The organism is Odoribacter lunatus, assembly GCF_943193135.1.
GTDB classification, from domain to species: Bacteria; Bacteroidota; Bacteroidia; order Bacteroidales; family Marinifilaceae; genus Culturomica; species Culturomica lunata.
The window spans coordinates 1-48,962 of the sequence record NZ_CALPCZ010000018.1 but is presented as its reverse complement, the minus strand read 5'-3'; the positions used below and the strand labels follow the sequence as shown (position 1 = coordinate 48,962).

At 44.0% G+C, this 48,962-nt stretch carries 47 protein-coding genes; 25 read left to right on the top strand and 22 right to left on the bottom strand.

Features of this window, described 5'->3' with window-relative positions:
- Positions 1 to 517 precede the first annotated feature (517 nt).
- The 3 genes from NFR61_RS07975 to NFR61_RS07965 are packed head-to-tail and all read left to right on the top strand — an operon-like array spanning position 518 to position 2,302.
- Positions 518 to 1,237, top strand: coding sequence for a type IV toxin-antitoxin system AbiEi family antitoxin domain-containing protein (locus NFR61_RS07975; protein WP_251622709.1), 720 nt, complete (start codon positions 518 to 520; stop codon positions 1,235 to 1,237).
- The gene (locus NFR61_RS07970) at positions 1,237 to 1,749 is read left to right on the top strand and encodes a nucleotidyl transferase AbiEii/AbiGii toxin family protein (RefSeq protein ID WP_251622708.1); all 513 of its coding nucleotides are present in this window, start codon (positions 1,237 to 1,239) and stop codon (positions 1,747 to 1,749) included. The genes NFR61_RS07975 and NFR61_RS07970 overlap by 1 nt, the downstream gene beginning before the upstream one ends.
- Positions 1,733 to 2,302 carry a hypothetical protein gene (locus NFR61_RS07965; protein ID WP_251622706.1) on the top strand — a complete coding sequence of 190 codons (570 nt, stop codon included), beginning with the start codon at positions 1,733 to 1,735 and terminating at the stop codon, positions 2,300 to 2,302. Before NFR61_RS07970 ends, NFR61_RS07965 begins: the two co-directional genes overlap by 17 nt.
- A gap of 61 nt (positions 2,303 to 2,363) precedes the next feature.
- Here NFR61_RS07965 and NFR61_RS07960 read toward each other — a convergent pair whose 3' ends face one another.
- Positions 2,364 to 2,807 carry a hypothetical protein gene (locus NFR61_RS07960; protein WP_251622704.1) on the bottom strand — a complete coding sequence of 148 codons (444 nt, stop codon included), beginning with the start codon at positions 2,805 to 2,807 and terminating at the stop codon, positions 2,364 to 2,366.
- A gap of 132 nt (positions 2,808 to 2,939) precedes the next feature.
- Here NFR61_RS07960 and glyA point away from each other — a divergent pair, with 132 nt between their 5' ends.
- Positions 2,940 to 4,220 (top strand): serine hydroxymethyltransferase, encoded by a 1,281-nt coding sequence (gene glyA, locus NFR61_RS07955; RefSeq protein WP_251622702.1) that lies wholly within the window; start codon positions 2,940 to 2,942, stop codon positions 4,218 to 4,220.
- Between the two features lie 55 nt (positions 4,221 to 4,275).
- On the opposite strand, the gene NFR61_RS07950 is transcribed toward glyA, so the two are convergent.
- Both NFR61_RS07950 and coaD read right to left on the bottom strand, forming a co-directional pair.
- Complete coding sequence (locus tag NFR61_RS07950; protein WP_251622701.1) at positions 4,276 to 5,433, bottom strand: serine hydrolase domain-containing protein; 1,158 nt, start codon at positions 5,431 to 5,433, stop codon at positions 4,276 to 4,278.
- An 8-nt stretch (positions 5,434 to 5,441) separates the two neighbouring features.
- Entirely contained in the window at positions 5,442 to 5,936 is a 495-nt protein-coding gene (gene coaD / locus NFR61_RS07945) for a pantetheine-phosphate adenylyltransferase (RefSeq protein WP_251622698.1), read from the bottom strand.
- Between the two features lie 185 nt (positions 5,937 to 6,121).
- Between coaD and NFR61_RS07940 the strand changes: the two genes are divergently transcribed.
- The gene (locus tag NFR61_RS07940) at positions 6,122 to 7,969 is read left to right on the top strand and encodes a biotin/lipoyl-containing protein (RefSeq protein ID WP_251622688.1); all 1,848 of its coding nucleotides are present in this window, start codon (positions 6,122 to 6,124) and stop codon (positions 7,967 to 7,969) included.
- A 75-nt stretch (positions 7,970 to 8,044) separates the two neighbouring features.
- Here the strand turns inward: NFR61_RS07940 and NFR61_RS07935 are convergent, their stop codons facing one another.
- Genes NFR61_RS07935 through NFR61_RS07920 form a run of 4 tightly spaced genes read right to left on the bottom strand, consistent with a single transcriptional unit; the run spans position 8,045 to position 11,914 of the window.
- Positions 8,045 to 8,449, bottom strand: coding sequence for a hypothetical protein (locus tag NFR61_RS07935; protein ID WP_251622686.1), 405 nt, complete (start codon positions 8,447 to 8,449; stop codon positions 8,045 to 8,047).
- A 10-nt stretch (positions 8,450 to 8,459) separates the two neighbouring features.
- Positions 8,460 to 9,617 (bottom strand): MalY/PatB family protein, encoded by a 1,158-nt coding sequence (locus NFR61_RS07930; protein ID WP_251622684.1) that lies wholly within the window; start codon positions 9,615 to 9,617, stop codon positions 8,460 to 8,462.
- On the bottom strand, positions 9,607 to 11,055 hold the full coding sequence (locus NFR61_RS07925) for an MATE family efflux transporter (RefSeq protein ID WP_251622682.1): 1,449 nt from the start codon (positions 11,053 to 11,055) through the stop codon (positions 9,607 to 9,609). Before NFR61_RS07925 ends, NFR61_RS07930 begins: the two co-directional genes overlap by 11 nt.
- A gap of 13 nt (positions 11,056 to 11,068) precedes the next feature.
- Positions 11,069 to 11,914 (bottom strand): DUF3737 family protein, encoded by an 846-nt coding sequence (locus NFR61_RS07920; RefSeq protein WP_251622710.1) that lies wholly within the window; start codon positions 11,912 to 11,914, stop codon positions 11,069 to 11,071.
- A gap of 88 nt (positions 11,915 to 12,002) precedes the next feature.
- Here NFR61_RS07920 and NFR61_RS07915 point away from each other — a divergent pair, with 88 nt between their 5' ends.
- Positions 12,003 to 12,524 carry a C40 family peptidase gene (locus NFR61_RS07915; RefSeq protein ID WP_251622680.1) on the top strand — a complete coding sequence of 174 codons (522 nt, stop codon included), beginning with the start codon at positions 12,003 to 12,005 and terminating at the stop codon, positions 12,522 to 12,524.
- Positions 12,525 to 12,581: 57 nt separating this feature from the next.
- On the opposite strand, the gene lpxA is transcribed toward NFR61_RS07915, so the two are convergent.
- The 3 genes from lpxA to lpxD form a co-directional block, all read right to left on the bottom strand.
- Positions 12,582 to 13,361 (bottom strand): acyl-ACP--UDP-N-acetylglucosamine O-acyltransferase, encoded by a 780-nt coding sequence (gene lpxA / locus NFR61_RS07910; protein WP_251622678.1) that lies wholly within the window; start codon positions 13,359 to 13,361, stop codon positions 12,582 to 12,584.
- A gap of 65 nt (positions 13,362 to 13,426) precedes the next feature.
- Positions 13,427 to 14,827: a bifunctional UDP-3-O-[3-hydroxymyristoyl] N-acetylglucosamine deacetylase/3-hydroxyacyl-ACP dehydratase gene (locus NFR61_RS07905; protein ID WP_251622669.1), complete on the bottom strand. Its 1,401-nt coding sequence runs from the start codon at positions 14,825 to 14,827 to the stop codon at positions 13,427 to 13,429.
- Between the two features lie 17 nt (positions 14,828 to 14,844).
- Positions 14,845 to 15,861 (bottom strand): UDP-3-O-(3-hydroxymyristoyl)glucosamine N-acyltransferase, encoded by a 1,017-nt coding sequence (gene lpxD, locus NFR61_RS07900; RefSeq protein WP_251622667.1) that lies wholly within the window; start codon positions 15,859 to 15,861, stop codon positions 14,845 to 14,847.
- Positions 15,862 to 16,157: 296 nt separating this feature from the next.
- On the opposite strand from lpxD, the gene rimP reads away from it, so the two are divergent.
- From rimP to NFR61_RS07860, 8 genes are all read left to right on the top strand, one after another.
- Positions 16,158 to 16,583: a ribosome assembly cofactor RimP gene (gene rimP / locus NFR61_RS07895; protein WP_251622661.1), complete on the top strand. Its 426-nt coding sequence runs from the start codon at positions 16,158 to 16,160 to the stop codon at positions 16,581 to 16,583.
- Between the two features lie 41 nt (positions 16,584 to 16,624).
- Complete coding sequence (gene nusA / locus NFR61_RS07890; protein WP_251622659.1) at positions 16,625 to 17,866, top strand: transcription termination factor NusA; 1,242 nt, start codon at positions 16,625 to 16,627, stop codon at positions 17,864 to 17,866.
- Between the two features lie 42 nt (positions 17,867 to 17,908).
- A complete protein-coding gene (gene infB / locus NFR61_RS07885; protein ID WP_251622651.1) occupies positions 17,909 to 20,644 on the top strand; it encodes a translation initiation factor IF-2 in 2,736 nt (911 codons plus the stop codon).
- 103 nt (positions 20,645 to 20,747) lie between these two features.
- Positions 20,748 to 21,128: a methylglyoxal synthase gene (locus tag NFR61_RS07880; RefSeq protein WP_251622643.1), complete on the top strand. Its 381-nt coding sequence runs from the start codon at positions 20,748 to 20,750 to the stop codon at positions 21,126 to 21,128.
- A gap of 13 nt (positions 21,129 to 21,141) precedes the next feature.
- Positions 21,142 to 21,546: a DUF6769 family protein gene (locus NFR61_RS07875; protein ID WP_251622641.1), complete on the top strand. Its 405-nt coding sequence runs from the start codon at positions 21,142 to 21,144 to the stop codon at positions 21,544 to 21,546.
- An 85-nt stretch (positions 21,547 to 21,631) separates the two neighbouring features.
- On the top strand, positions 21,632 to 22,819 hold the full coding sequence (locus NFR61_RS07870) for an efflux RND transporter periplasmic adaptor subunit (RefSeq protein WP_251622639.1): 1,188 nt from the start codon (positions 21,632 to 21,634) through the stop codon (positions 22,817 to 22,819).
- Between the two features lie 12 nt (positions 22,820 to 22,831).
- Positions 22,832 to 25,918 (top strand): efflux RND transporter permease subunit, encoded by a 3,087-nt coding sequence (locus NFR61_RS07865; protein WP_251622630.1) that lies wholly within the window; start codon positions 22,832 to 22,834, stop codon positions 25,916 to 25,918.
- A gap of 23 nt (positions 25,919 to 25,941) precedes the next feature.
- Positions 25,942 to 27,123, top strand: a complete 1,182-nt coding sequence (locus NFR61_RS07860; RefSeq protein ID WP_251622619.1) for a TolC family protein — start codon at positions 25,942 to 25,944, stop codon at positions 27,121 to 27,123.
- A 50-nt stretch (positions 27,124 to 27,173) separates the two neighbouring features.
- Here NFR61_RS07860 and NFR61_RS07855 read toward each other — a convergent pair whose 3' ends face one another.
- Both NFR61_RS07855 and NFR61_RS07850 read right to left on the bottom strand, forming a co-directional pair.
- Positions 27,174 to 27,812, bottom strand: a complete 639-nt coding sequence (locus tag NFR61_RS07855) for a DUF6266 family protein (protein ID WP_251622614.1) — start codon at positions 27,810 to 27,812, stop codon at positions 27,174 to 27,176.
- A gap of 119 nt (positions 27,813 to 27,931) precedes the next feature.
- Complete coding sequence (locus NFR61_RS07850) at positions 27,932 to 28,573, bottom strand: hypothetical protein (protein WP_251622612.1); 642 nt, start codon at positions 28,571 to 28,573, stop codon at positions 27,932 to 27,934.
- Positions 28,574 to 29,368: 795 nt separating this feature from the next.
- Between NFR61_RS07850 and NFR61_RS07845 the strand changes: the two genes are divergently transcribed.
- The 4 genes from NFR61_RS07845 to NFR61_RS07830 are packed head-to-tail and all read left to right on the top strand — an operon-like array spanning position 29,369 to position 32,944.
- Positions 29,369 to 30,466, top strand: coding sequence for a leucine-rich repeat domain-containing protein (locus NFR61_RS07845; protein ID WP_251622610.1), 1,098 nt, complete (start codon positions 29,369 to 29,371; stop codon positions 30,464 to 30,466).
- Positions 30,467 to 30,482: 16 nt separating this feature from the next.
- On the top strand, positions 30,483 to 30,878 hold the full coding sequence (locus NFR61_RS07840) for a TerB family tellurite resistance protein (protein WP_251622603.1): 396 nt from the start codon (positions 30,483 to 30,485) through the stop codon (positions 30,876 to 30,878).
- 13 nt (positions 30,879 to 30,891) lie between these two features.
- Positions 30,892 to 32,127 (top strand): hypothetical protein, encoded by a 1,236-nt coding sequence (locus NFR61_RS07835; RefSeq protein ID WP_251622601.1) that lies wholly within the window; start codon positions 30,892 to 30,894, stop codon positions 32,125 to 32,127.
- A gap of 4 nt (positions 32,128 to 32,131) precedes the next feature.
- Positions 32,132 to 32,944: a hypothetical protein gene (locus NFR61_RS07830; RefSeq protein WP_251622599.1), complete on the top strand. Its 813-nt coding sequence runs from the start codon at positions 32,132 to 32,134 to the stop codon at positions 32,942 to 32,944.
- Between the two features lie 246 nt (positions 32,945 to 33,190).
- On the opposite strand, the gene NFR61_RS07825 is transcribed toward NFR61_RS07830, so the two are convergent.
- From NFR61_RS07825 to gcvT, 4 genes are read right to left on the bottom strand one after another with little or no spacing between them, the layout of a single operon-like run.
- On the bottom strand, positions 33,191 to 34,441 hold the full coding sequence (locus NFR61_RS07825; RefSeq protein WP_251622597.1) for a DUF1015 domain-containing protein: 1,251 nt from the start codon (positions 34,439 to 34,441) through the stop codon (positions 33,191 to 33,193).
- 8 nt (positions 34,442 to 34,449) lie between these two features.
- Positions 34,450 to 35,370, bottom strand: a complete 921-nt coding sequence (locus tag NFR61_RS07820; protein WP_251622595.1) for a 3-phosphoglycerate dehydrogenase — start codon at positions 35,368 to 35,370, stop codon at positions 34,450 to 34,452.
- Between the two features lie 21 nt (positions 35,371 to 35,391).
- Positions 35,392 to 36,465, bottom strand: coding sequence for a 3-phosphoserine/phosphohydroxythreonine transaminase (gene serC, locus NFR61_RS07815; protein ID WP_251622593.1), 1,074 nt, complete (start codon positions 36,463 to 36,465; stop codon positions 35,392 to 35,394).
- A gap of 39 nt (positions 36,466 to 36,504) precedes the next feature.
- On the bottom strand, positions 36,505 to 37,602 hold the full coding sequence (gene gcvT, locus NFR61_RS07810) for a glycine cleavage system aminomethyltransferase GcvT (RefSeq protein WP_251622585.1): 1,098 nt from the start codon (positions 37,600 to 37,602) through the stop codon (positions 36,505 to 36,507).
- A gap of 178 nt (positions 37,603 to 37,780) precedes the next feature.
- Between gcvT and NFR61_RS07805 the strand changes: the two genes are divergently transcribed.
- The gene (locus tag NFR61_RS07805) at positions 37,781 to 38,125 is read left to right on the top strand and encodes an STAS domain-containing protein (protein WP_251622577.1); all 345 of its coding nucleotides are present in this window, start codon (positions 37,781 to 37,783) and stop codon (positions 38,123 to 38,125) included.
- A 34-nt stretch (positions 38,126 to 38,159) separates the two neighbouring features.
- Here the strand turns inward: NFR61_RS07805 and NFR61_RS07800 are convergent, their stop codons facing one another.
- The gene (locus tag NFR61_RS07800; RefSeq protein ID WP_251622575.1) at positions 38,160 to 39,161 is read right to left on the bottom strand and encodes an ornithine carbamoyltransferase; all 1,002 of its coding nucleotides are present in this window, start codon (positions 39,159 to 39,161) and stop codon (positions 38,160 to 38,162) included.
- 79 nt (positions 39,162 to 39,240) lie between these two features.
- On the opposite strand from NFR61_RS07800, the gene NFR61_RS07795 reads away from it, so the two are divergent.
- The 6 genes from NFR61_RS07795 (at position 39,241) to NFR61_RS07770 (ending at position 45,418) form a co-directional block, all read left to right on the top strand.
- Positions 39,241 to 39,549: an FtsB family cell division protein gene (locus tag NFR61_RS07795; protein ID WP_251622572.1), complete on the top strand. Its 309-nt coding sequence runs from the start codon at positions 39,241 to 39,243 to the stop codon at positions 39,547 to 39,549.
- Between the two features lie 2 nt (positions 39,550 to 39,551).
- Positions 39,552 to 39,983 carry a Holliday junction resolvase RuvX gene (gene ruvX, locus NFR61_RS07790; RefSeq protein ID WP_251622570.1) on the top strand — a complete coding sequence of 144 codons (432 nt, stop codon included), beginning with the start codon at positions 39,552 to 39,554 and terminating at the stop codon, positions 39,981 to 39,983.
- Between the two features lie 9 nt (positions 39,984 to 39,992).
- Complete coding sequence (def, locus tag NFR61_RS07785; protein ID WP_251622563.1) at positions 39,993 to 40,547, top strand: peptide deformylase; 555 nt, start codon at positions 39,993 to 39,995, stop codon at positions 40,545 to 40,547.
- Between the two features lie 80 nt (positions 40,548 to 40,627).
- Positions 40,628 to 42,550 (top strand): ComEC/Rec2 family competence protein, encoded by a 1,923-nt coding sequence (locus NFR61_RS07780; protein ID WP_251622554.1) that lies wholly within the window; start codon positions 40,628 to 40,630, stop codon positions 42,548 to 42,550.
- Positions 42,551 to 42,616: 66 nt separating this feature from the next.
- On the top strand, positions 42,617 to 43,960 hold the full coding sequence (trkA, locus tag NFR61_RS07775; protein WP_251622552.1) for a Trk system potassium transporter TrkA: 1,344 nt from the start codon (positions 42,617 to 42,619) through the stop codon (positions 43,958 to 43,960).
- 9 nt (positions 43,961 to 43,969) lie between these two features.
- Positions 43,970 to 45,418, top strand: coding sequence for a TrkH family potassium uptake protein (locus NFR61_RS07770; protein WP_251622550.1), 1,449 nt, complete (start codon positions 43,970 to 43,972; stop codon positions 45,416 to 45,418).
- Here NFR61_RS07770 and NFR61_RS07765 read toward each other — a convergent pair whose 3' ends face one another.
- The 5 genes from NFR61_RS07765 to NFR61_RS07745 form a co-directional block, all read right to left on the bottom strand.
- Positions 45,419 to 46,030 carry an L-threonylcarbamoyladenylate synthase gene (locus NFR61_RS07765; RefSeq protein ID WP_251622548.1) on the bottom strand — a complete coding sequence of 204 codons (612 nt, stop codon included), beginning with the start codon at positions 46,028 to 46,030 and terminating at the stop codon, positions 45,419 to 45,421.
- A 5-nt stretch (positions 46,031 to 46,035) separates the two neighbouring features.
- Positions 46,036 to 46,692 carry a fructose-6-phosphate aldolase gene (gene fsa / locus NFR61_RS07760; protein ID WP_251622539.1) on the bottom strand — a complete coding sequence of 219 codons (657 nt, stop codon included), beginning with the start codon at positions 46,690 to 46,692 and terminating at the stop codon, positions 46,036 to 46,038.
- A 532-nt stretch (positions 46,693 to 47,224) separates the two neighbouring features.
- Positions 47,225 to 47,785 carry a hypothetical protein gene (locus NFR61_RS07755; RefSeq protein ID WP_251622537.1) on the bottom strand — a complete coding sequence of 187 codons (561 nt, stop codon included), beginning with the start codon at positions 47,783 to 47,785 and terminating at the stop codon, positions 47,225 to 47,227.
- Positions 47,786 to 47,871: 86 nt separating this feature from the next.
- Entirely contained in the window at positions 47,872 to 48,771 is a 900-nt protein-coding gene (locus NFR61_RS07750; RefSeq protein WP_251622535.1) for a leucine-rich repeat domain-containing protein, read from the bottom strand.
- A 9-nt stretch (positions 48,772 to 48,780) separates the two neighbouring features.
- Positions 48,781 to 48,962, bottom strand: a 182-nt coding sequence (locus NFR61_RS07745; RefSeq protein ID WP_251622527.1) for a hypothetical protein, incomplete at its 5' end; no start/stop codon positions are given.

Here is a 48,962-nt window from a genome sequence, read left to right as displayed (position 1 = left end):
CATACCAAGAAATTACTTAGCACCTTGAAAGTCCCCGGAAAGGTGGGTTTATAACAAAAAGAAAGCGTGGGAACTTTAGTTTATCTGGTGAAGAGGCTCTGGTAAACCTTGAATACAAATAAACAACATCCCACACTTAACCTATATACGAATTACATATACAGCAAGTATGAGCGCTTTATTGTTTATCCCTGTATTCAATGAAATTTACCAGATTTCTTCACCAAGGATAAGCTAAACGCTTCAAAATAATATTTCAATTACGGCAGGTCTCTCTGCCACAACAGGACAAATATAAGGAAAAAGTGGAAACTTTTCTCTGCTTAGCTAATCTTTCAAACCATACGGTGTTTTTATATGAAATAAAAAAGCCTGTCCGGCAAAACTTTTCAGGAAACAAATACAAAGACTATCTTGTAACTTCTGATTCAAAGATAAAAGTAAACAAATTTGGCAAAAAACACCATTATTTGCCAAATTTGTTATATATTTACATTCGCAATTCAAAAAGGATTTTATGACGATAGCAGACTATATCATACAATATGCCTTAACGCAAAACGAACCATTTCAGCTTGACGGATTAATGCGGTATTTGGATTCGCAGAATATTTCTCGAACTTCTGCCAAAGTCGTGTTATACCGTCTTGCTCACAGCGGTCAGTTGGAAAAAGTAGACCGTGGACTTTACCGTCTTCCGGCAAAACATAATATGGAATTTCAATATTCCCCATCAGATGATGAATTGAATCTCGCACAACAGGTACGTGATAAATTCCCTTTTGCCGATTTCTGCATTTGGAAGCCTGCTGTACTGATTCCGTATATGCAGCATATTCCCGCATTAAGTATGATATTCGTGGATGTTGAGAAAGTTGCCTCAGAGTCAGTTTTTTATTTCTTGCAAGGGCTTCAGGAACATAAAACCATCCTATTAAATCCGACGCGACAGGAGTGTGAACGATATATAACATCTGATGATATGATAATTATTCGCACCTTGATTAACGAGGCTCCTATCGTAACTATGAATAATTACTTTGTCCCGACTATAGAGAAAATTCTTGTTGATGCTGCCGGAGACAAGGAATTGTTGTTTGCGCAGGGCGTGGAGTTGTATACCATTTACGGAAATGCGTTCCAAGTACACAATGTAAATGTCAGTCGTTTGCTCAGATATGCGGCACGACGCAACAGAAAAGACAAGATAATAAAAATACTCAAAACTTTTGAATAATGATACACCCAGCCAGCCGAACTTATGAGTGGATAGACCAAGTTGCAACCGCCAATGGTATAAAAGATAAGTCGCTTGTGGAAAAGACTATTAGAGCATTCTCATTACTTGAAGCTTTGGTACGCTCCGGCTGCCCTCTGATATTCAAAGGAGGTACTTCGCTTATGCTTCACTTAAACAGCACCAAGCGACTTTCTATCGATATAGACATTATTTGTCCTCCCGGCACGCAGATAGAGAATTTCCTGCACACATATTCCGCTGAGTATGGATTTGGAGAGATTGAACTTGTTGAGCGAAATAGCCGCACGGATATTCCTAAACAACACGCAAAATACCATTATCAAGTAGCATATCCATCGGGACATAGTGAGGATAAAATATTGTTGGATGTATTATTCGAGGATAATCATTACTCAGACATAGTTACGTTGCCTATCCAAAGCCCATTTCTGAAAACCGAGGGTGCCTGTGTTGGTAAATGTTCCAAGCCATATGGATTTGCTCGGTGATAAACTGACAGCCTTTGCACCTCATACTACCGGTATTCCATTCTTTAAAGATGTCAAAGACTGTTCGATGGAGATTAATAAGCAATTGTTTGATATAGCATCTTTATTTGACCTTACGGCGGATTTGTCCATTTCAACGGAGACATTCAAAAAGTTTGCAGAGGTAGAATTGCAATACCGCAAGAAGAAAGGACTAACTATACAGGATGTGCTGCACGACATTTTCAATACGGCCTGTTGTATATCTCTTCGTGGCACAGTATCACCCGATGAATTCCAACTCCTTCAACAAGGTATAGCAAAAGTCCGCAGTTTTATTCATAGCGAAATCTATACGCTGGACAGTGCCATTATCAATGCTGCCAAAGCTGCATATTTAAGCAAACTGATTGAATTGGGCAAAACTGAGGTGCATCATTTTGATAAAGCTTATATGCCGGCACTATCCAACGCAGTTATTTATGACCCTCTGCCAACGAAATTCAACAAGTTCAAGAAAAGCAACGTCGAGGCATTCTTCTATTGGAACGAAGTACAGAAACTTTTTATATGAAACAAAAAAAGCCTGTCCGGCAAATATACCCGACAGGCTTCACTATATTTTTCGGATTAGCTTATTTCAAGCTCTTCCAATTTATGGCATACAGCACAATGAAGAGTATTGCCCAGAATGCAGGCCAAACGATAGCCCAGGAACCGCTGATACAAGCCGGCAGCAAAACAATCAATACCTGTGCCAATACATAAAGATAAAGACCTACCCGCTTTAACTGAAACATCATAATCGCTCCGACCAGGTTTATGATGTTAGCCAACATCTGCCACGGTGCCAATTTACCCGCCAGATAAAAGGAGTTCACCATCTCCTCCGCTTTCTCTTCTCCCAATAATTCCGCCCATTGTCCGGACAGACCATCCAAAGAATCCACAGGCATACACCATATTACCAAGTTAAAAATTATCGATAAACCGGCGGCAATAAAAGTCAATATACACAATACCGTCAAAAGAGCTGGACGTTTATTTTCCCGTACTTCATTTTCCATTGAATATTCCATGATTTGTATAAATTTAAAATTCGGTATAAAAGTAGATAAAAATGAAAAAAGGGGAAAGTAATTACCGGCAAAAGTTTGTTAACTTGGAATGAATGTGCTAAATTTGAGAAAAATTATATAAAACAATTCTATATGGAAAGAGATACTAAGATATTTGACTTAATAGCACAAGAAGCTCAACGTCAAAAAGAAGGCCTCGAACTAATCGCTTCGGAAAACTTTGTCAGTGAGGAAGTGATGCAAGCCATGGGCTCCTGCATGACAAACAAGTATGCAGAGGGATACCCCGGTGCCCGTTATTACGGCGGATGCCAGATTGTAGACCAATCCGAGCAGTTGGCAATCGATCGGGCATGCAAATTGTTCGGCGCAGAATATGCCAATGTTCAGCCACACTCCGGCGCCCAGGCCAATGCAGCGGTGTTTTTTGCCTGCATGAAACCCGGCGATACGTATCTGGGATTGGATTTGGCACACGGCGGCCACCTGTCCCACGGCTCCCCCGTAAATCTATCCGGTATCAATTACCATCCTGTTGCTTACCACGTGAAAGAGGATACGGGACTGGTGGACTACGACGAAATGGAAAAACTGGCGCTGGAACATCACCCCAAGATGATTGTTGCGGGTGCTTCAGCTTATTCCCGCGACTGGGATTACAAACGCATGCGCGAAATCGCCGACAAAGTAGGCGCCCTGCTGATGTATGACATGGCACATCCCGCCGGTTTGATTGCCAAAGGATTACTGAACAATCCCTTTGAATATTGCCATATTGTGACAACGACAACCCACAAGACATTGCGCGGTCCGCGCGGCGGTATGATTTTGCTTCCCAAAGATTTCCCGAATCCATGGGGGCAGACAACACCGAAGGGAGAAATCAAGATGATGTCGCAAGTTATCAACTTCGCCGTATTCCCCGGCCAGCAAGGCGGTCCGTTGGAACATGTCATTGCTGCCAAAGCCGTGGCATTCAATGAGGCACTTTCCGATTCTTATCTGGAGTATGCCAAGCAGGTACAAAAGAATGCCAAAGTCATGGCACAGGCTTTTATTGACAAAGGATATAAGGTGGTATCCGGCGGTACGGACAATCACTGCATGCTGATTGACTTACGCACGAAGTTCCCGGAACTGACCGGTAAGAAGGCTGAAAATACGCTGGTAAAGGCCGATATTACCATTAACAAAAACATGGTGCCTTTCGACAGCCGTTCTCCTTTCCAGACATCCGGTATACGCGTCGGAACGCCTGCCATTACGACCCGCGGCCTGAAAGAGGAGGATATGAAAACAATCGTGGATATGATTGACCGTATCCTGTCAAATATTGACGATGAAAATGTTATCGCACAAGTGAAGAAAGAAGTGAATGCGATGATGAATCCCCGTCCGATGTTTGCCTGGTAAAAATTGAATACAAATAAAAAATCGGAAGTCTTAACGGCTTCCGATTTTTTTGTTTCTATTTCAATATCTTAAAAGCGATGTCAAGGTAAGGTTTCATGTCGGTAGTTACCTCCCGCTCGTACACGGTACTGCGGTCATGCCCCAAACGCACGACAATAGCATTTTTCTGCGGTATGGCAAAGATATATTGCCCGCCTAATCCCCGGAATGCCGGGAAACGCATATCCCCGTATTTTACAATCCATATCTGAAAGCCGTAGTAGTCCAAAGCTCCGTCTCCAAATTCATTTTCAAGATAAACGGCGGGCGTAATGGCTTCCTGCATATACTCCTCCGATACCAGCTGCCGCCCGTTCCAATCTCCGTTACGGAGTATCAGACGCGCAAAGCGGGCAACGTCCCGCGCCGTGGTATTGAAACAGCAATACGCTTTTTCATCGCCCCCCTTTTTATCCAAATTCCAGAGGGCATCCGTACAAGCCTGCATCGGTTGCCAGAGTTTATCGTGCGCGTAATCGCTGATTGTCTGTCCAGTAGCCGCTTCGAGCAACAAAGAGAGCAATTGGGTATCACCGCTTTTGTAAGAATAGCGTTTCCCCGGCTCTTCCTCGACCTCCAGATTCATAACCAATTCCCGGATATTATCTCCATAATAAGCCTGCGTTGTTTTAGAAAAGAGGCTGCTATAAGACTCGTCCCAATTTAATCCGGAACTCATCGTCAGCAGATTTCTTATTGACACGTCCGCCCGTTTTCCCTCTTTGAATTCCGGCAGATAATCCCCGACTTTATCATCCAGGCTTTTTATATATCCCTCATCGTGGGCAATGCCTATCAGCAATCCCACAATACTCTTGGTTGCCGAAAACAGATTGGAAAGAGTCAAAGGCGTCCAACTGTCCCTATATTCTTCGTAACGGATACTGTCGTCCTGAATAACAAGAAAAGCGACGGTGCCGTATTCATCCAGGTAAAGGCTGTCGGTTTTATCCAACCGATAAGTATTATAATCCTTTGCCTCCGGCCACTCCCAACATGTATCCGCTTTGGCCACCACATGCGATTCAAACAGATAAGTATCCGAAATATCCGGATACCAATGAATCAGTGCCTCACGCACATAAACCGGAGCGATTAAAAAAATGATGGCAATCACAAGCAGGATGCCGGACGAAATCTTCTGCCAACGGGGGATTTTGTTTTGAAAACTCATAGGTCTGACTATTTCTGAATATTTTTATCGCATAAACGTAAATCTTCTGTCGTTAGTTTGTCGGGAAGGAACTGATCAACATTCCCTCCGTTCATGTATACATTTCTTACGATAGTCGAACTAATAAAGGTATGTACCGTAGAGGTCAGTATAAAGACGGTTTCCACCTCCGCAGCCATGGCCCGGTTTGCCTGCCCCACAGCCCGTTCGTATTCAAAATCCGCTGCTGTCCGCAATCCCCGTATGATGGCATCGGCCTTCATTTCCCGGCAAAAATCAACGGTCAGTCCCGAATAAGGCACAACCGATACCCGGTCAGTGTGACGAAATACTTTTTTTATCAACTCCACCCGGCAGTTTATATCCAAAAATTCTTTCTTCAAGGCATTTATTCCGACAGCGATAATAATCTTATCAAATAATTTCAAACCACGGTTCACAATCTCTTCGTGTCCCACGGTAAAAGGATCGAATGATCCCGGAAAGAGTGCTGTTTTTTCCATAATGAATAAACCAAAAATATACTGTATAGCGCACAAACATAGCCAATTTCTTCCAATTTAAAACAAGAACCTTCCCGCAAAAAGCAAATAACGATTTTTTTCTATAATTTCCTTTCATTTTAATAGAGAATATCACTTTATTTCATAAGTTTGTCTGACCAAATAACACTAAATACCGCAATATTATGGCACAGAAACTTTTAATCCGCGATCTTACTCTCCGCGACGGACAGCAATCTTCGTTCGCCACCCGAATGACCCAACAACAGATTGACAGAGTATTACCCTATTATAAAGATGCAAATTTCTATGCGATGGAAGTTTGGGGCGGGGCTGTTCCCGACTCGGTGATGCGCTATCTAAATGAAAATCCGTGGGAACGTCTGGAAAAAATCAAAGCCGCTGTGGGAGAGGCTTCAAAATTGACCGCCTTGTCCAGAGGCCGTAATCTTTTCGGTTATGCTCCGTACACAGATGAAATCATCGACGGTTTCTGCCGTAATTCTATCCAATCGGGGTTGGGCATCATGCGTATCTTTGATGCGTTGAATGACGTGAATAATGTAAAATCGACGATTAAATATGTGAAACAATACGGAGGCATTGCAGATTGTGCCGTATGTTATACCATTGACCCAAAATATCCGAAGCTCAGTTTCTTTGATAAACTGAAAGGAAAGAAAAATCCCGCTCCGGTGTTCACCAATGAGTACTTTTTGGATAAAGCCAAACAAATGGCAGCGTTGGGAGCGGATATGATTACCATTAAAGATATGAGCGGACTGATTCAGCCGTCCCGAATTGCAGAATTAATTCCGTTATTCAAGCAGCATTTATCCATTCCTATCGACTTCCATACCCATTGTACGCCGGGGTACGGTTTAGGCGCCGTATTGATGGCTATTGTCAAAGGGGTGGATGTGGTGGATACCAATATCTGGAACTTTGCCGGCGGCACGGGGGCTCCTGCTATCGAGCTGATTTACATTTTCTGTAACAAATTGGGCGTAACGCTGGATGTAAACATGGAAGCGGTTGCCAAAATCAACAAAGAATTGCACGCTATCCGCAAAGAACTGGAAGCCGTGGATGCCACGAAACAATTCCCGAATCCGTTTAACCCGCTGACAGATACATTGCCCGCCGATATTGATAAAGAATTCGACAAAGCCATCGAAGCCGCACGCAACAACGACGAAACCGCTTTATTGAATGCCTGCCATGCCATCGAGGCTTACTTCAACTTCCCGAAACCCAATGAACTGGTTAAGAAAGCGGAAGTCCCCGGAGGTATGTACAGTAACATGGTCGCTCAATTGAAGCAATTGAACTCCATGGATATTTTGGAAAAAGCGATGGAATTGATACCGACAGTACGTTTGGCGGCAGGGCTTCCTCCCTTGGTAACGCCCACCAGCCAGATTGTAGGGGCTCAAGCGGTAAACTGCGCATTGGATCTCAAAGCAGGCAAACCCATGTATAGCAATGTTTCCAATCAATTTGTCAATTTGGTAAAAGGCGAATACGGTAAAACACCCGTACCCGTTAATCCGGAATTCCGTCTAAAGATTGCCGGCACCCGCGAGGAAATACCTTACGATACTTCAAAATATCAAATGCAACCCAACCCGACATTACCGGAAGCAGGTGATGTGAAATTGGCGGAGAATGAAAAAGAAGTATTATTGCTGGAATTATTCCCGCAAGTTGCCAAAAGTTTCCTGACCAAACAAAAAGAAGCCCGTTATCAGGCCCTGCACAAGGAAGAAGAAAACAAACAGGCTGCCAAAGAGGAAGTAAAGGAAGAACCCATCACGGGTAAAATCGTAGAGGCTCCTATGCCGGGAAATATATTTAAAATACAGGTGCAACCGGGCGATACGGTGACAAAAGGCCAATCCGTTATCATTCTGGAAGCGATGAAAATGGAGAATAGCATTACTTCGGATTATGCAGGAAAAGTAAAACGCATCTTTGTAAAAGAAGGCGTTTCGGTTCAGGCCGGAGCCAAATTGGTCGAAATCGAAGTATAATACAATACTCTCTATTTGACCTGTAAAGTATTATCCCTCAGAGCTGCCGGTTCTGAGGGATTTTCATATCTATTCCTATACCAAGATAGGGAACCCCTCCTTCTCTGCCTCCTCCTCCGACATTTGCCGGATACGCTCTCCGCTCCCGTCCGCATTCCCCGCCTGAATGGCTAGGTTATTTATCCGGGCAAACTGGTGGCCGCTCCGAAAGTCTTCATACCTCTCCTCGGTCAGCTCTTCAAAACGCCGGCAACGCTCTTCACGGCTCCATTCCTCCAACTCCTCCTCCGTTTCCTCCAGAACATCCAAAATAAATTCCGCTGCCCAGCTTCCCAACTCTTTCTCTTTATTCCAATCGGGATTATACGCATCCAAGACATGAATAACTTCCTTCAGATACTCCGTCTCCCCCCAATCCTCATACACCTGAAGAATCTCTTCATTTTCCGCATAATCCGCCAATCTTTCCTGCCAGTTCATTGTTGTAATTTTAAGAAAGTCCGTCAATTATCCGTTTCACCCCTTCCATAAGACGCGCACGGGGACAAGCCAGATTTAAACGGATAAATCTTTCCCCGCCGGGACCGTACATAGTGCCGGAATTAACCAGCAATTTCTGCTCTTTCCGTAATCGCGAAGTCACCTCATCTGCATCCAGGCCTGTCGCCTGACAATCTATCCAGGCCAGATAAGTACCTTCCAGCGGCAAAACAGGACAATGCGGCAAATGTGCTTTCAACTGCTCACAGAGATACTGATAATTCCCCCACAAATATTCCCGAAGCTGGTCAAGCCACGCTTCCCCTTCATTATAAGCGGCAATCGTCGCCTCTATTCCAAACGGATTGACATCGCATACTTCATTAATATTAATCGCCCGGTCTATCCGACTACGAACCTCCTCATCCGCCGCCACGATATTGGCTATCTGCAAACCTGCTATATTAAACGCCTTACTGGGAGAAATGCAGGTAATGGAGTTCATCTGAAACTCTCTCGACAAAGAAGCAAACGGGATATAATCATGCCCCGCATAAGTCAGTTCACAATGAATTTCATCCGATACAACCAAAACTCCATTCTTCAGACAGATGTCACCGATACGCCTCAATTCCTCTTCCGTCCACACCCGCCCTGCCGGATTGTGCGGATTACACAATATTAAAAGTTTCGCTCTCGGGTCGGCAGCTTTCGCCTCCAAATCGTCAAAATCAATCGTATAACGTCCCTCTTTATATACAAGATGATTCGCCGACAGTTCACACCCGTTATTGCGTATCGACGAATAAAAACAATTGTAAACAGGGGTCTGTACAATAACTTTATCTCCCGGTTCCGTCATCGCCTTAATAATAGCGGAGAGCGCCGGCACCACACCGGTTGTATAAATAATCCACGGACACTCTATCGTCCACTGATGCCGCCGCGAAAACCACTGCACAATTGCCTCATAGTAAGATTGCGGCACCTTGACATAGCCGAAAATCCCATGTGCGACGCGCTTTTCCAATGCCTCGATAATAGCCGGAGCCGTTTTAAAATCCATATCGGCCACCCACATCGGCAAAACCCCTTCCTCTTCAGGCATATCCCATTTGTAAGAACGGGTACCCCGACGAGGTATTATTTCATCAAAATCATATTTCATAATCAACCTTTTTTTCTTGTAAAATATTTATCCATTTTCCATACCATAATCTGATAAGAAAAATCATGCCACGAAAACAGAGTTCAATGCACATAGCCAGCCATACCCCCTTTAATCCCAAAGACGGCGCAAGCAGTGCCGCCAGCACTAACCGGACACCCCATATACTGCCGAGATTCATCAAACTGGGCACCAAAGTATTCCCTACCCCGACAAACACACCGTAAGCCACAATCGCCGCCGCAAACATCGGTTCGGCAAAAGCCTCTATACGCAACGCCATCACACCCAACGAGCGAATCTCCTCGACAGGAGTCATTACACCGATTATCTGAGGCGCCGCCACATACATAACAATTCCCATAAGCCCCATAATAACCATACCCGAAACAACCGTAATATTACCGAAACTGCGAATCAATTTTGCCCTACCCGCACCCAAACTCTGTCCCACCAAAGTAGTAGCCGCTTCGGAAATACCGTAACCGGGCATATAGCAAAGACTTTCCGCTATAATAGCAAAAGAATTGGCCGCAATCGCAAATACCCCCAACGGAGCCACAATAACCGTCGTCATTATCTGGGCGCTGCAAATAGCAACATGCTCAAATCCCATCGGCAGAGCTATACGGAAAGCCTTTTGCAACGTTCTCGTTTCCGGACGGAAACGCCCCCGCTCTCCTTTCAACTTCAACATGGAAGAACGCGTACAAAGATACCACATCATCCCCCCTGCCGTAACCAACTCCGCCAACACCGTACCCAATATCGCACCCCGCACACCCAATCCCGCTCCCGGAAAAACAACACTCACCCCGCCAAGCTCCACTTCGCGCGTCGGAAATATCAGAAAGAAATTAAATATCACATCCAGCACACACATCAACACATTCAACATACTCGGCACCCGCATATTGCCACTGCACCGCAACATACTCCCCGCCAAAAAATTCAACTGCAATACTGGTATGAAAAGTGAAAATATCAAAAAATAAAGAGACGAGTCATGCCGGATAGCAGCCTCCCCGCCCAGCCAACCGGGCAGAGCGCCGCTGATTGACATTCCGATTAAAGCAAGCAACGAACTGAACACCATCATGGCGGTAATCGACTGGCGAAGCACCTTGCGCGCCCGCACAAAATCCTCCGCCCCGATAGCATGGGCAACCTGCACGGAAAATCCCATCGTCGCCGCCGCACACACGCCTCCAAACAACCACGTCGTAGTAGACACCAAGCCTATCGACGCAGAAGCATTCGCCCCCAGACTACCCACCATCGCCGCATCAACATACTGCATAGCAATCGATGAGAATTGCGCCATAATAGCAGGAACACTCAAATAAGCGGTAAGCTGCAACTGCTTTTTGAGCGTCATGGGTTTCCCCTCCCGAATAAGCGCCAACAACAGGTCGGTTTTATTCCGTTCCTTTCCCATCTGCACGTTTCCGCTAACTCCGGGTTTTCAACTCACAATCGGCAGGAGCCTTTATATTTTCATCCAGGATAATCTCACCGTACCCCTCTGCAACAATACAACCCGTACGGGGATTCTTCACACTACGCACGGGGCTGTTTATGGTAGCCTGCACACTACTACCCTCAAAAGCAAGGTCACAGTCATCCGCCATAACACAATTCTCCATCACCAAATCATGCGCATAACACAAAGGTTGCGTACCGGAAATCTTACAATTCACCAACCGCAGATGATGAGAATGCCAGCCCAGATACTCCCCGGTCAAAACAGAATCATAAACAGTCACATTCTCCGTATTCCAAAAAGCATCTTTAGAATCGATAACGGCATTCCTTATCTCCACATCCTTACAATACTGGAAAGAATAATTGCCCTGCTGGCGGTAATTTTCAATACGAATATGCTCACTATGCATAAAAAGATAATCCGCCTTTTCAACCTCCACCTCCTTCAACTCCACATGACGACAATGCCAAAGCGTCTCCGCCGCATCAGGTATCCTCACATGCTCCAAATAAATACCATCCATCTCCCGAAACATTTTCGGAGCCTCCACCAGCGTATCCGTCATCCGCAAATCCGTCGAATACCAAAGAGCCGCACGGGCCCCCTCCGTAAACAGACAATTCTTTACCACAAATCCATTCACATGCCAAAAAGGATACTTCCCCTCAAAACGGCAATTCACAGCCTCAATATTACTGCACTCCTTCAAAGCCGACTCTCCGGCATGAATTGTCACATTCTCCAGGCAAAGATCATGTGACGCAAACAAGGGACGTTCTCCCCCAAACTCCGTATTCGATATATTTTTCATCATTTTATTTTTAATACTATCGACAAATATAACAAACTTTTCAATCTTAAACCCTTTTCTTATATTTGTTCTTTCATTTCACTCAAACATGAAAAACAGAATCTTATTACTTATTATCGGCGCTGCACTCTTTTGTTCTTCATGTAGCAGCCACCGGCATCTGAGCACTTCGTCCTCCGCCAGCAAATTATCGGAAAAACTAAACTTTACCGTTTCCCCAAAAGACAAAAACCTGCCATTATATACGGAAGCCGCCAATTGGCTCGGAGTCCCTTATAAATACGGAGGCAACACCGTAAACGGAGTAGACTGTTCGGGATTAGTATCCAACATTTACCGGAAAGTATATCAACTTAAAATCGAACGGACCGTCGCCGGCATGTATAATAAAAATTGCCGGAAAATACCTCGTAGTTCCCTACAACCAGGCGACCTGGTATTCTTCAACACCGCCAAAAAAGGGAAATCCGCCAGTCACGTCGGCATATTCTTAAAAAACAACATCTTCATACACGCCACCACTCACAGCGGTGTACGCTTGAGTACCCTGGACGAAGCCTACTACAAAAAAAGCTGGATTAGCGGAGGAAAAATCAAGAAAACCAATTAATACCACATAAAAAAAACGCTGCTTAAAGCAGCGTTTTTTATACTTATCCGGACTTACTTATCCGAGATACCCTTTCATGATTCCGCGTTTACTATTCCGCACAAACATAATAATCTCGTCGCGCTCTTTTGAAGCCGGCATCTCCGCTTCAATCCGCTCCACAGCATCCGAATTATTCAATCCTGATTGATACAAAATACGGTAAATATCCTGAATCTCATTGATTTTCTCATTTGAAAACTCACGACGGCGTAATCCGATAGAATTCACACCCGCATAAGACAAAGGCAAACGACCTGCCTTCACATAAGGAGGAACATCCTTACCTATCAGGGAACCGCCTTGTATCATCACATGCTTCCCGATATGCACAAACTGATGTACCGCCGTCATACCGCCCAAAATGGCAAAATCATCGACCACAACCTCTCCGGCCAGCTGGCAGGCATTCGTAATAATACAATTATTACCGATCAGACAATCATGCGCAATATGTGAATACGCCATAATCAAACAGTTATTGCCGATTTGCGTAATTCCCTTCGCAGCCGTACCACGGTTTACGGTAGCACATTCCCGAATCGTAGTATTATCTCCGATTCGTACAATTGACTTTTCTCCCTTAAACTTCAAATCCTGAGGAACCGCCGAAATTACGGCACCGGGAAATATTTTGCAATTCTTTCCAATATGCGCACCTTCTAAAATCGTAACATTGGAACCGATTCGGGTTCCCTCTTCAATCACCACATTCTTGTCTATCGTTACAAAAGGCTCTATCACCACATTATCGGCAACTTGAGCATCTGGATGAACATAGGCTAATGGTTGTTTCATTCGTATAATATTTTAGTAAGCTGGTTTTCACCGGAATTTCTTTTTTCCGGCCTGCAAATATAACATTAATTCTTGGTTTTTGCGACTTGTGCCATAAATTCTCCTTCACATACCAACTTCCCGCCGACAAAAGCATATCCTTTCATCGTCACACACCCGCGTCTAATCGGTGCCAACGTAATTAGTTTAAAAACCAACGTATCGCCGGGCACAACCTTCTTACGGAACTTAATACCGTCTATCTTCATAAAATAGGTAGAATAATTTTCAGGATCAGGCACGCCACTCAACACCAATATCCCGCCACACTGCGCCATCGCCTCCACAATCAACACACCCGGCATCACCGGCTCTTCCGGGAAATGCCCCACAAAATGAGGCTCATTCATCGTAACATTCTTACAACCCACCACCATATTGTCCGTCACCTTAAATATCTTATCCACCAACAAAAACGGAGGACGATGGGGCAACAAAGAACGAATCTTATTAATATCCATCAACGGCTCACCCAAAATATCCACATCATCCGGATAAGCATCATCCTTTTCTGCTGCCAAAGCCGCCTTATACATCTTCTGTACCATAGCGGCATTCGCCTTATGTCCCGGACGCTCCGCAATCACCTTACCCTTAATAAAGCGACCGCAAAGAGCCAAATCCCCGATAACATCCAGCAACTTATGACGTGCCGGCTCATTATCAAAACAAAGTTCCACATTATTTAAAATCCCCTCCTTAACCTCCACATGCTCGCAATTAAACAACTTAGCCAGCCTGCTCACCTCCTCCGGAGAAGTCTTTCTATCGGCAATCACGATAGCATTCTGCAAATCCCCGCCCTTAATCAGATTATGGGCAAACAACGCCTCCACCTCTCTCAAAAAAACAAACGTACGGCAAGGCGCAATCTCCTTGGCAAAATCCGTATCGGCAAAAGAATACGTAGCATACTGCATCGACAAATAAGGCGAATCGTAAGCCACCACTAGATTAACACTATAATCCTCATCCGGAAGCAATGTCAATTTGGTATGGGTCTCTTCACACACATACTCCATCTTCTCCTTCACGTGAAAATAGCGACGTTCACACGCCTGCTCCACCAATCCCGTCTTCTCAATCGCTTCCACATAAAACTTAGCACTTCCGTCCAAAATCGGGAACTCCTCTCCATCAATCTCAATCAAACAATTATCCACCCCACAACCATACAAAGCCGCCATCGCATGCTCCATAGTAAAAATCTTAACCCCGTCCTTCTCCAGACAGCTGGCACGATCAACAAACTGCACATACTCCGCCAGAGCAGGCACAACAGGGTTTCCTTCCAAATCCGTTCTCATAATACGGTAGCCCGTATTCTCCGACGCCGGCTTAAAAGTTACACACACTTCTTTACCACTATGCAAACCTTTACCTCGAAGAGAAAATTCTCCCTTTAACGTATTCTGTTTTACTGACATTATCTTTACTTTAATATTTATTTGAACTTCTTTTCCAAATCACGAATCTGCCCATACAACTCAGGCAACTTCCGGAACAAAACATACGCCTTCCTATAAGCACCCACCTCAAAAGCAGGTGAACCCATATACACCTTCCCCTCCTCAACATCCGCCATCACACCGCTTTGAGCCGCCAAACGCACCCCATCGCCAATAGAAATATGCCCTGCAATCCCCACTTGGCCGCCAAACATACAATTAGCACCTACCTTTGCTGTACCTGCCACCCCGCATTGCGCCGCCATCACAGTATTCTCCCCCACCACCACATTATGGGCAATCTGAATCAAATTATCTAACTTCACACCCTTCTTTATCCGGGTAGACCCCATCGTCGCCCGGTCAATACAGGCATTCGCCCCTATCTCCACATTATCTTCAATCACCACATTACCAATCTGGGCAACCTTATCATACCCCCCGGCAGACGGAGCAAAACCGAAACCGTCCGCCCCGATAACCGTTCCCGCATGAATCGTACAATTACTCCCGATTTCACAACCGTAATAAACCTTCACACCCGCATAAATCGTCGTATTATCCCCAATCTTCACTCCATCACCGATATACGCCTGCGGATAAATCTTAACATTACTTCCCAACTTCACACCCTTGCCCACATAAGCAAACGCCCCCACATAAAGCCCCTCCCCCCTTTCAACAGTCTCATGCACAAAAGAAGGCTGCTCCACCCCCACAGGCTGCGGACGCATACTCTCATACATCTTCAGCAACACCGCAATCGCCTCATAAGCGGAAGGCACCCGTATCAAAGTACAACACAAAGGCTTCGCCGGTTGAAAATCCGAATTCACCAAAACCACCGAAGCCTTCGTCGTATAAATATAATGTTCATACTTAGGATTAGCCAGAAAAGCCAGCGTATTAGGCTTCCCCTCCTCAATCTTAGACACATTGTTAACCATCACATTCTCATCCCCCTCAACAACACCCTGTAACAAATGCGCCACATCCTTTGCTTTAAACTCCATAAAACTTAAAATTTTCGCAAACTTACGAAATTTTATCATAAATTCTATCATCCAAATACAAAATATGTTTCTTACATACCATCTCCCCAACCAAACTTACACACTAAATATCAACACCTTAACAAAACAACAAACCCTCTCCCGCACATTTTCTTCATAAATATTTGATTATTCCATATTTTACCCTACATTTGCAACGACTTAGGAAACTAATCGACAGAGGGGACAGCAAGTCCCCTTTTCTATTACGCTCCCGTCAACTATAGCAAAACAGCTGCACAAAGGCACATAACAGCATGAAATCAACAGAAGAACTAAAAACAATCGTAGAATCCCTGCTAGAAAACAGCGAGCTATTCTTAGTAGACATCAGCGTCTCCAAAGACAACAAAATCGAAATCTTAATCGATTCACCGCAAGGGGTAAACATCACCACCTGCATCGACATAAGCAGAAAACTCGATAAAAAACTAAACCGGGATGAAGAAGATTTCGAGCTAACCGTAGCCAGTGCCGGAATAGGCTATCCATTCAAAGTAGAAGGACAATACAAGAAAAACATCGGAAACACCGTCGAAATCAAACTAAAAGACAAAACAAACCTCAAAGGCACATTAAAAAACTTCAACGGCGACCACATCATCGTGGAAACAGAGCAAGGAAAAACAAACACAATCCAGCTCGCCGACATCAAAGAAATAAAAGACATCATTACATTTTAAAACGAAATAAATAATCAATAACAAATAACTGAAAAGTTAAAATGGAAAACATTAACTTAATCGAATCATTCGCCGAATTCAAAGAATTCAAAAATATTGACAGAGCAACTCTCATGAATGTACTGGAAGAAATTTTCAGAACCATGCTTGTTAAAAAATACGGCACCTCCGAAAACTTCGACATCATCATCAACATTGACAAAGGTGACCTGGAAATCTGGAGAAACCGCACCGTCGTGGAAGACAACAAACTGGTAAACCCCAACACCGAAATCACCTTAAGCGAAGCAAAAAAAATCGACGACGACTACGAAATAGGTGAAGAAGTCGCAGACGAAGTCAAATTCAAAGACTTCGGACGCAGGGCAGTACTGGCATTGAGACAAAACCTGTCCTCAAAAATATTGGAACTCGAAAAAGACAACATCTACACCAAATACAAAGAACGGGTAGGCCAAATCATATTGGGAGAAGTATACCAGATATGGAAAAAAGAAATGCTCATCCTCGATGACGAAGGCAACGAACTGATACTGCCCAAACAAGAACAGATACCGACAGACTTCTTCAAAAAAGGAGACACCATCAAAGCCGTCGTCATCCGGGTAGAAATGAAAAACTCCAGTCCGTACATCATCCTCTCCCGTACCTCTCCCGTCTTCTTAGAAAGACTATTTGAAAACGAAGTACCTGAAATATTCGACGGACTCATCACCATCAAAAACATCGTCAGAGCCCCCGGCGAAAGAGCCAAAGTCGCCGTTGAATCCTATGACGACCGCATCGACCCCGTCGGAGCATGCGTCGGCATGAAAGGCTCACGCATCCACGGCATCGTAAGAGAACTGAGAAACGAAAACATCGACGTCATCAACTACACAAACAACATACAATTATACATCACGCGTGCCCTTAACCCGGCTAAAATCAAAAACATCGAACTCGATGAAACCAACAAAAAAGCCAACGTATACCTGAATCCGGAAGAAGTATCATTGGCCATCGGTAAAGGAGGACTCAACATCAAACTAGCCAGCCAGCTCACAGGCTACGACATCGACGTATACCGCGAATTCAACGAAACACAGGAAGAAGAAGACGTAAACCTCGACGAATTCAAAGACGAAATCGAACCGTGGATCATTGAAGAACTCAAACGCGTCGGATGCGACACAGCCAAGAGCGTACTGGAACTTGACGAAGAAGAACTGGAAAAAAGAACGGATCTGGAAATAGAAACCATCCGCGAAATCCTTTCCATACTAAAAGCGGAATTTGAATAATCCACCTTAAAACCCAATCATTGAAAATTTTAAAATCTCAATATGGCAGTAAGATTAAACAAAGTAGCCCGAGAATTTAACGTAGGTCTCTCCACCATCGTAGAATTTTTGCATGCCAAAGGAATACAAATATCTTCCGATCCCAATGCAAAACTCTCCGACGAAGACTATGCACTCGTTGCAAAAGAATTTTCATCGGACAGCGAGGTAAAAAAAGCCTCCTCCATGGTAGACCTCAAAAATTCCCGTAAAAAGAAAGAAACCGTTGCCATAGACAACAAAGGCAATATCACGGAAATCAATGAGGAGGAACAATTCATTTCCGTCAAAGACGAAATCAAACTGGAAAACAAAATCAAAGTTGTAGACCACATTGATTTAAATCCGGCGCCCAAAACCGCCAAACAAGAACCTCAGACAGAAACCGTCGAAACGCCTCAGGCTGAAACAACCGAAGAAAGCGCACAAGACACTTCCTCCGAAGAAACACAGCTTCATACAGTAACAGCCGAACAGGCAACAACCGATGAAACCTTTAAAATCCAGCAACCTGCTGTCAAAGACGTAAAAGTCATCGGTTCCATCGACCTTGACGCCATCAACCAGCGCACAAGGCCACCCAAAAAGAACAAACAGGAAAAAGAACGGGACCGCAAAGAAACAAAAAAATCATTCCCAGCCGGGAAAACCACCTCCGCCAGCGAAGAACGGAACGACTACTCGTCAGGCGAAGACTTTGAAACCCGGAAAAAAAGAAAAAGAATACATCGGGACGAACCGGTCTCCTTTTCAGACTCTGACAAATACTCCGGCAAAAACGAAGAAAACAAGAGGAAACTCAAAAAACTGAAAAAGAAAAAACTGGAAAAAACGGAAATCACAGACGAAGACGTAGACCGGCAAATCAAAGACACCTTTGCACGCCTGGGCAGCAAAGGAAAATCCTCCACCTCCAAACACCGGCGCGACAAACGCGACGCAGTCCATCAGAAACTGCAAGAAGAAATGGAGCAGGAAGAACTCGAAAAACGGATACTCAAACTAACCGAATTCGTCACCGTGGCAGAACTCGCCACCATGATGAACATATCCGTCACCGAAGTCATCTCCGCCTGCATGTCACTCGGACTTTTCGTATCCATCAACCAGCGGCTCGACGCAGAAACAATCAACCTCGTCGCCGACGAATTCGGATACTCCGTTGAATTTGTAAGCGTAGAAATACAGGAAGCCATCGAAGAAGAAGAAGACACCGAAGAAAACATGCTTCCGCGGCCGCCCATCGTCACAGTCATGGGACACGTTGATCACGGTAAAACCTCCTTATTGGACTACATCCGGAAAACAAACGTCATCGCGGGAGAAGCAGGAGGAATCACCCAGCACATCGGCGCCTACAACGTCAAACTCGCCGACGGCAGAGCCGTAACCTTCCTCGACACACCCGGACACGAAGCCTTCACAGCCATGCGTGCCCGAGGAGCACAGGTCACCGACATCGCCATCATCATCGTCGCAGCTGACGACAGCGTCATGCCCCAGACCATCGAGGCAATCAACCACGCCAGCGCAGCAGGTGTACCCATCGTCTTCGCCATCAACAAAGTAGACAAACCCGGAGCCAACCCCGACAAAATACGCGAAGAACTCGCAAACATGAACTACCTCGTAGAAGAATGGGGCGGTAAATACCAATGTCAGGAAATCTCCGCAAAACAAGGATTAAACATCGAAGAACTCCTTGAAAAAGTACTGCTGGAAGCCGAAATGCTCGACTTAAAAGCCAACCCCAACAAAAAAGCCATCGGATCCATCATCGAATCCTCCCTGGACAAAGGACGCGGATACGTTGCAACCGTACTCGTTCAATCCGGAACACTGAAAATCGGTGACGTCATCCTCGCAGGACAATACTTCGGACACGTAAAAGCCATGTTCAACGAACGGGGAAGCAAACTCGAACAAGCCGGACCATCCGAACCGGCCTTAATACTGGGACTAAACGGAGCACCGCAGGCAGGCGACAAATTCAACGTACTGGGGAACGAAAAAGAAGCCCGTCTTCTGGCAAACAAACGGGAACAGCTCCAACGGGAACAAGGCCTCCGTACACAAAAACACATCACGCTCGATGAAATCGGACGACGTATCGCCATCGGAAACTTCCAGGAAATCAACGTCATCGTCAAAGGAGACGTAGACGGCTCCATCGAAGCACTGGCAGACTCCTTAATCAAACTATCAACCGACGAAATACAGGTAAACGTCATCCACAAAGCAGTAGGGCAAATCTCCGAAGGAGACGTCATGCTAGCCGCCGCATCCAACGCAATCATCGTCGGATTCCAGGTACGCCCCTCCATGAGCGCCCGGAAACTTGCGGAAAAAGAACAAATCGACATACGGCTCTACTCCATCATCTACACGGCCATTGAAGAACTCAAAGCCGCCATGGAAGGCATGTTATCTCCGGAAATCAAAGAAGAAATCATCGCCACAGTCGAAGTACTCGAAACATTCAAAATCTCCAAAGTCGGAACAATCGCCGGCTGCATCGTTCGGGACGGCAAAATGACCCGCTCCGCCAAAATACGCGTAATACGTGACGGCATCGTCATCTACACCGGCGTACTTGGCTCATTAAAACGATTCAAAGACGACGTAAAAGAAGTATCCAAAGGATTTGAATGCGGCTTAAACATCGAAAACTACAACGACATCCGTATCGGAGACATGATAGAAGGTTACGAAGAAGTAGAAGTCAAAAAAACATTATAACCGGCTATCACCCAAAACACTCCCCGGATACAAAACCGTATCCGGGGATTTTTGTATATTGCAAAGAAAAAACTAACTTTGCACATCAACAAAACAATAAACAATGAAACTAGCAGTAATCGCACACGACGGGAAAAAAGCGGAAATGGTCGCCTTTCTGAACCGGCACATGGACTTCTTCAAAACTGTCGGTGTAGACATTGTTGCAACCGGAACCACGGGAAAACACGCACAGGACGCCGGTCTTCAGGTAGAAAGACTACTGTCGGGTCCCCTCGGTGGAGACGCGCAAATCGCAGCGCAAGTCGCCGAACACCAGATCCAAATGGTCATCTTCTTCCGCGACCCGCTGGGCAAACACCCCCACGAACCGGACGTACAGATGTTAATGCGCGTATGCGACGTACACAACGTACCCATTGCAACCAACCCGGCATCAGCCGAAATGATGGTACGCGGATTTCTGGAAACACATAAAAAATAACAGACACAAACGTATGGGGAAAAAACTGACAGCCATATTGCCACTATACTTGGCAAGCATCATCTTGCTGGCATTCTCCGTATTTCCCCATCATCATCACCACTCATACATCTGTTTCAACACAGTCCACCACTTCTCCACAACCGACCCGCACCACCACACACACCCTGAAATACCCGAAAAAGGATGCAACATCCAATACCTATTTCAGGCAGACAACATCAAAACACTATCCCGTTATCAAATACAGGACGAACCACTTCACAACCTCATCTCGCCCTACCTGATAACAGACCTATTATACATCCCACTGTCGGCAAGCCTTACGGCACCATACCCCGACAACGGCGATGAAACACCACCCCGACAACCGGTCATCTCACACAAACTCACCAGAGGACCTCCCTGCGTGGGATAAAACCGACATTCTCATTTAACCTTATCATAACCGAAAAACACCTCGGTTACGATTATATTATTGTACCATTAAATCATTACAACAAATGAAAAACATACTAATCATATCATGCCTCCTCCTCGGGGCTTACTGCACAAGCTGCACACACGAACACAACCATGAACATGAACATGAGCATAACCACGAACATGACACACACACGGCAGACGCCGACGAACACACCGACGAACACGCTGACGAACACGCTGACGAAATAATCTTCACACAAGCCCAGGCAGCCAAAACAGATTTCCGGGTAGAAGAAATCCAACCCAAAACATTCCGGCAAATCATAAAAACCACCGGACAAATCCTGCCCGCACCCGGAGACGAAGCCATCATCGTCGCAACAAGCAACGGCATCGTATCCTTCGGCAACAAACAACTCACCGAAGGCGCCGCAGTCAAAAAAGGACAAAACATCTTCAACCTCACATCCAAAAACATCACCGAAGGAGACCAATACTCCAAAACAAAAGCCGCATACGAAAAAGCAAAAGCCGAAAAACAGCGGGCAGAAAACCTCATAAAAGACAAAATCATCTCACAAAAAGAATACGAAAACATCAAACTCCAATACGAAAACGCCAAAATAGCCTTTGACGCCATCGCCGGGAACCGCACCGCCAACGGCATCGGAATAACCGCCCCCATAGACGGATTCGTCAAAAACATCATCGTCAAAGAAGGTGAATACGTCAGCACCGGACAACCGCTGGCAACCCTATCCCAAAACAAACGCCTCATCCTGCGCGCCGAAGTATCCGAAAAACACTATCCCGCGCTAAACACAATCACCGGCGCCAACTTCAAAACACCCTACGACAACAAAATCCACCTTCTGTCCGAACTAAACGGCCGGCTCCTCTCCTTCGGAAAAGCCTCCGGCAGCACCTCCTTCTACGTGCCCGTATCCTTTGAACTTGACAACAGAGGAGACATCATACCCGGCTCATTCGTCGAAATATACCTCCTCGCCCAACCCATAGACAACGTCCTCACGCTGCCCGTAACAGCACTCACAAACGAAATGGGACAACACTACGTCTACATACAGCTCGACGAAGAAGGATACCGCAAACAGGAAATCACCATCGGAGCCGACAACGGCAAAGAAGTACAAATACTCAAAGGCCTGCAACCCGGCGACCGCGTCGTCACCCGCGGAGCCTACCAGGTAAAAATGGCAGCCGCCTCCGGCAGCATACCCCACGGACACAGTCACGAACACTAAAAAAAACGCACCATGTTAAACAACATCATACAATACTCACTACGTAACCGCCTGCTCATCATGATAGCAGCGGTAACACTCCTCATCTGGGGCTCCTACACCGCCACCACCATGGAAGTAGACATATTCCCCGACCTCAACGCCCCCACCGTCGTCGTCATGACCGAAGCACAGGGCATGGCACCCGAAGAAGTAGAACGCCTCGTCACCTTCCCCGTCGAAACAGCCGTCAATGGAGCCACCGACGTACGCCGCGTACGTTCATCCTCCACCACCGGCTTCTCCGTCGTATGGGTAGAATTCCAATGGGGCACCAACATATACACCGCCCGGCAAATCGTATCCGAAAAACTGGCCACCCTGGGAGACGCACTCCCCGCCACCGTCGGACAACCCACCCTGGGACCACAATCCTCCATCCTCGGCGAAATGATGATTATCGGCCTCACCGCCGACTCAACCTCCCTCCAGGACCTGCGCACCATAGCCGACTGGACCATACGTCCCCGGCTGCTATCCACCGGAGGAGTAGCACAAGTAGCCGTCATCGGCGGAGAAATAAAAGAATACCAGATACTCCTTGACCCAGCCCGCATGAAACACTACGGCATCACAATAGACGAAACCCTGGCGGCAGTGGACAACATGAACCTCAACTCCACCGGAGGAATCCTCTACCAATACGGCAACGAATACATCGTGCAGGGCATAATGGCCACCACCCGGACAGAAGAACTGGGAAAAGCCGTAATCAAAACCATCAACGACATACCGGTAACACTCTCCGACATAGCCGACATACGCATCGGCAACAAAGCACCCAAACTAGGGCTCGCATCCGAAAAAGGAAAACCGGCCGTACTGGTCACAGTAACCAAACAGCCCGCCACCAATACCCTTGAGCTAACCGACAAACTCGACGCCTCCATACAGGAACTACAGAAAACCCTGCCGGCAGACATACACATCTCGACAGACATATTCCGGCAATCCCGTTTCATCAACAGCTCCATCAACAACATACAGGAAGCCCTCCTCGAAGGAGCCTTGTTCGTCATCATCGTCCTCTTCTTCTTCCTCATGAACTTCCGCACCACAGTCATATCCTTAATAGCCCTGCCGCTTTCACTGCTGGTAGCCATCCTCGTCATGCACGCACTCGGGCTCACAATCAACACCATGAGCCTCGGAGGACTCGCCATCGCCATCGGCTCACTCGTCGATGACGCCATCGTCGATGTCGAAAACGTCTACAAACGGCTGCGGCTCAACCGGCTCAAACCCGAAGACCAAAGGCAATCCGGCCTCCAGGTCGTATTTGAAGCCTCCAAAGAAGTACGCATGCCCATACTCAACTCAACCCTCATCATCATCGCCTGCTTCCTGCCCCTCTTCTTCCTGTCCGGCATGGAAGGACGCATGCTCATCCCCTTGGGAATCGCCTTCATCGTCGCACTCTTCGCCTCCACCGTCGTCGCACTCACACTCACACCCGTACTGTGCAGCTACATACTCACCACCCCGGGCGCACTGCGGAAAAGCGAAAAAGAGCCATTCGTCTCCCGCTTCCTCAAAAAAAGATACAGGCAAGCCCTGGAACAGGCGCTCAACTACAAAAAAACAGTCATCGGCACCACCGGCGCCCTCCTAATCATAGCCCTCATCATCATGACCGGGCTGGGACGCAGCTTCCTGCCCCCCTTCAACGAAGGCTCCCTGACAATAAACATCAGCACCATGCCCGGAATCTCCCTCGAAGAATCCGACAACATGGGACGCATAACCGAAGAAATCCTGCTGGGCATCCCCGAAATACAAACCGTCGCACGCAAAACGGGACGCGCCGAACTCGACGAACACGCACTGGGAGTAAACGTATCCGAAATAGAAGCACCCTTCCAGCTGCACAAACGCTCCAGAGACCAATTCCTGGCCGACGTACGGCAACAACTGGGACAACTCAAAGGCGTAAACGTAGAAATAGGACAACCCATATCCCACCGCATCGACGCCATGCTGTCCGGCACCAAAGCCAACATAGCCATCAAACTATTCGGCAACGACCTCAACAAACTATTCCGGCTCGGCAACCAAATCAAAACCGCCGTACAAAACATACCGGGCATCGCCGACCTCAACGTCGAACAACAAATAGAACGTCCCCAGCTGCAAATCAAACCCAAACGGGACATGCTCGCCAAATACGGAATCACACTACCCGAATTCTCCGAATTCATCAACGTGACACTCGCGGGCAAAATCGTATCCCAAGTCAATGAAGGAGGCAAAATATTCGACCTCACCGTCAAAGTAAACGACCGAAACCGGGAAACCATGCAAGACATCGGCGAACTCATCATCGACGCCAACGGACGCAAAATACCCCTCCATTACATAGCCGAAATACTCCCGCTGACAGGCCCGAACACCATCAGCCGCGAAAACGTACAGCGTAAAATCGTCGTCTCCGCCAACGTCGCAGGAAGAGACCTGAAAGGCGTCGTCAATGACATACAAAAACAAATCCGGGAAAAAATAGACCTCCCCGAAGGCTACCACATCGAATACGGCGGACAATTTGAAAGCGAACAGGCGGCATCCAGGATACTATTCCTCACCTCCCTCATATCCATACTCATCATCTTCCTCATACTCTACCACGAATTCAGGAGCCTGCCGCTCGCCGGCATCATCATGCTCAACCTGCCGCTCGCCATCATCGGCGGAATCATCAGCATACGGCTCACATCCGGCGTCATCAGCATACCCGCCATCATCGGATTCATCTCCCTCTTCGGCATCGCCACCCGCAACGGAATACTACTCGTATCCCACTACAACCACCTGCGGGCGGAAGGCATGAGCCTGCGTGAAAGCATCCTGCAAGGCTCCTCCGACCGGCTCAACCCCATACTCATGACCGCCCTCACCTCCGCCCTCGCGCTCATACCGCTCGCCGTCGGAGGAGACCTGCCGGGCAACGAAATACAAAGCCCCATGGCGCAAGTCATACTCGGAGGACTGCTCAGCTCCACCCTCCTCAACGGATTTGTCATCCCCGTCGTATACCTGCTCCTAAACCGGAAAGAAAAAGAATAGAAAAAAACAAAAACACAACACACATGAAAAAATACATATACATCTTCATACCCGCCCTGTTACTCTACCATACAACACAGGCGCAACAAGACATAAACGGCATACTGCAAAACATCGAAGCCAACAACAAAACCCTTCGGGCCGAAAACAAACTCAACGCCACCCGCAAACTCGACGCCCGCACCGGCAACTACCTCAGCAACCCCACGGTAGAACTCAACCAACTGTGGGCAGACCGCAGCGTCGGCGGCAACATAAACGAACTCGCCGTCGTACAGTCATTCGACTTCCCCGGCGTCTACACCAACAAAAACAAACTCGCCGACCTGAAAACATCGGCAGCCGACCGCCAATACGCCGTCATCCGCCAACAAATCCTCCTCACCGCCCGGCAGACATGCCAGCAAATCATCTACCTGCGGAAACAGCACTCACTCCTGGAAGAAAGAGCCCAAAACGCCCGCAATCTCCTGGAACTCTACCAAAAACGGCTCGAACAGGGTGACGCCAACCAGATTGAACTAAACAAAATCCGGCTCGAACAGCTCAACACCGACAACGAACTGCGCCTCAACCAAATCGCCCAAAACGCCGCACAGGAACAACTGCAAAACCTCAACGGCGGCATCGCCATCACCTTCACCGGCGACCAATACCCCGAAACCTCCGCACTGCCGGACTACCCCCAGCTCGAAGCCGACTACCTCGCCGCCGACCCCGCACTCCGGGAACTATCCGGACAAACCGAAATCGCTGAAAGAGAAATCCGCCTCACCCGCGCACTCTCCCTCCCCAAATTCGACCTCGGCTACCGGCGCAACGGAGGAAGCGGAGAAAAAATGAACGGATTCCGCATCGGCATGTCCATCCCCCTGTGGGAAAACAAAAACACCGTCAAAAAAGCCAAAGCGCAACTCGAATACGCCAACGCCACGGCAGAAGACAAACTCCACTCCCTCAAATCACAGCTCAAACAACTCTACGCACAAGCCGAGACACTCCACACCTCCCTCCAGGAATACCGACAAATCCTATCCGGCATGCAAAACACCGAACTCCTCGCCAAAGCCCTCCAGGCCGGACAAATCTCCATGCTCGACTACCTATTGGAAATCGCCGTCTTCTACGAAAGCCGGCAAAACTACCTCAACATCGAGCGGGACTACTTCGACACCCTCGCCCAACTCCTCCAATACAAACTATAAAAAAATGCCCGGAAGCTCACACTTCCGGGCATCTCATAAAAAACGACCGATTAATCAACCGTAATCGGCACATGTACCGAATCAGAAGCGGCCCGGCCGTCCGCAGACAGCACAAAGACATACCCCTCCAGCTGCTTCATATCCCACTTTTGCGGCAACGTCACCGTCGTGGAACTATCATCATCACGGGTACCTAGACGAAACAGCTTCGTACGCATCCGTTCCTTTTCAAGAACAACCACATACAAAACATCCGTCGGTTCTGCACCATAAGCGAAATCACCGGCCTCATGAGTAAACGACAACGACTGCTCGCTCTCATCTACCATGACGGACAAATTTTCGACAATCTCGCGGGAACCTTGGGCAACCCGAATCTTCTCTAAATCTATCAAAACTGCTAGATCTTCGTCCACAGTTACAATTTCCTTATTTGCTTTTACAAAAGCATTCCATGGAGTAAAAGTAACGGGACGGGTAGGAAACCCGATTTTGATAGCACTATTAAAAACCTTAGCCAACGCCATCAATTTCTTCATCTTCACTCGTTGCAACTGTTGCAACTGCGTATTGGATGAATTGGAATCAACCTTCATCTTGAGAATATTCTGCCCTCGACTGTAACAATACGTATTATCAGCCATGGACTTTCTCAACTTACTCATAAAAGGCATCTTAAATATTGCCATAATACTAACTTTAAAAATTAAACAATAGTTTACAAACACACACATGCACTACCTCGGAGCCTTGCCGACATACCACATTTTAAAATACAAATCAAACCTTCATACCCAAAAAATTTAAATTAACCATTCAACAAAAAATATTTGCATTCCGAGACCATACCGCTTTCAGAACGCATAAAACAATACAAATGAACATACCCTTGCCATGCCGCAGGCAACTTAAATTCAGCACATTCATCATGACGACAAGCCACACCAGCTTCATCAAAAATCTTAATAGCAAAGCGGTTCCTACCTTGCATCAATGCCAATACCATACGATCTCCCGCATCACCACTGGGATAACAAGTCACATTCTTCCATGTCAAAACCCATGTACCCTCTCCGGTCTGACGGATAATCAACTCGTCAGGCAGATAAATACCAGTTCCGACAGTCAGACAGACCTTTTCAGCATCCCCGATAAAACCATTAGGAGCAAAAGCAGAAATATTTTTAGAAATAAATAAATTATAACCACTCCAACCGGCAGGTTTTTCTGCATCATTCCAACACTTGGCAAGTCCGGCAAATTTCAGTGCTTTATAAAAAATATTCAGTGAGCTTATTCGTCGTTGCTGGGCAATTTGCCCTGCATCTGTAAGTTTCCTGCTACCGGGACAACTTCGTATGCACGTCTTCCCCAGCCGTTTATACACAATACAACCTCCGAATTTTCCCCGTAATTTTCCTGTAAAAACATCATCATCAATAATTGCCATATAAATTCAATTAACAAATTACCCTAAAACAACCTATTCCCAAAAGGTAAAACTCACCAAGAAACTAATTAGAACTTTTTCTAAGAAGTAACACGTCAAAGATATTTCCAAGACGGAAGCACACATGTCCTTTAAAAGGATGTATTAACAAAATAGATAAAAGAGTGTAACAACAACTATTTTCTCTAAATTGAAATTATTTCTATCTATTATTACAAATTTAAAATAATTTATATAAAATCCAAATAAAAACTTATTTAATTATAGAATTTAATGGGTTTTAATGTAATATATAGCTATACCATATAGTATATATATCAAAAATAAAGAATACTATTTCGCAGTTATTTTCTCCTTATTTCCTATCTTTTTACTGGTCACAAGCAGTATATACCCAGCTTTAACCCAGTTAAAACCCAGAAAAGACTCCCGGTTACCCTACAGTTCATACCTTATATTATCGCAGTAACTACGGAAAATATCACAAACTTTGTATAGAATTAAAATTTACTTACATTTGTTTCGCTGTTGGAGGAATCCACAGCAACATATTGAAATTTGAAGCGTTTAGCTTATCCTTGTTAAAAAATCGCCAAAATTTTGAATAGAAGGATACAGTACAAACGTTCATGCTTGCCGTATATAATCCTTATATACCCGGCTAAGCGTGGGTGACTGTTTATTTCTATTCGGGTGTTTGGCGATACCTTTAACAGATAAACTAAAATTCCCACGCTTTTCGTATTTTACAAACTTACCTTTTGGGGAATTGAAGGTGCTAAATTCATAACAGCTATGAAAAAATTATTTATGTTATTGCTGGTAGCTTTTGCTACAATGTGTTGTGTGTCATGTTCTGATGATGACGATGACAAAGATTCCCCGAAAGAAGATCCGACTGACCCGAATATTGTCCGGACGATTACTCTGACGATTGATGTAAACAGTACTGTTAAATTTACGTTAGACAATGAAGAATGGCTTAATTACGACGATCGTGATAGTTCACTAATTTCCAGTATTGGCCGAATACCTTTTCCTACAGATTTAAGCATTGATTGGGGTGATGGAAGTATTACTCAATCAAATTCACATAAATACGATGTTTCAGGAAAATATAACGTAATAATCAGTGCTAAAAATTTGAGATGGTTTGAGGCGACTTATGAAGAGATCACGGCTATTGATTTAAAAAAATGCAATAGCTTAGTAGGATTGAGTTTAGAAAATCAAAATATTTACGAAATAGATATAGCAGGTTTTACGGAATTAAGGTATTTGAAAATTAGAGATAGTCGTTTAAAATCCTTAAACGCAGACGGTTGTTCTAAATTAAGTTATTGTTATTTAAGCAGTGATTCACATTATTATAACAACTTAGAATCACTTAATATAAATGACTGTAAAAACCTAAAAATTTTAGACCTTTATTACAATAAGCTGAAAGAATTAAATATCCCCAAAGGGAGCCAGTTGGAAAAATTAAACTTAGCTGAAAATGAAATCACTACAATCGATCTCTCTAATTGTTCTTTATTACAAGAAGTGGATTTAAGTGATAATGAACTGAAAGAATTAAGTATTCCCAAAGGGAGCCAGTTGGAAAGTTTAGATTTATCTTCTAATGAAATCACAACAATCGACCTTTCTAATGGTTCTTTACTACAAGAAGTGGATTTAAGTGATAATGAACTTACCTCTTTAGATGTTAGTAAAAATACAGAATTGACGGAATTGGATTGTAGGAGGAATGAATTCGATGCAGAAGCTCTAAACAAGATTTTTACAGATTTACCTGTAGTTACACAGGGATGGCTTTATATATATAACAATCCTGGCACAGAAACCTGCAATAAGAGCATTGCAGAAAATAAAGGGTGGAGGGTTTACTAATTAAAATATATTAATCATGAAGGAAAAGCTTAAATCGCATTTTCTCAGCCTATACAGTATGATTATGGCTGACGGGATTGTTGCAGCCAAAGAACTCGAAACTTTTTATCGAATAGGTAGCGAAAATTATCATCTTACACCCGATGAAATCAATCAATATGTTGTATCTGCCGGAACTTCTTTTATTGTTCCTGAAAGCGTAGAAGAACGTATCCGCATTCTCTATGAGTTAGCAGAAATTGCATGGGCAGACGGTGAAATTGATTCAACGGAAAAGAATTTGTTACATCGTTATGTTATCCGTTTGGGATTTCTGGAGGAAAATGCTGAAAATATTGCCACATTTCTCCTCGAACAGGTAAAAAACGGAGTAGGTCTTGAGGAAGTATTAAAAGAAATTGCCAATGCTTAAATGATAGAATATCATGGAATTTATAAATAATATAAAACAATTATTCACCACCGTTAGGACAGAACAGGTTCCTATTGCACCAGCTGCAAGAAATTCGGAGTCACGCCAAGAAGGTGAAACGTATCGGCATTGGGGCTTACGTATTTGCGGTATTGTAGAAAGTAGTTTGAATGCACTGACTCCCTATTTGCACAATGTATATAATTACATTTATAGGGAGCAGGCAGAGAATAAAGAATTGCAAGAACAAGCCCGAAAAAATACCCAAGCGGAGATAGAACAGCGGAATACAAATATTGAAGAGTGTCATGCTAAAATCAGACTCTCTCATGATTGTATTAATGATAATAAAAATAAAATCGAAGAATTAAAACATGAAAAACAAGAAATTAATGAAAGTAAGGAAAAAATCAATAAAGACCAACGCCTACATTTAATTATAGGATTATTCATTATTGTTCCTTTGACAGTTTACTTGTTTTTATTTTACAGTTCTACGTTTTATTCTGCTTTTTTTGCCGATGCAGAAAGTATGGGTACTTCCGTGCTTAACAGTATGTTTGACCCACATGCACTGAACAATGCTTACAAACAAAGTTGGACTGAATTGCTATTTGTTTTAAGTGCTCCTATTATCTTTTTGGGACTTGGATTCGGCTTGCATTCGTTCTCCATGCAAAAAGGAAATGACAAGTATCTGAAGATAGCTGCTATTCTACTTGTAACAGTAGCTTTTGACAGTATTTTAGCCTATAAAATCGGTAAAAATTTGCATGAATTAGGAATGATATCTGGGTCTATTCCGCTTGGAGAAAAATATACATTAAAATTAGCTTTTACAGATATTAATACCTGGGCGGTTATTTTCTGCGGTTTTATTGTCTATATTATTTGGGGTATTGTTTTTGATATGTGTATGACCGCCTATCATGCTATGGATTTAAACAAAACCCGACTTGAAAGTATCTCAAGAGAGATGAGTGTTTTAGAAGAAGAAAACAAGAATTACAAGATTAAAATCAACGAACTTGAAAATGATATATCAAGACATCAAAATGATATTAAAATCCTAACTTCCAAGTTAGGAAATCAAGTTTATATTGATTATACCGCAATCCGTACTGAAATGAATAATTTTTTCAGCGGATGGATTACTCAAATGCAGGTACTTAGCTGTTCATTAAATGAACAAACGCAAGCCCAAAATATATTCACTCAAACCATTAATACTCTTATTCTTCAAAAATAATAAAATGAGAAACCTATTTATTTTATCTATATTTCTTTTGCTATTCTCCTGTAATACAAAGAAAGAAGATACAGCGAAACAACAAGCTCCGACTTTGAATATATCTGTCTTTATTGACCTTTCGGATCGATTGACACGCGCAACTTTTCCTCCATCACAAATGAGCCGAGATACAGCTATTATCGCTTATTTGACGGATTATTTCAAACAACAAACCTTAGGACCTCAGATTTTAAATAGTCAGAATAGTATAAAGGTATTTTTTTATCCTACACCCCATATTCAGGAGATAAGCACTCTGGCTCAAGGTTTAAGCGTTGAAATTGCGACATTAAAAGGTGTTAAAAAACGCACAGCTTTAGATAGCATGAAAACAAATTTTTTAACAAACCTTTCTCAAATATATAATGTAGCACTTGAACAACAAAATTTTATCGGATGTGATATTTGGGATTTTTTTAGCAATAAAAAAGTAGACCAGTTATGTATCCGCCCTAATGCTCGTAATATAATTATTATACTGACAGACGGATATTTGTATTATGCCAATAATAAGCAACAACAAGGCAATGCTTATAGTTATGTACTCCCGCAAACATTGGCAAAAGCTAATTCTTCATTAATCACCAAACGTCAAGGTTTGGAAAATCTCGAGGTGTTGATGCTTGAAGTAAATCCTTATACCCCGACTCAACGCGATCCACTTATTCATGTTCTTGAAGAGTGGTTTCACGAAATGGGAGTGAAAAGATTTTTAGCGGTGGAAACAGATCTTCCCACTACTATACAACCGATTATCAAAAATTTTTTAGAATAAGATAATTAAAAGAGTAGCTCACTTTTTATATATTGGTTTTAATTTATCGCACAATCAAACTGTATTATATGGTTTGGTTTTGCGATAAATTTATATTATATGATATAATCTTTAGGAGATACCAAAATAAAAAGCGATAAGGAGTTTTGTGTATATCTTAAGTATGATATAAATTCAGTATGGAGAAACGGAACAGAGTATTATTTATGTGAAAAACACCCCCGCTGTCAGGCGGGGGTGTTTGTTTTAGATTTTATGGATGACTAGTCCTGAACGTAGTTTGGGTTCAAACCAAGTGGTTTTGGGCGGCATGATGTTGCCGGTGTCGGCTATGTTCAAGAGTTGTTCCATGGATACGGGATAGAGCGCGAAGGCTACTTTCATTTCGCCGCTGTCTACCCGCTTTTTGAGTTCTCCCAATCCACGGATGCCTCCTACGAAGTCGATGCGTTTGGAGGTCCGCAGGTCTTGTATGTCCAGTATGTCGGCCAGTACGTGTTTGGAGAGGATGGTTACGTCGAGTACGCCTATGGGGTCGCTGTCGTTGTAGCTTCCCGGTTTGGCGGTCAGTTTGTACCAGTTGCCTGCGAGGTACATGCTGAATTCATGCAGACGGGCAGGATGGTGGATTTCCGTCCCTATTTTTTCTACGGTGAATTGTGTTTCCAGTTTTTCGAGCAACTGCGCTTCGGTCAATCCGTTCAGGTCTTTGACTACCCGGTTGTAGTCGATGATTTTCAATTGGTTGTCCGGGAAGTGTACTGCCATGAAGAAGTTGTATTCTTCGCTGCCGTTGTGTTTCGGATTTTTTGCTTTGTATTCGGCTCCGATGCGTGCGGCAGCAGCTGTGCGGTGGTGTCCGTCGGCTACGTAGGTGTATGGCACTTTTGTTGCAAAGAGTTCTTCCAACCGTTTGTTGGTTTCGGGTTCGTTGATTGCCCAGAAGTGGTGTCCGAATCCGTCTTCGGCGACGAAGTCGTAGTCTGCTTTTTGGTTTTTAACGATGTTTTCTACGATTGCGTCTATTTCGGGTACGGCACGGTAGGAGAAGAATACGGGTTCCAGGTTTGCGTTTACGTAACGGGTGAGTACCATCCGGTCTTCTTCTTTGTCGGGACGGGTCAGTTCGTGTTTTTTGATGATTCCGTTCATGTAGTCTTCGCAAGCGGCACAGCCTACGATTCCGTATTGTGTCCTGCCGTCCATGGTCTGTGCGTAGATGTAGAATTTGGGTTGTTCATCCTGCACGAGCCAGCCTTTTTCCTGAAATATTTTGAAGTTTTCAACGCTTTTGTTGTATACGGTTTCGGAGTGTATGTCGGTTCCTGCCGGACAGTCTATTTCCGCACGCGTAACGTGGAGCAAGGATTTCGGTTTTCCGGCTGCCATTTGGGCGGCTTCTTCGGAGTTCATGACGTCGTAGGGCAGGCAGGCGAGTTCTTCACAAACAGCCTGGTTGGGTGTACGCAGCCCTCTGAATGGTTTTACTATTGCCATGGTATGTGTTATTTGTTTACTTTAAATTTGGCGTCGCCGTGTTCAAGATAAGCTACAATCTGACGTGCTGCAGCGAGTCCGGCGTTGATGTTGGCTTCTTCTGTCTGGGCTCCCATTTTTTTGGGTGTGAAGAAGTAGCGTCCTTCAAAGGGTGCATATTCGGCGGCATTGTCGGGTGCGATGTCGGAGATGTATTTCAAATCGGGACGGTCTGCCATTAATTTTACCAGTCCTTCTTCATCGATTACTTCTTTGCGTGCCGTGTTAATTAGTACGCCGCCTTTCGGCATCCGGTTTACCAGTTCGTAGTTGATGGATTTTTTGGTTTTTTCGGTGGCCGGGATGTGTAAGGATACGTAATCGCACATGCCGTACATTTCTTCTACGGAGGTGAGCGGTGTTGCTCCTGCGGCTTTGATTTGCTCTGCCGTCATGAATGGGTCGAATGCGTATACTTCCATGCCGAATCCTTTGGCGATGCGTCCTACGTTTTGTCCTACGTTGCCGTAGGCGTGTATTCCGATTTTTTTGCCTTTCAGTTCATGCCCTGATTTTCCGTTGTAGAAGTTGCGCGCCATGTATACCGCCATGCCGAATACGAGTTCGGCTACGGCGTTTGAGTTTTGTCCGGGGGTGTTCATGGCTACTATGCCTTTATCTGTGCAAGCCTGCAGGTCTATGTTGTCGTAACCTGCTCCCGCCCTTACGATTACTTTTAGTTTTTTTGCGGCGTCGATTACTTCTTTGGTTGCTTTGTCCGAGCGGATGATCATGGCGTCTACGTCGGCTACGGCTGCAATCAGTTCTTCCGGAGAGGTGTATTTTTCCAGCAGTACCAGTTCATATCCACTGGCTTCCACTATTTCACGTATTCCTTTTACTGCTATAGGTGCAAAAGGTTTGTCCGTTGCTATTAAAACTTTTGTCATTGTAATAATATCTTTTGTTTTTTATTTATGAGCTGCTTCAAATTCTTTCATGGCTGAAACCAGGGCGTTTACGTCTTCCATTGTACAAGCGTTGTAGGTTGAAGCCCGGAATCCGCCTACGGAGCGGTGTCCTTTTACTCCGACGATGTTTTTTGTTTTGCAGAAGTCGAGGAATTCTTTTTCCAATGATTCGTATCCTTCTCTTAATAAGAATGGTATGTTCATTCTGGAGCGAGAGCCTTCTTTTACTACCGGACGGAACATTTTGCTGTTTTCGAGTTCTTTGTAGATGGCGTCAGCGCGTTCGATGGCGCGTTTTTCCATTTCTTTTACGCCGCCCATTTCTTTTACCCATTTTAAGGTTTCTTTTACTCCGAATATGTTGATGCAGGGAGGTGTGTTGTACATGGAGCCTTTGTCTACGTGTGTCTGGTATTTCAACATGGTAGGTATGGGTCTGTCGGCTACTACCTGTTTTAGGAATTCATCTTTGATGATGACGAATGTGACTCCGGCAGGTCCGAGGTTTTTCTGGCATCCGCCGTATATCATGGCGTATTTGGATACATCTACCGGACGGCTGCAAATGTCGGATGACATGTCGGCTATCAAGGGTACGGGTGAGTCGAGGTCTTTGAAGATTTCCGTTCCCCGGATGGTGTTGTTGGAGGTGATGTGCATGTAGTCTATGTCGGAAGGGATTGTAAATTCCGGATAGTATGTGAATCCGTCTGCTTCGGAGGATGCTACGAGCTGTACTTCACCCCATAGTTTTGCTTCTTTGATGGCTGCGGTAGACCATGTTCCGGTGTTTACGTAGCCGGCTTTCTTTTTCAGGAAGTTGTAAGGTATCATGCAGAATTGCATGCTGGCGCCTCCTCCTAAGAATAGTACGTGGTAGTTGTCGGGGATGTTCAATACTTCCTTGAACAGGGCAACTGCTTCATCGTAGACTGCCTGGAAGTCTGCTGAGCGGTGTGATACTTCCATGATGGATTGTCCGGTGTTGCCGAATTCCAATACGGCTGCCGCGGTGTTTTTTAATGTTGCATCGGGTAGTTTGCAGGGTCCTGCGTTAAAGATATGCTTTCTCATTTTTTTAAAGTGTTAGTTGTGAATATTTATTGTTTTTTATTAAAAGAATGGCGTTTTTACGATTTTGGCTTTGAGGGCTTTGTTTCTGACCCGGATGTATATGACGGAGTCGAGTTTGTGGTATCCGCTTTTTACGTATCCTGTTCCTATGGATTTTCCTGTGAGCGGGGATACTGTTCCGGAGCATACGATGCCTATCTGGTTGCCCTGTTCGTCTTCGATGGGATATCCCTGCCGTGCGATTCCTTTGTCTTCGATGACGAATCCTTTGAGGTAGCGGGCGGGTTTGTCTTCTTTGAGTTTTTCGTGGTAAGCTCTGTTTACGAAGTCGTTGCCGGGTACGAATTTGGTTATCCATCCGAGTCCAGCTTCGATGGGCGAATGGTCGTCGTCGATTTCATGCCCGTAGAGGCAGAATCCTGCTTCGAGGCGCAGTGTGTCGCGTGCCCCCAGTCCGATGGGCTGTATTCCGAATTCTTTGCCGGCTTCAAATACGGCGTTCCAGAGTTTGTCGGCGTCTTTGTTGTATGCGTATATTTCACATCCGCCTGAACCGGTGTATCCGGTTGTGGAGAATATTACTTTGTCTATTCCGGCAAAGGGTATTTCTTTGAAGGTGTAGTATTCCATGTCGGTGACGTTGGCGTCGGTGAGTTTTTGCATGGCTTTTAAGGCTAAGGGGCCTTGTATTGCGAGCTGGCAGGTGTTGTCGGAGGCGTTTTCCAGTTCTACTCCGGGTTTCATGCCCAGCTGTTCGCCATGTTTTACGACCCAGTTCCAGTCTTTTTCTATGTTGGCTGCGTTTACGACCAGGAGGTATTTTTCGGCGCTAAAGCGATAGACGAGCAGGTCGTCGACGATTCCTCCGGTTTCGTTGGTGAAACAGCTGTATTGTACTTTCCCGTCGACCAGGAGGGCTACGTCGTTGGATGTGAGTTTTTGGACGAGTTCGAAGGCTTTGGGGCCTTTTATCCAGAATTCTCCCATGTGGGAGACGTCGAATACTCCGACTTTTTCGCGGACTACCATGTGTTCATCTTTGATTCCCGTATATTCTATCGGCATGTTGTAGCCGGCAAAGGGGGCCATCCGTGCGCCCAATGTTTCGTGGAAGTGAGTAAACGGTGTTGTTTTCATTTTGGTTATTGTATTAGTTGTTGCTTTTTTGTTTTGCAAACGTTATAGTTTGCAGGCTCAACAAAGGTATAATTTTTATTTATTCTTAAAAAATTAATTTCATAACAAAAATGATTTTGAGTTTTATGTGTTTTTTCTTATCTTTATCATAAATTAAATCATTAAAAAAGGACAATGTATGATTATCAAAATTTCACAAAAGGATGGGGTTAAGATTGCCCAGTTTGCCCATCTTTCAAGATTCACTTTAGCCGTTATTGAGGAGGTTAAGTCGGAATTAAAAGCGGAATTGGTTTCACCCGGCGTCAAGATGGTTTTTAATTTGGAGGGGATTGAGTTTATTGACAGCAGCGGTATCGGTTGTATTATTGCTTTGGTGAAGGTTGCCAAGAGTAATGGTTCTATGCTTAAGCTCTGCGGTTTGTCAAAGGAGGTGCGGGCTGTTTTTGATTTGTTGCATTTGCAGATGATTCTGGAGATTTACGATGACGAGAAGTCGTGTATTGAGAGTTATAAAGAGTAGCGGGAAGTATTTCCCGCTATTTTTGTTTTATGTTTCAGGCTCCCAGTGTTGCTACCATTATTGCTTTTATGGTGTGCATTCTGTTTTCCGCTTCATCAAATACGATGGAGTTGGGTGATTCGAATATTTCTTCCGTTACTTCGAGTGCGTCTAAGCCGAATTGTTTGTATACGTCTCTCCCGACTGTTGTTTCCAGGTTATGGAATGCAGGGAGGCAGTGCATGAATTTGCAGTTTTTGTTTCCTGTCATTTCCATTACTTTTTTATTTATCTGGTAGGGTAAGAGAAGTTGGATTCTTTCTTTCCATACTTCCTGGGGTTCTCCCATGGATACCCATACGTCGGTGTAGAGGAAGTCGCATCCTTTTACGCCTTCTTGGATGTTGTCGGTGACTGTTATTTTCGCTCCTGTTTCGGCAGCTATTTGTTTACAGGTTTTTACCAGTTCCGGGTCGGGCTGGAGGCTTTTGGGCGCAATGATTCTTACGTCCATGCCCATTTTGGCTCCTCCTACCATGAGTGAGTTGCCCATGTTGTATCTGGCGTCTCCCATGTAGGCGTAGGTTATTTGGTTTAAGGGTTTATCGATGTGTTCGGTCATGGTGAGGAAGTCGGCGAGTATCTGGGTGGGATGGAATTCGTTTGTGAGTCCGTTCCATACGGGTACGCCTGCGTATTGTGCGAGTTCTTCTACGATTTCCTGTGCGAATCCTCTGTATTCTATTCCGTCAAACATTCTTCCGAGTACGCGCGCGGTGTCTTTCATGGATTCTTTTTTGCCTATCTGTGAGCCGGAAGGTCCGAGGTAGGTGACGTGGGCTCCCTGGTCGTGTGCGGCTACTTCAAAGGAGCAGCGGGTGCGTGTGGAGTCTTTTTCAAAGATTAACGCGATGTTTTTTCCCGTGAGACGAGGTTGTTCGGTGCCTGTGTATTTTGCTTTTTTCAAGTCGGCGGAGAGGTCCAGCAGGTATTTGATTTCCTGTGGGGTGAAGTCTAGCAGCTTCAAGAAGTTTCTGTTTTTTAAGTTAAAGGCCATGTTTGTTGTTTTTAGAATTTGCTTACAAATTTAATGATTTTAAGTTTGATTTCCTGTTTTTTTCCCCTAAATTTGTAGCATGTTGAAGTATGATTTATCCAAATTTCGTAAGGTTATAAGAAGGTTTACCAATAAGTATACGCTGGTTGGTTTGCTTTTTTTGGTATGGATTTCTTTTTTCGATAAGAATAGTTTTGTCGAGAAGGCGCAGTTGCGCAATAAGATTAATACTTTGACGAAGGAGAAGGTTTATTATGAGCGGCGGATTGAGGAGGATAACCGTAAGATGCAGGAGTTAATCAGTAACCGGGATAATTTGGAGAAGTTTGCGCGGGAGCAGTATCTGATGAAGAATGAGGAGGAGGATATTTTTATTATTATTGAGTAGTTGTGGGCAGGATTTTAGCTATTGATTACGGTAGGAAGCGAGTGGGTGTCGCTGTTACGGATCCTGAACGTATTATTGCCAATGGTTTGAGGACTGTGGGTCCTCATGAGATTCTTGAGTTTTTACAGCAGTATGTTGCTATGGAGAAGGTGGATTTGTTTGTTGTGGGTCATCCGAAGCAGATGAATAATGAGGATTCGGAGTGTATGGGTTATATCCGGCCTTTTCTGACGGCTCTAAGGAGGAGGTTTCCGGATATTCCGGTGGAGTTGTATGATGAGCGTTTTACTTCGGTGCTGGCGCACCGGGCTTTGCTTGAGGGGGGGGCCAAAAGGAAGGTGCGGCAGGATAAGTCTCTTATTGATACGATGAGTGCGACGATTATTTTGAGTTCTTATCTTTCGAGCCACCAATATTCAGTTAATCATTTATAGTGTGAAGATATGTTATTACCGATTGTGATTTACGGTCATCCGGTTCTCCGAAAGGTTTCGGAGGATATTCCGGCAGATTTTCCCGATTTGGAGAAGTTTTTGAAGGATATGTTCCAAACGATGGATGAGGCCGATGGTGTGGGGCTTGCGGCTCCGCAGGTGGGCAAGAGTATCCGTGTTTTTGTGGTGGACGGGAGTGCTTTTGCGGAGATGGATCCGGATTGCGCCGGTTTCAGGAGGGCTTTTATTAATGCCCATATTGTTGAACGGGACGGTGAGGAGGTTAGCCGGAATGAGGGTTGCCTGAGTGTTCCCGGTATTCATGAGGATGTGAAGAGGAAGAATCGCATCCGCATGGTGTATGAGGATGAGAAGGGCGAGCGGAAGGAGGAGGTGTTTGAGGGGATTAAGGCCTGGATTATTCAGCATGAGTATGATCATCTGGAGGGGATTGTTTTTACGGATCATCTTTCGTCTTTGAAGAAGCGTTTGTTGCGCAATAAGTTGAATAATATCAGTATGGGTAAGTTCAGGGCGACGTATAAGGTGGTTCTTCCCAAGTGATGTTTTTCTTTTTTTGCATCGAGATTCCATAATATTGTCTTAAATTGTGTTGATTAGTTTTATTATGGTGTCTGTTTGTTGTGCTGTATCATAAGGTTCCTTTGTTGTTCCCGTTGTGTTTGTGGGCGGGAGGTGTTTTATGTGCCGAGTTGGATTTTTCTGTTGTCTGGCTTTGGGGGTGTTACGGGTGCGGAGGGTTATTTTTTGTTTTTTCCGCGACCCGCCGTTTTTCGTTTTTGTTTCTTTTTCCCTGTCTGTTTTTATGCGGTGCGTATGTGAGTAAGCCGACTCCGCTTTGTTTGCCGAGTTGCCCTGTTGAGTTGTCCTGCCGCTATGAGAAGGGTTTGTCGTCCCATTCTCATCTTGCTTCTGTGGATGGCTGTTATTTTTGTTTTGAGTCTTCCCAGGTGTTTGTTCCGGGTGATTCTCTCCGATTTACTGCCCGTTTGTCGAGGTTGCCGCGACGGTTTCGTTCGGGTGTTTTCGATTTTTACCGTTTTTTGGAGCGGCGGGATGTGCATGTCCGTGCGCAGGTGGTGGATTCTGTTTTGCTGGTGGGGCGCTCCGGGCGTCCTTGTTATTATTTTTCCGATGTGAGAAGGCGGCTGGTTCAGAAGGCGGAAGGTGTGTTCCGTGATTCTCTTGCTTTTTCTATGATATGTGCTTTGTGTCTGGGGGATAAAATGGGGCTTTCTTCGGAGACGCGTTCTCTGTTTGCCGAGACGGGGACGATGCATTTGTTGGCTGTTTCGGGTTTGCATACGGGTGCGGTGTGGCTGTTGCTGACTTGTTTTTTCAGGTTTGCGGTTTTTTCCGGCAGGAGGATGCAGGTGTTTTTGCTTCCTGTTTTGTGGGCTTATGCCTGTGTTACAGGGTTGTCTCCTTCGGTTGTCCGTGCAGCGCATATTCTGACTTTTTTGACGCTAAGCAGGGTGTTTAACCGGGATTATTCGGCTCTTAATTCGATTGCCGCTTCTGCTTTGGTTGCTCTTGTTTTTAATCCTTATGCTCTTTTTTCGGTGAGTATGCAGCTTTCTTATGCGGCTTATACCGGTGTTGTCTGTGTTTATCCGGTGTTGAAGAGGGTGTTTTCCGTTTTGGGCAAGCTGGCGTTGCCGGTCGGTGTCAGTGTGTCGGCCCAAGTGGCGACGTTGCCTTTGTGTGTTTATTATTTTCACGCTGTCAGTTTAAATAGTTTTCTTGTGAATTTGGTTGCTGTTCCTCTTTGTACGCTTTTGCTGTACGGGGGTGCTTTGTGTTTGCTGCTTCCTGATTTTGTGGGGGGATGCTGTTCTGTGCTTATTGAAGGTTTGTGCGGTTTTTTGGTGTATGTGTTGGGTGTTTTTAATTGTATTAATTTACAGGTCAGGTGTCTGTATCCGAGTGTGGCTCATGTTTTGCTTTGGTATGGCTGGATGGTTTTGTTTTTTGTTTATGTTTTGAGGCGCAGTAAGGTGTTTTTATCGCTGGCTGTTGTTTGTCTGTTTGTTTTGTGTGTTTATTCTTGTCTGTATGATTGTTGTTTGAGACGTAGATGTGAGGTGGTTGTTTTTCATCGTTACGCACATAGTGAGATTTTTTTACAGGATAAGGGATATGGGGTTGTTTTGAGGAGTAGCCTCTCTCCTACTCCTTCGCCTTTGTTGTGTTCTTATGCACGCTTGAACAGGGTTCAATTGCTGGATGGTGGTATGGGTTTTATCCATCCGGATATGAGTTTTTGCGAGGGGTGTCTGGCTTGTGAGGCGGGTAGGTTTTATGTTATTGATTCGCTTTCCAGTGTTCGTCCCGAGGGCGGGGTGTGGATTGTTACCCGTAATGTTTATCCCGATTCTTTTTTACGGTTGTCCGATTGTGTTCCGGAGCTGGTGGTGGTGGACGGGTCTAACCGGTATTATTGCCGGCAGGCATGGAGGAGGGTTTGCGAGCAGTTGGGCGTTGCTGTCCGTTTTACGGAGGAGGAGGGTGATGTTCATCTTCCGGTTTCTTTGAAAAAAAAGTAGTTGAACGGATTAAGTAAGGTGCATTTCGCTTAAATTTGCGGTTGAAATGAGCTAAAGTCAATAGGTATGAATATTGTTATTGCCGGTGCCGGTGCGGTTGGCACGCATCTTGCCAAGATGCTTAGCAGACAGGAGCATAATATTTTATTGATTGATTCTGATCAGGAGAAGGTGGAGAATTTGGAGAGTCAATTGGATATTATGTCTGTTGTGGGGTCGTGTACTTCTATCGGGGCGCTGAAGGATGCGGAGGTGGGGAAGTGTGATTTGTATATTGCGGTGAATCCTCTTGAGGACCAGAATATAAATTCGGCTATTCTCGCTAAGAAGTTGGGTGCGAAACGTACTATTGCGCGGGTGAATAATAGTGAGTATCTGGAGAATGAGAATGCGGAGTATTTAAAGTCTATCGGTATTGATACGCTTATTTATCCGGAGAGGCTGGCTGCGGAGGAGATTGTTACTGCTTTGAAGCAAATCGGTTCGAGGCAGTTGCATGAGTTTTCGGACGGACGTTTGCAGTTAATCGGGATTAAGTTGTGGGATAATGCCCTTATTTTGAATCATACTCTTGCCAAGATGGGTGAGATTTACGGTGCCGATCAGTTTCGCCTTGTGGCTATTAAGCGGGAGAATAAGACGATTATTCCCCATGGTAATGAGGTTTTGAAGTATGGCGATTTGATTTTTGTTGTTACGAAGCCTTCTTTTGTTTCAAATGTTTTTACGTTGTGCGGGAAGGAGCAGCTTGAGATTAAGAATATTGTTATTGTGGGTGCTTCCCGTATCGGTATTAAGACGGCTTCTTTGCTTGAGAAGCATTATAATGTGAAGATTATTGAGAAGGACCGCGAGAAGTGTATCCAATTGGCCGATAAGCTGAAATCGACTCTTATTATAAATGGGGACGGACGGGATTTGTCTCTTTTACGGGAGGAGGGGATTAAGAATATTGATGCGTTTATCAGTGTGACGAAGTCGTCGGAGACTAATATTCTGTCTTGTTTGTTAGCTAAGAAGATGGGGGTGAAAAAGAGTGTGGCGGAGGTGGAGAATATTGATTATATTGATTTGGCAGAGAATATCGGTATCGGTACTTTGATTAATACGAAGCTTATTGCCGCTTCCCATATTTACGGTTATACGATGAATGTGGATGTCAAGCATATGAAGTTTCTGACGTTTTCGGAGGCGGAGGTTTTTGAGCTGGAGGCTGAAGAGGGTTCCAAGATTACCAAGTATGAGTTGAAGGATATGCATTTCCCGGATGATGCAACTATCGGGGGGGTTATCCGCGGAGAGGAGACGCTTATCGCTAAGGGGGATGTACAGATTGCTGCGGGGGACCATGTGGTTATTTTCGCTTTGCCTAGTGCTGTCAAGAAGGTTATCAAGTATTTCCAAAAATAATGTGTTGTTATGATTAATATTCGATTCATTGTCCGTCTTATCGGGCGGCTGATGTTAATTGAAAGTGCGTGTTTTTTAGTTTGCGTTGTTATTTCTCTGATTTATCATGAATATGATAGCCGGGCGTTTTTGCTTTCTGCTGTTATTACGGCATGTACGGGGGCGCTTATGGCGTATTCGATTAAGGCTCCGGATAAGGTTTTGTCTAAGAAGGACGGTTATTTTACGGTTACTTTTATTTGGCTGATTTTTTCGTTATTCGGTTGTCTTCCGTTTTTTTTAGGGGGTAGTATTCCTTCTTTTGTGGATGCTTTTTTTGAGACTATTTCCGGTTTTACGACGACCGGTGCTTCTATTTTAAGTGATGTTGAAGCGCTTCCACACGCTTCTCTTTTTTGGCGTTCGATGACGCAGTGGCTGGGTGGTTTGGGGATTGCGGTTTTGTTCCTTGCTATTTTGCCAAGTCTCGGTATTGAGGGACGAGATTTGTATGTGGCGGAGATGACGGGACCAACTCATAATAAGATGGCTACGACGTTTAAGTCTTCTGCCCGGAGGTTGTGGCTGTTTTATCTGGCATGTACGCTTATTGAGATGGTGTTGTTGGTTGTGGGAGGTATGTCTTTTTTTGATGCTGTTTGCCATGCTTTTGCGACGATGGGTACAGGGGGGTTTTCGACGAAACAAGATGGTATTGCTTTTTGGGATTCTTCCTATATTCAGTATGTTACGATTATATTTATGCTTGTTTCGGCTACGAATTTTAATTTATATTATATTGCTTTGAAGGGTGAGTTCGGCAAGTTTTTTCAAGATGAGGAGTTCAGATGGTATATGATTATTGTTTTTGTTACGACGTTGTTTACTGCGACAGGGCTTTATGTTTCGGGCTGGAGTAATGTCGGGACTTGTTTCCGCGATGCTTTGTTTCAGGTGACAACGACTATAACGAGTACGGGTTTTACTTCTACCAATTATTTGCTGTGGCCGACGTTGCTGGGGCTGATTATTTTTATTCTTATGTTTGTGGGGGCTTGTGCCGGCTCGACGTCTGGAGGTATGAAGATTATCCGGGTTCTTTTGTTGTTTAAAAATTCTGTGGCCGAGATGAAGCGGAATATTCACCCTAATGCGGTGATTAATGTGAAGTATAATAATAAGAGTGTGCACCCTACTATTATGAATAGTGTCATGGGTTTTTCTATTCTTTATATTCTTGTGTTCGGTATAGGAAGTATTGTTATGGCTTTTTTTACCGAGGATATTGCGACTGCTTGCAGTTCTGTTTTAAGCAGTATGAGTAATATCGGTCCGGGGTTCGGGAGTATTGGGCCTATGAGTAATTTTTCTCATTTGAATGATTTTGCCAAGATTTTTCTGGCTTTTCTGATGTTAATCGGACGTCTGGAGATTTTTACGGTTTTGGTGCTTTTTACGAAGGCTTTCTGGAAGAAGTAGTTAGTTATCCAGTTCTCCTATTCCCTGACGTATTATTTCGATTTCGTTTCCTGTACAATCTACGATTGTCGATGCGACGTTTTTACCGTATCCCCCATCTATGACCAAATCTACCTGGTTTTTATATTTTTCATAAATTAGTTCGGGGTCGGTCATGTATTCGATTATGTCGTCGTCGTCGCGAACTGAGGTTGTTAATAATGGATGCCCCAGTTCTTTTACGATGTCTAAAATGATACGATTGTCGGGTATCCGGATTCCGATGGTTTTGCGTTTGTTCATTAATGTGTTGGGCAGGTTGTGCGTTACGTTTAAGATGAATGTGAATGGTCCGGGCAATGAACGTTTCATCAGTTTGAAGGTGGTGTTGTTTACTTTTGCGTATTCTGCAATGTGCCCCAAATCCCGACAGATGATGGAGAAGTTTGCTTTATCAGGTTTGACACCTTTTAGCGCAGCTACTTGCTGTACGGCTTTTACACTGCATATATCACAACCTATTGCATAAATGGTATCGGTGGGATAAATGATTACCCCACCTTTTTGCAAGATTTCTACTATTTTAAGAATGTCTTTTGTATTCGGATTGTCTTCAAATAGTTTAAGAAGCATCGGATTTAAAGATTGACTTTTTTATAATCTGCCAAGAATTTCTCTAATCCACTGTCTGTCAGAGGATGGTTTAAGAGGCCTTTTATGGCACTTAATGGACATGTTGCAACGTCTGCTCCTGCTTCGATGCATTGCATTATGTGTTGTGTGCTCCGAATGGATGCCGCCAGTACCTGTGTTTCAAAGTCGTAGTAGTTGAACATGTCTACGATTTTCTCAACTAGTTCTATTCCGTCGCTGGCGATGTCGTCCAAACGTCCAACAAAGGGAGATACGTAGGTTGCCCCAGCTTTAGCTGCTAATAAGGCTTGTCCCGGAGAGAATATTAATGTACAGTTTGTACGGATTCCTTTTTCCGAGAAATATTTTACGGCTTTTATCCCGTCTGCGATGCAAGGTATTTTAACTACGATGTTGGGATGTAGGGCCGCCAAGGCTGTTCCCTCTTTTATCATGCCTTCATAGTTTGTGGCTATTACTTCCGCACTGACGTCTCCTTTTACTATGTTGCAGATTTCTACGTAATGTTTGTTACAGTTTTCCACTCCTTTTATGCCTTCTTTTGCCATTAAGGAGGGGTTTGTGGTTACACCATCCAATACTCCCAGTTCGTTTGCCTCCCGTATCTGGTCAAGGTTTGCAGTGTCAATAAAGAATTTCATAGATTTTGTTTTTTATTAAATGATGATTTAGTTATTCTTTGCTAACAAATATAGAATAAATATGAGAGGTAAACAAAGATTGTTTAAAAGAAGTAACTAAAAAAGCCTGCTAGGCAGGCTTTACGGCTGAGCTGTTATCGGGATTTGAACCCGAGACCTCTTCCTTACCAAGGCAAGTTTTATTAATGCCATAATAATCTAAATACATATATACAAGCATGTTATAAAACGACGCCTTAAATATGGGACTAAATTGGAAACAAATTATTGCCTTGTGCCAAATTGGCAGCCTGATTAAACAAACAATATTTCACTCGCTTTTGCTCTCTGCAATATTATAAATAAATTCTCTGAAATGCAAAGTTAAACATTCTTTTTACTTATAATTTTAAGGTGGCATATATGCCATTAATTTATAATACATGTTTCATAGGCAATCACATTTTAAAGTTAAACTTCTCACTTAAAATCCATATATAAAAAAATCAGCAAGCGGTGATACTTGCTGACTTTTATGTTTGATATATTCTTTTTATTGCTGAATTATATATATCTTTTGAAATTCACGAAGTTGTTCAAGTTCCTTTTTTACTCTTTCCTGCAAATACTCCTCTTCTGTCTTTTCATCTCCTTCTGTATATTCTGCTCCTTCTGCTGCAATTGAAATTTGGTCATTAGTAACTAATTCGTAGAATAAAATAATTTGATTCGTAACAGGCTCTATTAATTGATAAAACATGAACTTATTACCCTTATCAATGGATGATTCAAAATTAGTTTTATAAAACAATTTAATATTAGCATCAATTTCTCTCAACTTTGAACACAGTATATTTATTTTTGAATACCCAATTGAGGATTCGTTATTAATAGTTTTTCTCAATCTTTCTAAACCAAATATCCCTTTTATACAGATATTTCCCTTATCCGTTTCCGTAAATAAAGTATTAATTGAGTTTTGAATCTGTGAATATATAGTGGTTAGAGCTGTAAACTGGCTTTGCTTTTTTTGAATAGATGAATTTTTTACTATTAGTATAGTATTCAAAATACCTAAAGCAATATTGAATATTGTAGCAATACAATTTCCCATACCTTTCAAACTTTAAAACTCACCACTCCCAACACGAAAGTATCAGGAGTGATGAAAGGTTAATAATTAATTGTTATTTATTCTGTTTAATACAATCTATCCACTATATCCCACCCCTTCTTTTCTGCAATGCTTCTGTCACAAGTATTAGTGCCAGGATTGCTATATATTTGAATGGTTGAATGCTTTATTCTATACCCATAATCACAGTACTCACGAAATTCTTCTTCTGTCAAATCTCGCCCTTTAGGTAAATCGTAAAAAATCTTGTTTAATGCAGATGAAGAGAAGTTATTGTCGCCACAATCCAACAGAATCAATTCTTTATTCTTACTTATATCTAAAGAAGTTAAGTTATTGTCCTCACAATCCAAATAAGTCAATGCAGTATTCTTACTCACATCTAAAGAGGTTAGGTTATTGTTGCCACAATCCAAATAAGTCAATGCAGTATTCTTACTTACATCTAAAGAGGTTAAGTTATTGTGGCCACACTCCAAATAAGTCAATTTCGTACATCCACTTACATTCAAGGAAGTTAAGTTATTGTACTCACAATTCAAATAAATCAATTCTTTATTCTTACTTACATCTAAAGAAGTTAATTTATTGTAGTAACAATATAAATCCTTAATGTTCCCTTTAATCATAATGGTATGGGGATTTGAATTACTATACTCATGTTCTATGTCTATCAAATAACGAATTTCATTATGCTCTTCATAATTTTCCTCGTCAAGAACAGTTTTAAACTCTTCAACACTTCCGTCTCCCCAATCTACGGTAATAATTTCGCCTTCTTTGAAAGAGTACACATCTAAATCAACATCATAATCATCGTCATAATTATTTTCCACTACCATCGTAATCACGCCCTCTCCACCTTCTTCTTCCTCATTTAATGGGTCTTTGTCATCATCATCTGAACATGCCGCAAACATCGTAGCACATAAGGCTACCATGAATAAATAAAATAGTTTTTTCATATAAAATAATTATTTCTCCGCCTTGAAAATCTCCTGAAAGGCAAGTTTTAAATAAAAAAGAAGTGTGGAGACTATCAGTTTATTTAACAAGAGGTACGACCAAGCACCCGCACAAAAATAAACAGCTACTCCACACTCAACCGAATATATACTAAGATAGGCATATATGGCAAGCATGAACGTTTGTAACC

Coding starts and splice junctions, on each gene's coding strand:
- NFR61_RS07975 (WP_251622709.1), top strand. CDS start 518: ATGACGATAGCAGACTATATCATACAATATGCCTTAACGCAAAACGAA.
- NFR61_RS07970 (WP_251622708.1), top strand. CDS start 1,237: ATGATACACCCAGCCAGCCGAACTTATGAGTGGATAGACCAAGTTGCA.
- NFR61_RS07965 (WP_251622706.1), top strand. CDS start 1,733: ATGGATTTGCTCGGTGATAAACTGACAGCCTTTGCACCTCATACTACC.
- NFR61_RS07960 (WP_251622704.1), bottom strand. CDS start 2,807: ATGGAATATTCAATGGAAAATGAAGTACGGGAAAATAAACGTCCAGCT.
- glyA (WP_251622702.1), top strand. CDS start 2,940: ATGGAAAGAGATACTAAGATATTTGACTTAATAGCACAAGAAGCTCAA.
- NFR61_RS07950 (WP_251622701.1), bottom strand. CDS start 5,433: ATGAGTTTTCAAAACAAAATCCCCCGTTGGCAGAAGATTTCGTCCGGC.
- coaD (WP_251622698.1), bottom strand. CDS start 5,936: ATGGAAAAAACAGCACTCTTTCCGGGATCATTCGATCCTTTTACCGTG.
- NFR61_RS07940 (WP_251622688.1), top strand. CDS start 6,122: ATGGCACAGAAACTTTTAATCCGCGATCTTACTCTCCGCGACGGACAG.
- NFR61_RS07935 (WP_251622686.1), bottom strand. CDS start 8,449: ATGAACTGGCAGGAAAGATTGGCGGATTATGCGGAAAATGAAGAGATT.
- NFR61_RS07930 (WP_251622684.1), bottom strand. CDS start 9,617: ATGAAATATGATTTTGATGAAATAATACCTCGTCGGGGTACCCGTTCT.
- NFR61_RS07925 (WP_251622682.1), bottom strand. CDS start 11,055: ATGGGAAAGGAACGGAATAAAACCGACCTGTTGTTGGCGCTTATTCGG.
- NFR61_RS07920 (WP_251622710.1), bottom strand. CDS start 11,914: ATGAAAAATATATCGAATACGGAGTTTGGGGGAGAACGTCCCTTGTTT.
- NFR61_RS07915 (WP_251622680.1), top strand. CDS start 12,003: ATGAAAAACAGAATCTTATTACTTATTATCGGCGCTGCACTCTTTTGT.
- lpxA (WP_251622678.1), bottom strand. CDS start 13,361: ATGAAACAACCATTAGCCTATGTTCATCCAGATGCTCAAGTTGCCGAT.
- NFR61_RS07905 (WP_251622669.1), bottom strand. CDS start 14,827: ATGTCAGTAAAACAGAATACGTTAAAGGGAGAATTTTCTCTTCGAGGT.
- lpxD (WP_251622667.1), bottom strand. CDS start 15,861: ATGGAGTTTAAAGCAAAGGATGTGGCGCATTTGTTACAGGGTGTTGTT.
- rimP (WP_251622661.1), top strand. CDS start 16,158: ATGAAATCAACAGAAGAACTAAAAACAATCGTAGAATCCCTGCTAGAA.
- nusA (WP_251622659.1), top strand. CDS start 16,625: ATGGAAAACATTAACTTAATCGAATCATTCGCCGAATTCAAAGAATTC.
- infB (WP_251622651.1), top strand. CDS start 17,909: ATGGCAGTAAGATTAAACAAAGTAGCCCGAGAATTTAACGTAGGTCTC.
- NFR61_RS07880 (WP_251622643.1), top strand. CDS start 20,748: ATGAAACTAGCAGTAATCGCACACGACGGGAAAAAAGCGGAAATGGTC.
- NFR61_RS07875 (WP_251622641.1), top strand. CDS start 21,142: ATGGGGAAAAAACTGACAGCCATATTGCCACTATACTTGGCAAGCATC.
- NFR61_RS07870 (WP_251622639.1), top strand. CDS start 21,632: ATGAAAAACATACTAATCATATCATGCCTCCTCCTCGGGGCTTACTGC.
- NFR61_RS07865 (WP_251622630.1), top strand. CDS start 22,832: ATGTTAAACAACATCATACAATACTCACTACGTAACCGCCTGCTCATC.
- NFR61_RS07860 (WP_251622619.1), top strand. CDS start 25,942: ATGAAAAAATACATATACATCTTCATACCCGCCCTGTTACTCTACCAT.
- NFR61_RS07855 (WP_251622614.1), bottom strand. CDS start 27,812: ATGGCAATATTTAAGATGCCTTTTATGAGTAAGTTGAGAAAGTCCATG.
- NFR61_RS07850 (WP_251622612.1), bottom strand. CDS start 28,573: ATGGCAATTATTGATGATGATGTTTTTACAGGAAAATTACGGGGAAAA.
- NFR61_RS07845 (WP_251622610.1), top strand. CDS start 29,369: ATGAAAAAATTATTTATGTTATTGCTGGTAGCTTTTGCTACAATGTGT.
- NFR61_RS07840 (WP_251622603.1), top strand. CDS start 30,483: ATGAAGGAAAAGCTTAAATCGCATTTTCTCAGCCTATACAGTATGATT.
- NFR61_RS07835 (WP_251622601.1), top strand. CDS start 30,892: ATGGAATTTATAAATAATATAAAACAATTATTCACCACCGTTAGGACA.
- NFR61_RS07830 (WP_251622599.1), top strand. CDS start 32,132: ATGAGAAACCTATTTATTTTATCTATATTTCTTTTGCTATTCTCCTGT.
- NFR61_RS07825 (WP_251622597.1), bottom strand. CDS start 34,441: ATGGCAATAGTAAAACCATTCAGAGGGCTGCGTACACCCAACCAGGCT.
- NFR61_RS07820 (WP_251622595.1), bottom strand. CDS start 35,370: ATGACAAAAGTTTTAATAGCAACGGACAAACCTTTTGCACCTATAGCA.
- serC (WP_251622593.1), bottom strand. CDS start 36,465: ATGAGAAAGCATATCTTTAACGCAGGACCCTGCAAACTACCCGATGCA.
- gcvT (WP_251622585.1), bottom strand. CDS start 37,602: ATGAAAACAACACCGTTTACTCACTTCCACGAAACATTGGGCGCACGG.
- NFR61_RS07805 (WP_251622577.1), top strand. CDS start 37,781: ATGATTATCAAAATTTCACAAAAGGATGGGGTTAAGATTGCCCAGTTT.
- NFR61_RS07800 (WP_251622575.1), bottom strand. CDS start 39,161: ATGGCCTTTAACTTAAAAAACAGAAACTTCTTGAAGCTGCTAGACTTC.
- NFR61_RS07795 (WP_251622572.1), top strand. CDS start 39,241: ATGTTGAAGTATGATTTATCCAAATTTCGTAAGGTTATAAGAAGGTTT.
- def (WP_251622563.1), top strand. CDS start 39,993: ATGTTATTACCGATTGTGATTTACGGTCATCCGGTTCTCCGAAAGGTT.
- trkA (WP_251622552.1), top strand. CDS start 42,617: ATGAATATTGTTATTGCCGGTGCCGGTGCGGTTGGCACGCATCTTGCC.
- NFR61_RS07770 (WP_251622550.1), top strand. CDS start 43,970: ATGATTAATATTCGATTCATTGTCCGTCTTATCGGGCGGCTGATGTTA.
- NFR61_RS07765 (WP_251622548.1), bottom strand. CDS start 46,030: ATGCTTCTTAAACTATTTGAAGACAATCCGAATACAAAAGACATTCTT.
- fsa (WP_251622539.1), bottom strand. CDS start 46,692: ATGAAATTCTTTATTGACACTGCAAACCTTGACCAGATACGGGAGGCA.
- NFR61_RS07755 (WP_251622537.1), bottom strand. CDS start 47,785: ATGGGAAATTGTATTGCTACAATATTCAATATTGCTTTAGGTATTTTG.
- NFR61_RS07750 (WP_251622535.1), bottom strand. CDS start 48,771: ATGAAAAAACTATTTTATTTATTCATGGTAGCCTTATGTGCTACGATG.